Raw genomic sequence first — 57,671 nt, 5'->3', positions numbered from 1 at the left:
TCAGGGGAAATGAGCTCCAATGCCTTCTTAAGTTTGTCCGCTTTCATTTCATATAGACTCTCATCGGGCACTTCTTCGGTAAGCTTGTATTCGGAATTCTCAACCTGTACGGACTTATCACGTATCTTGAGTTGTTTGTTCCGGTTTACATAGTTCACGCAAAAATTATAGGTAAAAGAGTACAGCCAGGTAGAAAACTTCGATTTTCCCTTGAAAGTTCGAAGCTTGATAAATAGTTGGAGGAAGACATCCTGCGTTAAATCCTCCGCCTCGTCCTCGGATTTTGAAAATCCGTAGCATTTGTTGTACACCATTTTGGCATAGCGGTCGTACAACTTGCCAAAGAGCATAGGGTCGTTGTCCGCCACGATCTGTTTCACTAATTCCTCATCAGAAAGATGTACGTATAAGTCTTCCTTTTCCAAAAACGCTTTGTCGGGGTTACTTACAAGTATTAGAAACAGGTTTTTTAAAAAAGTCACTCCGGAAACAGATTTATTTGGTCAGGCTTTTTAAAATGGGGCGCAAAATAAGAGATTTTCCTAGTATATTTGATTAAAAACCAGACATGAAGACCAATTACCTCGTTACACTGCTCACTCTTATATTTTTTGTTGCCTGTAAAACGGAACCAAAAAAATCGGAAGAAACGGCCGCAGCTCCTGAAACTGAAAAATCCGTGCCTGAACTTATCGCGGATGCACATGGGTTTGATAATTGGAAAAATGTTGAAGAAATCACCTTTACCTTTAATGTGGACCGGGATTCCATGCATTTTGAACGTAGCTGGAACTGGGAACCCAAAAGCAATACGGTTACCGCAATTTCAGGACCCGACACCCTTACCTATAACCGGAACTCCATGGACAGCATTGCCTTAAAGACCAACAGTGGGTTCATCAATGATCGATACTGGCTGATGGCTCCGTTTAATTTAATGTGGGACTCCAACAACTATACTTACGAACATACGGAGGAGAGCACAGCTCCCATTAGTGGGGAGACCATGCAAAAACTCACCATTGTTTATGCCAACGAAGGTGGTTACACCCCCGGTGATGCTTACGACTTCTATTTTAAGGAAGATTACATTATTCGGGAATGGGCCTATCGCAAATCCAATCAAGAAGAGCCCAATTTGGTCTCCACTTGGGAAGATTATGTTGAAATGGAAGGGCTGCAACTAGCCCAACAGCATAACCGCCCTGAAGGAGGAACCAACCTTTATTTTACAGGACTTTCGGTAAGCAAGAAAGAATAGCATTGTGAATAAATAAAGCTGACAAAAGAAGTTTCACTCAGATTTCATTTGAGTGATAAAAATTCCGTTTCCAGTTTTAAATCATTTTTGACTTTCCTTTTCCTTTACGATTTTCTCCTGAATGTTTCCTGGAACGGGCTCAAATGCCGCAAAACTAGCGTGATAAGTTCCTTTACCCTGGGTAAGTGACCTTAGTTCGGTAGAATATCCGTAAAGCTCAGCTTCAGGGACAGAACACCGTAGAATCTGATACTTATCGGCACTTTCAATTCCCAAAATAACAGCTCGGCGCGATTGCAGGTCGGTCATGACCTGCCCAACAGTCTCTTCCGGAACTTTTACGTTAAGGTTTCGAATGGGTTCCAAAAGTTTGGGCCTGGCATTCAAAAATGCGGCCTTGAAAGCGTGCGCTCCCGCAATTTTAAAGGCAATATCATTGGAATCCACCGGGTGCATCTTACCATCATGGACCATGACTCGAACATCACGGATATAGGATTCGGTCAAAGGACCAGATTCCATAACTTCCAAAATCCCCTTTTTTATCGAAGGCAAAAACCGCAGATCGATAACACCGCCAACGATACAGTTATAAAAGACCAATTTACCGCCCCAGGGAAGTTCAACCTCCTCTTTGCCCCTTATGTTAAAGCCTTCGGGCTCGGCCATATCCTGGTACCAAGGCTCAATCTTCAAATGTACCTGCGCAAACTGACCGGCTCCTCCCGATTGTTTCTTATGGCGATAGCTGGCCGTTGCAGGTCGGGTTATGGTTTCGCGATACGCGATACGGGGCCGCGAAAAATCGGCCTTGACGCCATACCCGTTTTCCAAGGACCATTTGATAACCGATAGTTGCAACTCGCCTTGACAGGACAAAATCTGTTGCTTTAATTCATTGGAATAGGAAACCACCACCGTGGGATCTTCAAGGTGTATTTTTTTAAGGGCCTCCATCAATTTTTCCTCATCATGCTTATCAACAGCGGCCACTGCCTTTCGAGTACGGGCCTCAGGATATTGAATGGGCTTGATGGTAACCGGATGCCCTTCGACATGCAGCGTATCGTTGGTTTGGGTATGTTTTAGTTTGAGCGAGGCGCCAATATCACCTGTATTCAATTTTGAAACTGGCCTTCGTTCCTTGCCATCCATGATAAACAATTGGTTCAATGTCTCCGTTTCGCCGTTCCGGGCATTAATCAGCTTGTCGTTTGCCTTGAGTTCCCCGGATTTTACTTTAAAAAACGTGATCTGGCCCACATTTGGCAAAAATTCCGTCTTAAACACAAAAAGTACTGTAGGTTCTGAAGGCAGTGGCTTTACGGTTTTACCCTCCACGCTCTGCTCTGGTTTCAGGTCGGCTGCGGCCGGGGCCACATTATCGATAAAGCCCATAAGTCGGCCACTTCCCATATCCTGAAGGGCCGAAACACAGAAAACGGGAAAAAGTTCATGATTGAGCATCCCTTGTTTTATGCCTTGTCGCATTTCTTCTTCGCTCAAGGTTCCCTTCTCCACAAATAGCTCCAATAGGTCCATATCGTTTTCGGCGGCCTTTTCGACCAATTCGTTGTGCAATTGGTTCGCCAGTTCCTTTTGATTATCGGGGATGGGCAATTTTTCAGGTTTTCCGCCATCGGGACCAAATTTGTACAACTTCATCTTGAGCACATCCACGATGCACTGTGCCCCATCGATGACCAGGGGATATTGAATTTTCACGGCATTGGATCCCACAAGGGAACGGATTCCTTTAAAACTATCGTCGAAATTGGCATTGGGATGATCGATTTGATTGATGACAAAGACGGTGGGTTTGTTGTAACGGTCAATATAGTTCCAAATAATCTCTGTACCTATCTCCACACCATAACGGGCATTGATGACCGTCACGATGGAATCGGCCACACGAATGGAAGAAAGTATCTCTCCGATAAAATCGTCAAGTCCGGGGGTGTCGATAATATTGATCTTATAGTTGCGCCATTCGGTATGCACTGGAGTTGCAAAAATGGATGTCCCACGTTCGTGTTCTATATCATGGTGATCTGATACGGTATTTTTGTTCTCAACCGTTCCTCGACGATTGATCAGGCCCGCCTCGAACAACATTGTTTCGGCCAAAGTGGTTTTACCGCTTCCATGGGCACCTACAAATACTACATTCTTGATATGTTTGTCATCGTAAACTTTCATGATCGTTATTTGTTTTTTCAGTTCGCATCGTTAAAAGTAAAGCTGCGGACGAACAAAAAACATGACATTTATCCACGTTCATCAATAAACAAACAATAGTCCTAAACTTTGATCGGAACCTAAAAGCGCTATTGTATCAAAAGATAGTCAACGGAAAGAGAAATATGGGATAGAGCAACTTTGATTTATTTATTGTCCTTGAAAAGTTCAAGAAAACAACGACACCTTATTTCCCCTTCCTACGCAAGAAAAAGGTAATCCCAAACACCATTAAGGCAAGGCATAGCAGCAGGATAAAACTATAGTTCAATGAAGCGCTTTCTGCAATAAAACCAAGAATCACGGGTCCTAACAAAAAACCCATATACCCTGCTCCGGCGATAAAAGCAACTCCTTGGGAAGAATCCACCCCTTTAACGTTTCCACCAATGCGGAACAGCTCGGGAACGATTACCGAAAACCCAAGACCGTTGAATGCAAAGCCAATGATGGACCATAAGGTATTTTGTGTTAAGACCAATACAAAACCAAAAGCAGCAATAAGTGCTCCCAACCCTACTATTCTAATGGGCCCTATTTTGGCACTGATCCCATCGCCAAGGAATCTACCCAGGGTCATGGTAGTTGAAAATGCCAAAAATCCAGCTCCGATCAACATCTCTGGGGCCATGGTCATTTCCTTTAGGTATAGCGAACTCCAATCTATAATGGCACCTTCTCCCCCAAAGGATACAAAACCAATGATTCCCAACAACAACAAGGGTTTAAAAAGTTTGAAGCTAAAGGGTTCCTTTTCCACCGGGGCCGCCACAACGTGGATATAATGCTTCTTCAGAAAAAAATTGATGATAAAAACCAAAACCACGGTAATGCCCATGTGCAAAACAGGGTTTCCAATCACTGGAATCAGGAAACTGCCCAGTCCCACTAAAATACCGCCCAAGCTAAAAAAACCGTGGGCTGCGGACATAAAGTTCTGCTTGTCCTCCTTTTCAATCTCCGTGACCAAAGTATTTATGGAAATATCGATAAACCCATTGCTTGCCCCAAAAAGATAAAGTGCGGCCATGAGCATATAATAATTGGGTGCCATTAGCGGCAACATCGCGGTTATAGAGACAAACACCACCCCAAACCACGAAGCCTTTCCAACTCCAAGTTTATTAATGATTTTAGAGGCTACCGGAAAAACGGTAAAAACGCCGAGTGACAGGCAAAAAAGCGCTATTCCCAGATCGGCCTTGTCAATTCCCAATTTATCCTTAACGGAGGGGATATAAATCGCCCAAGTTCCAAACCATATATTGATACTGGTGAACACCCATGCCGCTCCAAAATATCTGGGATTGGACAGAATTAGCCAGAGGGATTTCATTTACACTTGGATTGGTTGGTTGACAGGTTCAATATAAGGAATAAGGTTTACTTCTTTTGGATTCCCTCTTTTAGAATTTGTCCAAAATTGAACATGTCCTGGAACGAACAATATAGGGGCGCCGGGGCCAGTCGAATCACATTGGGCTCCCTCCAATCGGTGATCACCCCGTTTTTCATCAAATAGTCGAAAATGGCCTTGCCCTCACCATGCAGGAAAACGGAAAGCTGACAGCCCCTGGCTTCAGGAGTGATGATCTCGAAGGTGCTGTCCACTTCCTTATCAATTTCTTGAAGTACAAACTCCAAATAGGCCACTATGAGCTTTTGCTTTTCGATAATCGCATCCATACCCACCTCATCAAATATATCCAACGATGCCAAATAAGGGGCAATGGACAATATGGGAGGATTGCTCAACTGCCAAGCATCGGCACTTTCAATGGCATCGAACTCGGGTTTCATTAAAAATCTGGTCTCTTTTTTGGTACCCCACCAGCCTTCAAAACGCGGGATATCCTCTTTTCCCAGATGCCTCTCGTGCACAAAGATTCCCGATGCATTTCCAGGGCCACTGTTCATGTATTTGTAACTGCACCATGCTGCAAAATCCGCGTTCCAGTCGTGCAGATCAAGTTTGATGTTTCCTGCGCCATGGGCCAGATCCCAACCCACAAATGCTCCGACATCTTTTCCGGCCTTTGTTATGGCCTCCATGTCCAGGACCTGTCCGTTGTAATAGTTGACACCACCCATTAACACAAGAGCCAGCTCATCGCCCACTTCGTTAATTGTTTGGATGATATCCTCCGTGCGCCAGGCATGCTCCCCTTCCCGCTTTTTTACTTCAACAATCGCATCATTTGGGTCCAAACCATGAAAACGGACTTGACTTTGCAACATATATTGATCGGAAGGAAATGCCTTCTCTTCACAAATGATCTTGAACCTTTTTTCGGTAGGTCGGTAAAAGGATACCATCAACAAATGAAGGTTCACCGTAAGGGTGTTCATCACTGAAATTTCCTTGGGCCGGGCCCCGACCACTTTGCTCAATCCCTTGGCAAGCCTTTCATGATAGTCCCACCATGGTTTATCCGCATAGAAATGACCTTCAACAGCCAGTTCCCGCCAATCCTTCATCACTTCGTCCACAAATTGTTGGGTCCTTTTGGGCTGTAGTCCCAATGAATTCCCCGTAAAATAGATTACATCCTTTCCATTTACCTGAGGATAATGGAATTCATTTCTATATGGAGATAGTTTATCGGAAGCATCGAGCTGTTTGGCAAATTCTAGGGTATTCTGGAACGTCATTCTCTTTTAGTTTGCATCAAAAATACGATTTGTGAAGGTAATGCGAGGAAAAGAAAATCACTCCAAACGCATTTCAATGATGTGCTTTTTAAAGCCCACTTTTTCATACGCCCTTATAGCTGGTAGGTTTTCGTTGTAAACGGTCAGTCTAATTTCTTTGTACCCTTGTTGTTGAGACCACTGCTTCAATTCTTCAATGATCTTGGCATTGATTCCCTCGCCCCGATAATCCCCGTCCGTATACATAAAACCCAGATAGGCATAAAACTCATGATCTAAATAATGTCTGGCCCTTTTGGGGATGGCATAGCCCGAAGCCACTATTCTTTCACCTACCTCGGCCACCACTACATGGGCCTTAGGGTCGTCGATCATTTCAGCAATATCATAATAACTTACCGGTCCTTGCTTTATGGTAACATCAAAAGGACGTTCCGCATTTATGATCTCCTGTTCAAATTTTAAAAGGACATCCATATCCTTTTGCGTTGCCGGTCTAATGTTCACCTTTGGTAGTGCCATGGTACGGTTTTGGTTTATCCTGTATTCCAATGTAGTTCTTTTCTATATTTTTGCGAAAAATTAATCATGCATTTCCTATCGCCCATATTGGAGAGTTATATCGCCAACAGTTCGGAGGACGAGCCCGAATTGTTGCAACAGCTTACACGAGAGACCCATTTAAAAGTGATCCAGCCCCGAATGATCACAGGGCATTTTCAAGGTCGGGTGCTCAGCATGTTGTCCAAGATCATCAACCCCAAATACATATTGGAGATAGGCACCTACACAGGCTATTCCGCCCTTTGCTTGGCAGAAGGACTTCAAAAAGAAGGACAATTGCATACCATTGAGGTGAACGAAGAACTACATGAAATGCAGCGCAAATATTTTGACAAAAGCGGATATGGTCCTCAAATGGTTCAGCATGTTGGGGACGCATTGGAAATTGTTCCCTGCTTGAACCATACCTTTGACCTTGTTTTTATCGATGCCCAAAAGGTAAATTACGATGCCTATTTTGAGGCCGTGATCCAGAAAACGGTACCGGGCAGCGTAATTTTATCGGACAATGTACTCTGGTCAGGAAAAGTCGTAGAACCTCTACAACCTTCGGATAAGGCCACGGCCTCATTGTTGGAGTACAATCAAAAGCTGAAGAACGATCCTCGAGTGGAAACCGTATTGTTGCCCATCAGGGACGGGCTAACGCTGAGCAGGGTGCTATAAATCGCTTATAGAGGGCATAAAAAAGCCATCCCGATAACAAACCCACTACCATCCCCACCAAAATATCTATCGGAAAATGTACACCCACATAAATTCGGCTCATGGCAAAAAGCACAGGCCAGATAAAGAAGAGTACGGCCCAGTTCACCTTGCGCCTAAGAAACAAGAACACCAGCATGGTAATGGAAAATGAACTGGAGGCATGCCCTGAGAAAAAACTGTAGTCGGTCGGGGTTTTGAGTATTCGAATAAGTGTGTTGATCTCCTCGGTATTGTTGGGACGGAGCCTTGCCACTGAAATCTTGGTAATATGGGTGATCAGTGTAATGAAAAGGACCAAGGCCAACACGGTCAAAAATTTATACAGGGCCTCCTTTTTGGAAAACTTCAGGTAAAAAAGGACAAGAAAAACTATAAACAGTGGAATCCAGGTGGTGATATTGGTAACTATGGACCAAAAGGTATCATATTTTTCTATGCCAAGCCCATTGAGATAAACAAAAGTGTCCCTATCCCATTTGAGCAGTTTTTCCAGCATTGGAAGAAATTATTTATTGAGGTCTCGTTTGATGGAACCGGAAACTTCCTCTACGTTCTTCTTGACGTCATCGATTTCCTTACGGATATTCTTGGTAAAATCGGTATCCACATCCGCGCTTTTTTGGATCTCGCGTTTGATATCGTCCGTGGCGTCCTTGAGTTGGCGCATTCCCTTGCCCAACCCTCTGGCTATTCCGGGAATCTTATCCGCACCGAAAACCATCACCACTATAAATAGGATGAAAAATATCTCGGCTCCGCTAATGAATAAAAATTGCATGGCACAAATATAATCAGAACTTGGTTCCAAAATAAAAAAAGCCCCGTGAAATCACGAGGCTCTTAACATAGTTTTTACTACTATTCGTCTCCTTTGATGTTCTCCTTGAACTTATCAAAGTCAGACTTCTCTTCTTTCTTGGGCCAAGAGTTGTTGGTAGTATCGATATCTGCGGTCTCCAATTTTGGATCTACCACGATACCGACCAATTCTTTCTCGGTGGCCATTACTCTTTTTACCTCTGCATCGTTCTTTCTCCAAATCTCTGGAGGATAGGTAACACTTTCCGTGGTCCCGTCTGCATAGGTATACTCAACGATCAACGGCATTGGGATACCTCCTGGCTTGTCAAAAGTGATTTCATAGAAGTACTTTGGCTCTTTGACCTGTGATCTTTCGGCCTCGGTCATATTGTCCATCATAAACTCCTTAAGGTTTTGTGATGTCTCAGTCGGGGATTTTCCTTTTAGTTCAGGAGAAAAATCCTCGCTGTCCTCTTCAGCCAAGTAAACCAATGGCGGAAGATCGGCCTCTGTCAAGTTCCTATCGGCCATATACTTTTCCATTTCCTTGGTAGGCTTGTTGGACACATAGTATTTTTTTACACCTTTTACACCTATATCAACATAATCTGTAGTGTAGAACCATCCTCTCCAGTACCAATCCAAGTCAACTGCGGATGCATCTTCCATGGTACGGAAGAAATCCTCTGGGGTCGGGTGCTTGAACATCCAACGCTGTGCATAGGTCTTGAAGGCATGATCGAAAAGCTCCTCTCCCATTACGGTCTCCCTTAGGATGTTCAACGCGGTAGCAGGTTTTCCATATGCGTTTGGTCCTAGCTGATATACATTTTCAGGGTTGGACATGATCGGTGAGATAAAGCTTTGATCACCCGACATGTAAGGAACAATTTTAGCTGGATCTCCCCTTCTTGATGGGTATTTTTCGTTCGGGGCGATCACTCCAGGGTAATTTTTACCGAATTCTTGCTCTGCCAAATACTGCATAAAGGTATCCAAACCTTCATCCATCCATCCCCACTGACGCTCATCGGAATTTACGATCATTGGGAAGAAGTTATGGCCCACTTCGTGGATGATCACACTGATCATACCATACTTTACTCTATCGGAGTACGTACCATCCTCGTTGGGACGTCCGTAGTTCCAGCAGATCATTGGGTATTCCATACCTTGGTTCTTCGCGTGAACGGAGATGGCCTTGTGGTAAGGATAATCAAAAGTGTGCTTTGAGTAGGTTTCCAAGGTCTGCGCAACAGCTTTGGTCGACATTTCTTCCCAAAGTGGGTTTCCTTCTTTTGGATAAAGCGATACCGCCATTACATCTTTGCTTCCGATCTTAACGGCCTGCATGTCCCAGATAAACTTTCTGGATGATGCAAAAGCGTAATCCCTCACATTGGTCGCTTTGAACTTCCATGTTTTGGTATCGGTGGAGAAACCTTTTTCTGCGGCTTCCGCCTCTTCTTGTGTTACAATGATCACAGGCTTGTCGTAAGACTTTTTGGCCTGCTTGTAACGCTTCATCATTTCTTTTGAGAATACATCATCACGGTTCTGAAGCTCTCCCGTTGCATCCAACACGTGGTCGGCAGGAACTGTAATGCTCACATCGTAGTTACCAAATGGCAATGCGAACTCCCCACTTCCCCAGAACTGATGGTTTTGCCATCCTTCCACATCACTGTAAACGGCCATTCTTGGAAAGAACTGTGCGATTACATAGGCACGGTTACCATCTTCCGGAAAATATTCGTATCCGGAACGGGCCCTGTTCACCGTGTGATCTGGAACGTTGTACCACCATTTGATGGAGAAAGAAATCTTCTCGCCACTTTTAAGTGGTTGTGGGATATTCACACGCATCATGGTCTGGTTGATGGTGTAGGACAACGGTTTTCCACTATCATCCTTAACGGCTTCGATGTTGAAACCTCCATCGAAAGGCTCGCTGATGTATGTTTCGGCAAAGTTGCCAGCTGTATAGGCGATATTTACACCGTTTCCATTACGCAAAGGGGATTTGGAATCCTTCGCACGTACGTTTTGGTCCAATTGCACCCATAGGAACTCTAGATCGTCCGGTGAATTGTTATGGTATGTAATGGTCTCCTCTCCATTGATCTTGGCGTTCTTGTCATCCAAATAGATGTCCATTACATAATCTGCCTGTTGCTGATAATAGTCCGGACCGGGGGCACCGGAAGCGGACCGATATGTGTTCGGAGTGGAAAACTCCTCGTACAATTGTTTGAATTTACTTTGGTTGTAGTGTCCGGGCTCCCGTTCTGGTTTAACGTCCCCCTCTTCTTGTGCCATGACCACGGCTCCAAAAAGGAACAACACGGAAGCTACGCAATACTTGAATCTGTTCATTTTCTATCTGATTTTAAAACGGTGAAAAATAACATATTTTAACCAATTGTTAAGAATAGGTCATAAGTTTAACATTCCTTTATTGTTCTCTCTGATCAACACAAAACTTTTTTTGTTGTTTTTCCATTTAACATGGACCACATTCTGTTGCTCGTCGAAAAGGTCCGTGAGCACTTCGTTTTGAACCGACATCGATTTGATCTCCGATAATTTTACATTGGGTATTTCCAGATAACATATTACTACGTCGTTATCATAGCGTTTCCCAAGAAAATTATAGGGAACCACTTTTCCATCGAACTGGACCACGAATTTGGACCTGAAATATTTTTCAATGTATTCATCTGCAATCTTGGATTCCTTGGGAGTGGCCAATTTGGCTTCGACCCCGTAACGTTCCAAGAGAAGTTTGTCGAGATCATCTATAAAAATTCGACTGGTAATCTGAAAAGCGCTATCATCTTCGGAGTAGACGATATTGGTAACGCTTACATAGAATTTGTGTGCGGATGAGAAAGACAGAAATAAGAGCATTGCCAAGGGCAATAGCATTATTCGTGCTTTTTTAAATGTCATCATGTACTATAAGACTTTATTGATGGAACAATGTTACAGTTTTATCGATCTATCTGCAATTTACCTGCCAAACTATTTTTTGGACATCAGACTCCTAACTCCTAAAAAACTCAATCCAAATTATTGTTTTCGCGATAGGCCCTACTTTTTTGGACCATTACATCCCATATTCTCAGTTTATCGTCGGAAGCAACAGCGGCCTGAAAGTTCTCATCCACCTCACAGAAATACATAAAATCATCGATTCTCTCCATGGGGATCTTCAGTGTGGTCAAAAAGAGGGAATCAGAATAAAAACCCTGTACTTCTTGTGTTTGAGCATAGTTTTTTTCCAACTTGACCCTGTTTTTGAGCATTTTGGTTCTTCCTGTGATGGCATTGATAATGGGATTAAGGCTGAGTGCCCCTCCGGCACCGCCTATACCTCCTCCCCCCATTACACTCATGCTCGATGCTTCCTGCAGCCTCCGTTCGCTTTGGGTAGGTATACGTTGGTGGGCATTGGGCAATCCCAAAGCTTCCGCACTAACATCCTTTTCCAAGATTACCCTGTCGATATCCCTGCTCAAATCCCCGGTAAGGTCGTATGGGCTTACCACTACTTCCTTTAATTGGTTCACAAATTCCTGCATGGGCACCTCTACGAAATTGGATTTGTACAAGGACTCGTTGACCGGTACTATCTTCTTTAAATAATGAACTGCTGAAAAGGCCAGGGTATCGTTGACATGGACCATAATGGAAAAATTTCCCTCAAAATCGGTAATTACCGCATCCCTAGTGGAAATATTTTGAACGACCACGCCCACAACATCCTTATCGGAACTGGTCACCCTTCCTTGCAAAATTTTACCGTCTCCCTCTTGACCAAAGGCCCATTGGGCGGTACAGATAGTTAAAGCAAGAAAGAAATTTTTCATTACTCATCCAAAGTTGCCAAATATTCCTTGCTTTGGGTCACAAGAAAATCGATCAACTGAAATTCGTTTTCTTTTCTAAGTAATGTCTGAGAAGGCACTTTGTCGTCACAGTACAAAAGAAATGCGTCTATTTTATCTTGAGGCAACCTAAGGTCCACTACAAAAAACTCGTCATCGTAGACATGTCGTAGCACCTCGCTAACCTTTAACGGTTGTCGCTGTTGCCCATTCACTTCCTGCGATTTGAACAGTGCTTTGAAGATATTCACAAAATTGAGGCCATCCTTCATTCCACGTGTGACCCTGGAATTGGCAATGTTTTCGACCTCTGTGCCCCTATCTATCTCGTAATCGAATTGTTTAAAATCCTCGTTTTTCACCTGCAGGAACCTTTCTTGGTTCTCTGGGGTCACAACCACCTCGTCCAGCTCTTGTACTTTTTCGTCCACCTCTACCACCAAACGGTTGTTCGCCAAAATTTCCGGTGTAACCGTAATGACCTCCAACTGGTAATTGACTGCTGTAAAGACCAATTGGTCCCCAGCCATTACAGGAATTACAAATTCCCCGTTATCATCGGTAATAGTAGCATTTCCACTTGTGGAATTGATAACGTTCTCATTGGGCACGTTGGAGTTTCTGTACAACACCTTTCCCCTTAAGATTTGGCGTGTATCCTGTGCCATGGACCAAGCGGACATTAGCAAAGAGAACAATATCAAAAAAGTATTTTTCATCGGAATGTATTTAGTACAAGTTAAAGAAAACCCTTGCCGGGCATAAAAAAAATTAAGCCGTTCTAAACTTTTGTTAATTCTGCATCGTACAAATATACCAAAGGGATTTCCATTCACCCCTGAATTTCGTGTTTTGACGGTATTTATTAAAAATATTAAAACATAAGTTTAGTTTTGCTTATTACGTTTGGAAATCCTCAAATAACAAACACTGTGAAAACTTCAATTGTCTACTTGATCATTGGCCTACTTATGATCAACACACTGAGCGGACAGGTTAAGATCGGGAACAACCCACAAAACCTGGACCCAGCCTCCGTACTCGAACTAGAAAGCACAACCCGTGTATTGGTAATCACCAGGGTAACAGATGCCCAAATGAGCGTGATCAACCCATTACCAGGGGCATTGGTGTACAATATCGATCAAGAATGTCTCCATTATTACAATGGCTCATCTTGGATCAACATATGTGAGGAACTGGACAACTCTTTTACAACAAGCACTAGAGCGGATTATTTGAGCCAACTCAATCCACAAGCCAGAGATAGCACAGTAGTGATCACTCCCACCACTAACCCAGATGGAAGTATCAATTACAATTTTGAGGTAGGACAAATCACTGGGGCCAATATTGTTACCCAGTCCATAAACGGGGATTCCAAAATACAGCCCACATCGATTACTACGGGATTATTGGCACCCAAATCCGTGACCATTGGCAAGTTTGCCGATGCCACTGGAGGCCAGCCCGGGGATATTTTTCAATGGAACGGAAGCCAATGGACTTTGGTAAACGAATCCATTTTGGGCATTACAGAAAAAGACAGTATTGTAGGAAACGAAGTAGTAGGACCTTATGACACCACTTTACAACTTGAAGGGGCAGGTTCTGAAGGAGACCCGTTCACACTGGATGTTTCCGAAGGAGGAATTACAGCTTTTGAAATTGCTACCGGTGCCGTAACCACAGAAGAAATCTTAGATGGCACGCTATTGACGGAAGATATTGCCAACGATGCGATCACTACCGATAAAATTGCGACAGGGGCAGTAACAACTGATGAATTGTTAAACGAGACCATACTTGAAGAAGATATAGCCGATGATGCGGTAACTACAGGTAAAATTGGAACAGCGGGAGCAGCAGATGCCAACCGAATCTTGGGCACCGACATCGGTGGAAATCCTCAATGGCAAGATGCAGCCACCCTTGCTACAAGTCTTGGGGAAGATGTATCTTCAACAAATGGTTCTATTTTAGGAGTGCAGGCCAATGCTGCTCTTGTACCAATGGACCTTGAGGTAAATGTCGACAACGCTACGTTGGAGGTCGACCCCACAAACGGACTACAGATTGCTGATGGAGGAGTAACCACCAATCAGATATTAAATGGGAGTGTAACTAACGACAAACTGGATAAGCTCAATATTCCTTTGAGTGGATTCGGGGCCGCGGGCTCACCCATAGATTTAGGCAACCAAAATATAATTAACCTGGCAGACCCTACGAATCCATTGGATGCTGTCAACTTACAGTCCCTAACTGCCGCGATAACAGCATCGGATGCAGCAGACAACGACACCGACGATACAAACGAATACAATACCGGAAGCGGGATTGCGGCAGGGACACTTTCAATCACCGATGGTGGGGGGACCGAAAGCATCGACCTGATCAGTACTCAAGCCAACAATGATATCATCGCAGGTGCGGATGGGGCTCTTTTCCTTGATGAAACCGATGACCAGACCGCTGCCGAAGTATCCTACGACGGAACGACGTCGGGACTTTCCGCCACAGATGCACAGGCTGCAATCGATGAACTCGCAGCAAGCAACGCCGCAGACGGGGACACCGACGATACAAACGAATACAATACCGGAAGCGGGATTGCGGCAGGGACACTTTCAATCACCGATGGTGGGGGGACCGAAAGCATCGACCTGATCAGTACTCAAGCCAACAATGATATCATCGCAGGTGCGGATGGGGCTCTTTTCCTTGATGAAACCGATGACCAGACCGCTGCCGAAGTATCCTACGATGGAACGACATCGGGACTTTCTGCCACAGATGCACAGGCTGCAATCGATGAACTCGCAGCAAGCAACGCTTTAAATTCTACTAACATAGCAACAAACTCTACAGCAATTTCAAACATTCTTTCTCCTTCCGTTGCAGGAAAAATTGATGCTACTGGAACAACCCCTTTAAGTAATTTCAATATTACTTCAGTTGACCGTTCCATTGGAACTGGTATTTACATAATTAATTTCACGGATTTAGGAACCACAAATTATGTAATAAACACAAGTGTTGAAAGTGATGGAACCAATGATGTAATTATAAATGTTACTAATGTTGCTAGTGATAGTTTTACCGTTGAAATAAAAGAATTGACTACTTCAGATACACCTATTACCGTAACAGGTGGAGGCGGTGGAACTGTTACAGTTCCTGTACAAAACATAATACTGATTGACAAGACTTGGTCTTTCACAATTTACAATCCATAATCTTGAAAACCCTCCTCCACATAGCATTTTTGTTTTCGGTCAGTATTGCCATGGGCCAAACCGGGCTATTTAATAATGGGAACCTGCAAGTGCACAACAATGCCAATTTGGGTCTGCACACCAACTTTATCAATAACGCAAGTTTTGAACAGACCACAGGTTTGGTCGGTTTTTATGGCAACAATGCCATACAGGTCTCCGGTAGTTTTTCCCCAACCTTATGGGATACCGAGATCATGTCCTTGAGCAATGTGTTTTTACAAAATCCAGTTTTGGTACAGAACAACGTCAATTTTATCGATGGCAATTTCTTGACACCGGTGAACAATCAGGCGGTGTACCTCAACTTTATGGAAAGTGGCTTTTTCTCTGGTGAGAGCAATGCTTCCAAAATAACAGGCTTTGCAGCGGTGAACGATCGCGATGTATTTTCGTTCCCTGTTGGGGACCAACAACAACTTCGTCCACTCACCTTGAATTCCCAAAGCACTACCCCACTGGCCATTTGCGCCTACTTTTTCGAAAACCCGTCCAATCCTTCTTCCATTTTGGAGAATTTTGATACGGAGGAAAAAGTGAATACTATCGGAACGGTCTCCGACCGTGAGTTTTGGATCATCCAAAGTGATGTGCCTGCACAGGTGACCATTTCTTGGAATCCCCGAAGTGCGCTGGGAACCATTCCCAATGCCACAGTGGAATCCATTATTATTGTAGGATGGCTTAAATCAGCAAACGAATGGACAATCATCGGAAATTCCGCTTTTAGTGGAGATATTACCCAAGGCTTTATTACATCCGAAACCTTCGTGCCAAGCGATTATGCAGCCATCACCTTTGGTACCATACCCCTTCCAAGGGATACTTTTGCAGTGAACAATCCCACATTGGGCAATTATTTTTTAAGTCCCAACGGGGACGGTATCAACGATTTTTGGATTATTGATGGCTTGGAAGAATCTCCGAACAATAGTGTACGCATTTTTAACCGTTACGGCCAAAAAGTATTCGAGCAACTCAACTACACCAACGAATTCAGGGGAATTGCCAATACAGGCACCATGATTCCCAACCAAAGCGCTGGTTTGCCAGAGGGTGTTTACTTTTATTTGGTGACATTGGACGACCTTGAACTGGAATATTCGGGCTTCCTGTTTTTGGACAATTAGTGTATTGCTGACCCTCACCCAAAAAATTCAAAACCACGAATTGAAAATACTTCTTAACTTGGGGCAAAATTTGTTTCATGAAAAGAAGGACTTTTATCAAAACCACTTCAGCAACCGGGTTGGCCTGTACCATACCTCCGATTTTTCCCAATATTTTTGATGCCAAATACTCCACAGAGGAACTCATGGGCAAGGAAAAAATTGAACTGTTCGGAGAGGGCATCAACCTTAGGAGAGAAGCATACGAGTCCTTTTTGGCCATGAAAAAAGCCGCCTATTCCGATGGTTTCGATATAAAGATAGTCTCCAGTTATCGCGATTTTTATCACCAAGAAAGAATATGGGAACGCAAGTACCAGCAGTATACCGTGGAGGAAGGCATGGCTCCTCTTGATGCCATTGACAAAATTATCGAGTACTCCACAATTCCCGGTACGAGCAGACATCATTGGGGTACGGACATTGACATTATCGACGGTTTCCCAGAAGCCTCCGGAGATGTTTTGCTTACCGAAAAGTTTGAAGTTGGCGGGCCATATGAAGGACTGAAGCTTTGGTTGGACAAGAACTCGGCCAAATACGGCTTTTACCTCGTGTACACCAATAATCCCAGAAGAAGAGGGTTCGAGTACGAACCATGGCACTACAGCTATGCCTCAATTTCAATCCCTATGTTGACCGCCTACAGAAGGCTCAATATTCTAAAGCTTTTGCAACAGGAGAATTTCATGGGCATTGAACACTTTACCAACGGTTTTGTAAAAACCTATCTACAGGACCACATTTTGGATATCAACCCCGTACTGCTATAGCCTTTTTTTGTATCTTCAACATACAACAACACTAACCCATGAGAAGAGGAAGTTGGAGGGTACGAATCCTTATCGGTTTGGCCATTGTGGCCTTCGCTTTTATCCGCAGGTGTAGCAACCAGGAAGAAAATCCGTATACCGGAAGAACGCAGAACATTAACATGACGACCGAGCAGGAAATTGCCATTGGACTGCAAAGCGCCCCTGAAATGGCCCAGCAGCACGGCGGGCTCTATCCGGATGAACGCATGCAGGCCTTAGTGGACGCCGTGGGCAAAAAATTGGTTCGCAGCAGTGTGGCAAGGGAAACCCCGTACCAATACGATTTCCATTTATTGGCAGACGACCGCACCATTAATGCCTTTGCCCTGCCTGGCGGACAGATCTTCATAACTTACGCCTTATTTTCACAACTCAACGAACCACAATTAGCTGGAGTACTAGGCCACGAGATCGGCCATGTAATCGGACGGCATTCCGCGGAACGGATCGCTGAGAGCAACTTTTGGCAAACCCTGGCAACAGGTGCATCCGTTGGTGGCGATATGGGACAACTTGTGGCAGGTATAGGTCAAAACACCTTATTGACCAATGGCCGGGACGACGAATTGGAAAGCGATGAACTCGGCGTGCTGTTTATGATACAATCAGGGTACGACCCGAACGAAATGATCGAGGTCATGGAAATACTGAAAGCGGCGGCAGGTCCCAACAGGGTTCCAGAGTTTCAGAGCACCCACCCGGACCCGGAGAACAGAATAGAAAAAATCAAGGAAGCCATACAAAAATATTCAGGTCGATAGAATCGGCTGTTTATCGATAAAAAAAGGGGATTGGCATAATTTCTGTACCTTTGAGTCAACCCCAAATCCTACATACGTTCTCTTGACCTATGATGCTGTAAAAAGAGAGAACACATGGGAACACTAGAACACTTTAAAGATCTCTATTTAGAGGCATTTGACGATTGCAAACCAAGCTTTGTAGTATTCTTTTTAAAAGCATACTCCATTTTTTGTGCGGTCCTGCTGTTTATGGCCGTATACGCATTTTTATACAGAGCTTTCACCGGCTTCGAATTCTAAGCCGCAGAACACACTCTTTTGCAAGGACACTAAATATGTAAAATGAGCAAAGGGCCCATCCGATCGGATGGGCCCTTTTCGTAAGACGAATAAACTCCTTTCTATTTTTTCATAGCAGCTTCCAACACAGCTTGCGCTTCGGTCGCATTGGATAATTTTGCATATTTGATGGCGGTCATACCACCATCGCATTTCTTTTTGAGGTCGGCACCATTTTCGATCAGCACTTTCAACACCTCTGCCTTATTGTATCGGGCAGCATAGTGGATCGGGGCCTTGCCCAGCGATTTCTGGTTGACATCCTCTCCAAGCTCGATAAATTTTTTGACGGTTTCCACATCTCCTTGCATAACTGCCTTGCAGAATGCGCTAAGATCTTCTGGATTTTCAACTTCGATGGTCGGTCTGGAATCGATTGTTTTAAGTTCGTTGGCAGAAACGCCGCTTAGGGCCAATAGACATACCGTGGCCATTGAAAAGATTGTTTTTTTCATGATGATTGTTTTTGATTAATGAATTTACTTGTTATAAAAATAGACTGCTCAAAACCTTTTGCGTTACAGGATTAACAGTTATATAACTAAAGTTTAACAATCTTTCAATTTTAACATAAAATAATTAACAACTTGATAATTAGAAAACTGCGAAAAAACTAGCGCATCCAAGGAGATCATTTTATTTTTGCATTACAATTCTATACTATGGAAAAAAAGGTAATTCTTATGATATTGGACGGGTGGGGAAAGTCCCCCGACCCAAATGTTTCTGCAATCGAAAAGGCTAATACGCCCTTTATCGATTCTTTGTACAAAACTTATCCCGATGCCGATCTTCATACCGATGGAATGAACGTTGGACTTCCCGAAGGGCAAATGGGCAACAGCGAAGTGGGCCATATGAATTTGGGAGCTGGAAGGATCGTTTACCAAGACTTGGCCAAGATCAACAAAGCAGTAAAAGAAGATACCTTAAAGAACGAAAAAGTACTAAAGGATGCGTTTGAGTACGCCAAAGCCAACAATAAACCTGTCCATTTCCTTGGATTGGTAAGCGATGGTGGCGTACATAGCCATATTGACCATCTTAAGGCCTTGATCAAAGCGGCCGACGAAAGTGGAGTAGAAAAGTCATATGTACACGCCTTTACCGATGGTCGTGATGTGGACCCGAAAAGCGGAAAAGGCTTTTTGGTGGACCTTGACAACTATTGTGTGAACAAAAAAACACAGTTGGCCACGGTTATCGGAAGATATTACGCCATGGACCGTGACAAACGTTGGGAGCGGGTGAAATTGGCCTACGATGTATTGGTAAACTCAGAGGGTGAAAAAACTCAACATATCGGGGAGGCAATGCAAAAAAGCTACGATGAGGGCGTAACGGACGAATTCATAAAACCTTTGGTCATGACCGATGCCGACGACCAAGTAATAGCGAACATAAAAGATGGGGATGTGATCATATTCTTCAATTTCAGGACCGACCGTGGCCGGGAATTGACACAAGCTTTGAACCAACAGGATTTCCACGAGCAGAACATGCACAAGTTGGACCTGTACTACGTGACCATGACCAACTACGATGAATCCTTCAAGGACATCAAAATCATATTCAACAAGGAGAATATCAAGGACACCCTTGGAGAAACACTTGCCAAAAATGGCAAAAAGCAGATTCGTATCGCCGAGACGGAGAAATACCCACACGTTACCTTTTTCTTTAACGGAGGACGAGAGGAACCTTTTGAAGGGGAACAGCGCATCCTATGCCCATCCCCAAAAGTGGCCACCTATGACCTTCAACCGGAAATGAGTGCCTACGACATTCGTGACGCCATTGTACCGGAACTACAAAAAGGGGAGGCGGATTTTGTTTGTCTCAATTTCGCCAACCCGGATATGGTAGGACATACCGGCGTAATGCAAGCTGCCATAAAGGCCTGCGAAACAGTGGATGAATGTGCCAAGGATGTAATTACCGCAGGTCTGGCCAACGGATACTCGACCATTGTCATTGCGGACCACGGAAACTGCGACACCATGATCAACCCGGACGGAAGCCCTAATACGGCGCACACCACAAATCCGGTCCCATTGATTTTGGTGGATAAGGATATCAAAGAAGTAAAAAGCGGGGTCCTGGGCGACATTGCCCCCACTATCCTTAAATTATTGGGTGTCCCCCAACCTGAATTGATGACCCAAAAGCCATTGGTTTGATCCCAATGCCCTTAAATCCATAGATTCAAATTATCTTTGCAGCTATGATTCAAGTAAAGACAGCAGAGGAAATTGAGTTGATGCGCGAGAGCGCATTGGTAGTATCCAAAACTTTGGGCATGTTGGCCAAGGAAATCAAACCTGGGGCCAACCCTTTAAAGTTGGATAAAATGGCCGAGGAATTTATACGGGAGCAGGGTGCTGTACCCGGCTTTTTAGGGATGTACGATTTTCCGAACACCCTGAACTGGAGCCCCAACGCTCAAGTGGTCCATGGCATACCTGGCAATGAGCCTTTAAAGGACGGAGATATTATCTCGGTAGATTGTGGGGCGGTCAAAAACGGATTCCATGGAGATCACGCCTATACCTTTGAGGTTGGAGAAGTAGCGGAGGAAACCAAAAAACTGCTGAAGGTGACCAAGGAATCGCTCTATATCGGAATCAGGGAATTTAAATTGGGCAATCGCGTGGGCGATGTTGGTTATGCCATTCAAAAATACACCGAAGACCATGGATATGGCGTGGTTCGAGAACTTGTTGGACATGGCCTGGGAAGAGAATTGCACGAAGACCCTCAAATGCCCAATTATGGCAAAAGGGGCAGGGGCAAAAAATTCGTAGATGGAATGGTGGTTGCCATAGAGCCCATGATCAATATGGGCACCAAGCGCATTAAACAACTTAGGGACGGCTGGACCATTTTGACCGCGGATGGAAAGCCCAGCGCCCACTTTGAGCACGATGTAGCCCTTATCGACGGTAAACCTGAACTCCTCTCCACTTTTCAATATATTTATGAGGCCCTAGGAATTACCAGTGATGAGGAAGATGAATTTCGCAGCAAGAAATTGGTGCTTTGACAATTCCGAAAAGCTGTTCAAAGCAGCTAATAAATGAAACGACTCTTTAAGTTCTTTCTTAATCTTATTCCAAGACCCTTGCTCATTAAAATGAGTTATTGGGTGAGGCCCATGATTGCCTTTTTTTTAAAGGGGAAAAGATTTATGGACCCCATTGATGGAAAAAGTTTCAAAAGCTTTTTGCCCTACGGGTACGAAAACCCTAGGGAAAACGTCCTGTCCCCTTCCACCTTGTCACTGGAAAGGCATCGATTGTTATGGCTATATCTAAAAGATAGGACCAGCTTCTTTACCAAGCCCATAAAATTGTTGCACTTTGCCCCGGAGCAAGCCTTTTACAAGCGTTTTAAAAAATTGGATACCCTTGACTATACCACAACGGACCTTAATTCTCCCTTAGCGGACGTAAAGGCAGATATCTGCAACCTACCCTTTCCCGATGATTCGTTCGACGTGATTCTGTGCAACCATGTATTGGAACACATTCCAGATGACACCAAGGCCATGAAAGAGCTTTTCCGGGTAATGAAACCTGGAGGTTGGGGCATCTTTCAAATACCACAGGATTTAAATAGGGACATAACATTTGAGGATAATACTATTACCGATAAAAAGGAAAGGGCGCGTATTTTTGGCCAGTACGATCATGTTAGGATCTATGGGAGGGATTATTTCGACAAGCTTAGAAAAGTAGGCTTTAAGGTGGAAGAAGTGGATTATACCAATACCCTTCCAAAGGAAGATGTTGAGAAGTATCGCTTGGCACAAGGAGAAATCATTCCTTTGGTCCGAAAAAGCATCAATTCTTGATCAATGCCTCAAAACCAGGGGTGAAAAATTCCTGGGTCACACCGTCTTTGTCCAAATAAATAATGTAGGCCTCCAATTCTTCATGATCCTGTAGTACTTTTTTGGACGCTTCGAGATCCATCGCCATGAAAGTTGTGGCATATGCGTCTGCCACCGCACAAGTCTTTGCCACCACACTTGTTGCCAAAACATTAGAATTTTTGGTGTATCCCGTTTTTGGGTCAATGGTGTGCACGTACTTCTCACCGGTCTGGGGATCCACACGGAACTTCCTATAATTGCCCGACGAGGCCATGGCCACATCTTTCAACGAAACGATTTGTTTGAGCTGCCTTCCGGTTTCTACTTGGGGGTCGTCGATACCGACCGTCCATTTTTTTCCAGAAACCAGATTGGTTCCCTTTGCCAATACTTCTCCCCCGACTTCTACCAGATAATTTTTGATGCCTTTCTGGTCCAGCATAACTCCCAATCGATCTATGGCGTATCCTTTGGCCACGGCATTGAAATCAAAACGTATCGACGGATGTGCCTTGGTGATGGTATTGTCCCTGTTCAATTGCACTTTATCCCAGCCCACATAGCCCAATAAGCTATCTACACGGAGGCTATCGAGCTGTATTCGTTCTCCCGGACCAAATCCCCAAGCATTGGCCAAAACACCGATAGTAGGGTCAAAATAGCCATCGGAGGCCTCGTGCACCCTTGAGGATACATCAAACACTTCTTCGAACATATCATCGACCACGATGGTCGAATCCCCCTGGTTGATCCTGGAAATGTCCGAAGAAGGAATATAGGTGGACATGGACTTGTTCAATACTTGGAATACGGAGTCAATTTCCTTCTGAAAATCCAATTGCTGATCGGAAATATAGATAATCGAATATGTGGTGCCCAGGGCATTGCCCCAGCTCTGGTTCTTGATCACCTCTTTGGGTGTACAGCCGACAAACCATACGGCCCCTAACAATACTAATACTTTTAGTTTCATTTATATTTCGATTAAGCCTTGATAATCCACTACATATTCTTCGTTCAGGTACAAAGGTTCCGTCCTATCAGCTGCATTGGAGAGTCCAACGCCGGCATAATAGGTCCTGGCCTCAAACTTTTCAGCATGCTCTTTGACCTTATCCATCAGTTCCCTGTCATAATCCTTTGGGTCGATTGGAAATTCCACGTTGCGCACCACGATAAAATGAAGCTTTTTTTCCTTTAAGCAAACGTATTGAGGGTTCTTCTTCAGCTTGCTGTTGATTGCCATAAACTCAAAACCATTGGCCTCCAGTTCATGACCTACAATGTTCATGGCCAAGTTGTGCAATTCCTGATCTGTCAATTCTCTTCCCATAACTAACAAAAAAACCGATGCCAGAGCATCGGTTCGGTTTTATTTGTACCTCTCGACAATGCTCGAGGTGATTCACTTCTTCGGATTTATCCTCCAAAGTCATCAAACCTGATATTCTCATCTGGAATACCAAAATCCTGACCCATTTTCTCCACTGCTTTGTTCATCAATGGTGGACCACAGAAATATAGTTCAATATCTTCTGGAGCATCGTGATGGTTCAAGTAGTTATCGATTACACAGTTGTGAATAAACCCAACGAAGCCGTCACCTTCCTCGTCGTTGATGTCCTTTTTTACTTTCCAATTGTCCTCTTCCAATGGTTCAGAGAGGGCCATGTAAAACTTGAAGTTGGGGAATTCCCTTTCCAATTCCTTGAAGTGTTCGATGTAGAACAACTCCCTTTTGGAACGACCACCATACCAGTAGGATACTTTTCTATTGGTCTTCAAAGTTTTGAACAGATGATACAAATGGGAACGCATCGGTGCCATACCTGCTCCACCTCCAACGTATAGCATCTCTGCATCGGACTCATTGATGAAGAACTCTCCAAACGGACCGGATATGGTCACAGGATCACCTTCTTTTAAACTAAATATATACGATGATGCGATACCGGGATTGACATCCATCCATCCGTTCTTGTTACGGTCCCATGGCGGGGTAGCGATACGCACGTTCAACATAATTTCCCTTCCCTCTGCAGGGTAAGAGGCCATGGAATAGGCTCTTTCCTCTGTCTCAGGGTTCTTCATGACCAATGGCCACAAATTAAATTTATCCCATTCGGCTTGGAACTTGTCCGGAGTCTCGTGCTCTTCAGGGTGGGCTGTAATGTCGATATCCGAATACTTCACTTCACATGGAGGAATCTCAATTTGAATATACCCACCTGCTTTGTAATCCATATCCTCGGGAATTTCAACAACAAACTCCTTGATAAAGGATGCCACGTTGTAGTTACGAACAACTTTAGCCTCCCATTTTTTGATACCGAATACTTCTTCAGGAATAGTGATTTCCATATCCTGCTTCACCTTGACCTGGCAGGCCAAACGTGCACCTTCGCTCAACTCTCTCTTTGAAAAGTGAGGAGTTTCAGTAGGCAGGGCCTCACCTCCACCAGAAAGTACATGGCACTCACATTGGATACAGGTTCCACCTCCACCACATGCTGACGGTAGGAATATTTTTTTGTTACCCAAAGTGGACAACAACGTTCCCCCAGAACCTACTTCCAATTTCTTTTCCCCATTAATGGTAATGGTCACTGGACCTGATGGGGAAAGTTTTTCCTTAGTGAACAGCAATAGCGCCACTAACAGTAACAACAAAACTAGAAACGCTACTACGGTAATTAGAATAGTACCTCCGGTACTTGCGGCTAATATCATCTTCTATTTGTTTACGGCTTCGTTATAAGAGACTGCCTTTTCGGTATCGTCAATCTCCTTTTTGATTTCTTTATCTTCTTTGGTCTCCACTGTGGTGTTCTGAGTCTCTTCTGGTGGTTCGTTGTCACCTGTCAACATACCTCCAAAACTTTGGAAACCGATTCCCATCAATCCTGTGATGATAAAGGTGATTCCCAACCCTCTCAAAGGAGCTGGCACATTGGAATATCTGATTTTCTCACGGATTGCGGCAATGGCCAAAATTGCCAAGAACCAACCAATCCCTGAACTCACCCCGTAATTCAAGGCCAAGCCAATATTTGGAATCTCTCTTGTCTGCATAAATAGGGAACCTCCCAGGATTGCACAGTTTACTGCAATCAATGGCAAGAATATACCCAAGGAGTTGTATAGTGAAGGAGAAAACTTCTCCACAACGATCTCCACCAACTGTACCATTGTGGCAATAGTCGCAATGAACAGAATGAATGAGAGGAAGCTTAGGTCGTAGTCAGCATATTCAGGACCCAACCAAACCAAGGCACCATCCTGTAACAGATACTTATCCAACAACCAGTTCAAAGGAACGGTAACCCCCAAAACGAAGATTACAGCTGCTCCCAAACCTACAGCCGTAGACACTTTTTTGGATACGGCCAAGTAGGAACACATTCCCAAAAAGACCGCAAACACCATATTGTCCACGAAGATTGATCTAAAAAATAGTTCTAAATGCTCTAACATGCTTCCTTAGTTTATGCTTCTTCAATTAATTCTCTATTTCTAGAGCGTTGTACCCAGATAATGATACCTACCACGATCAATGCCGCGGGTGGAATGATCATAAATCCATTGTTCTCATATCCGATGGAGTAAAGTCCTGTTTTTGTAACGGGATCTCCCAAAACCTTCATTCCAAATAGTGTTCCAGAGCCCAAAAGCTCCCTGAAGAAACCAACTATTACAAGGATTACACCGTACCCCAATGCGTTACCGATACCATCCAAGAAGGATTTCCAAGGTCCGTTACCCAAAGCAAATGCTTCAAAACGTCCCATGATGATACAGTTGGTAATGATAAGTCCAACGAATACCGATAGCGTTTTACTCAATTCATATGCAAAGGCCTTTAACACTTGGTCCACAATAATTACCAATGAGGCAACCACGACCAACTGAACGATGATCCTAATTTTGGCCGGAATAATATTACGGATCAGTGAAATGACCACGTTACCTACTCCCAGCACGAACAATACCGAAACCGCCATTACCACGGAAGCTTTAAGCTCGGCAGTAATCGCCAGGGCAGAGCAGATACCCAATACCTGAATGGTAATAGGGTTGTTGTCCGCCAACGGGTCCTTTATAAGATTTGCATCTTTTTTAGATAGTAGCGCCATATTAATTGGATCTTATGGTTTGTAAATAAGGTTTGTAGAGCTTAAGGCTCTCTTTGATCATTGCTGTAACTCCATTACCTGTAATGGTCGCTCCGGCCAAAGCATCTACTTGATTATCTTCTTTATCGTTGTTGAGAGGGTCGTTGTTTCCTTTGGCAACCTCAACACCTTCATAGGTATCACCATCCATAATGGATTCGCCCTTGAAGTCGTCCATAAAGAAACGTTGTTTGATGTTCGCCCCTAGACCGGGGGTCTCACCACGGTGATCAAAATAAACACCTTTGATCTCCATGTTCTCGCCAACGGAAATGTATCCCCAAATGGCATCCCAGAGTCCTTTACCGAACATAGGGATGATATAAAATTTTTCTCCGTCCTTTTCGCCGATCAACAAAGGAAGTTCGGCTTCCCCTCCACTCTTGGCACTCGCCAATGCTTTCTCCACATTGATCAAATAAGCGTTGTCCCTTTCCTCTGCCTGGGAACCATTGATCACCAACTGTTGTGTGATATATTTTGAGAATTCATCCTCTACCTCAGTAGTGGGCACAAAGGCTACATCACCATCTCCCTCATTTTCGTTCACACCCATGGCATAAAGGATGTTCTGTTGCTTTTCGAAGCGCTCGTTCTCATCGATCATTGGTTTAAGACCTGAGGCAACGAAAGCCAACAGCGACCCTACAACAATAACCATCAAGACTGCGAAAATTACAGTATAGCTATTTTTCTCTGTATCAATTGCCATAATTAAGCTGTTTCAGTTTTTAGTGAGTCAACCTCATCCGAAGATTTAGGATAAATGGTTGCTGTCTTAAATCGTTTTAATCTCTTTTTGATGTTGCCCCTAACCACATAGTGATCAATAGTTGGTGCAAATACGTTCATCAACAAAATGGCCAAGAACACCCCTTCTGGATAACCTGGGTTGAACACCCTGATCATCACGGATAGGAAACCAATAAAGAAACCATAATACCATTTTCCTTTGTTGGTCTGTGAACCTGTAACCGGGTCGGTAGCCATAAATACGATACCGAAAGCCAATCCTCCGACCAGCAAATGCTGCCAGTAAGGGAAACTCATCAATGTATAGAACTTGCTGTATTCTGGCAACCAACCGGCATCCACAATACCATTGAATATCAATCCCATGGCCAAGGCACCTACCACGGCACTGACCATAATTCTCCAGGAAGCTATTTTTGAGAAGATCAAGAACAGACCCCCCAATAAGATAAGCAATGTCGATGTTTCACCAACAGAACCTGGGATAAAACCATAGAACATATCGGCCAGCGAATAGCTATAATCCGAACCTGCGGCCAATGAACCCAATACGGTTTCACCAGAAATGGCATCTGCTGTTCCAGCTCTTTCCACAGCTTCATGAACCCATACTTTATCCCCGCTCATCCATGTAGGATAAGCAAAGAACAAAAACGCACGAATGGTCAAGGCCGGGTTCAAGATGTTCATTCCCGTACCACCGAACACTTCTTTACCGATTACAACTCCGAAAGCAACGGCAATGGCCAACATCCAAAGTGGTGTATCCACTGGAACGATCAATGGCACCAACATACCTGTCACCAAATAACCTTCTTCAACCTCATGGCCTTTGATCACAGCAAACAAGAATTCGATTCCCAACCCAATTCCGTAGGAAACAACCACCAAGGGTAGCACCGTAGTGACACCGACCCAAAAGTTGTCCCATGTTAAAAAATGATCGAAAAGGGAAAAGCTTTCTGGAAAACCATTGATAGCCGAATAGTGTTGATACCCTGCATTGAACATACCGAACAACAAACATGGCACCAAAGCCAAAATAACGGTGTTCATGGTACGTTTCAAGTCATCCGCTCCCCTAATGTGACCTCCTGAATGTGTGGTCTCGTTCGGAGTATAAAGAAAAGTATGCAGTGCGTTAAAGGCAGGGGCCATTTTTTTGCCCTGATACTTAAGTTTTATCTGATGTAATTTTTCTTTCATGCCCATATTATCCAAGTTCTTTTTGCAACAAATCCAATCCTTCCCTGATTATTTGTTGGTGTGGTTGTTTTGATATGCATATGAATTCTGTCAAGGAGAAATCCTCTGGAGCCACTTCGTAAAGACCCAATTGCTCCATCTCGTCCAAATCCTTTACCATACAGGCCTTCAACAATTGAAGCGGGTAAATATCCATTGGAAAAACTTCTTCGTACTGACCTGTCACCACAAAAGCCCTGTGCTCACCATTGGTATTGGTGTCCAAGTCGTATTTCTTTTTGGGCTGCAACCAAGAAAATGTCAACGCCCTAGTGGTTGAAATCTTATTGAAAACAGGCTTGTTCCATCCGAAGAATTCGTAATCGTCCCCTTCCGGAATAGCGGTCACGGTATTGTTATAGAAACCCAGATAACCTTCGGTGGTTGTCTTTGCTCCTGTCAACACATCACCATTGATCAGTCTGAACCTGTCCTCTTTTACGCCACTCGCGTATAAGAAAGTTGATATTTCAGCACCAATTTTGGTCTTATAGTATTTTGGTTCTTTTACAACGGAACCTGCAAGCGCAACGATTCTCTCTGCGTTGAACTTTCCGGTCAAAAGAAGTTCGCCCAACATCACAAGGTCCTGTGGGGACAATGTCCAGACCACTTCACCTTTGTTCACCGGGTCTATTTTATTGATCTGTGTTCCCACTAGACCCGCTGGGTGCGGTCCGGAAATCTTGTGAAGCTCGATACCTTTAATATCCTTAAAGGGAGAACTACTTGATTTTCCTATGGTTACATGTATTTTCCCGGGAGTCATTTTACTCAGCGCCATGATCGCAGCCTGAACCTCTTGCTCTTTTTCCTGAAGGATAAAGTCTGGGTTGGCCGCCAAAGGAGCTGTAGCATATCCCGAAACAAAGATTGCTTTGGGAGTTGCAGCGGGATCGGCGATCACATCATAAGGTCTTTGCTTGATGAAAGGCCATCCCCCACATTGCAGTAGGTAAGATTTTATGGCATCACCATCGGCCGTATCCAAATCCGGCACCTTGTTTATTACATAATCTTGTTCTTTGTCGGCAAGAATCTTTAAAGTTAAGATTTTCCTCCTTGCTCCCCTAACGATTTCCACTAACTCACCACTCACTGGGGAAACAAAATGCATTGCTTCGTTGTTCTTGTTATAAAAGAGGGGCTCGCCCGCTTTTATCTCTTCACCCTGTTTTATCAACATTTTTGGAGTGATTCCATGGAAATCTTCTAGGTTCAGGGCATAAACGTTACTTGTAACGGCTTTGGAGATAGTCTGCTCAGCTGCCCCGACGAGGTTGATGTTCAACCCCTTTCTAATCCGGATGTCTTTAGACATATTGTTGTAGACCTTTTGTTATCAAAATCGGACGCAAAAATAGCACTAAAAGGATTGTTTTCATAATTATTAACCATAAAATTGGGATTATGACGAGCTTAATTCCCTAGGCACACTTTTTGTTTACCTTTACCCAAAAATGTTGCCCTTGACACGTTTTAGAAACTTACTGCTCCTTTTCGCCGCCATATCCAACTTTACTTTTGGCCAGGTACAGCAAGAGGTAAATCCTCCCGAAAACATAAAAACCATAGTTTTCAAAGGCCCCACCGAGGACCAGTTCCCTGTTATACAACTCGGGGAATCAATGACTTTGGAATTTGACGACATCCTGGCCAATGAACAGGATTATTATTATAAAATTACACATTACGACTACGATTGGACACCATCACAGTTGCTAAAATCGCAATACCTTTCTGGTGCGGACAACCAAAGAATCATCGATTACGAAAATAGCTACACAACGCTACAGCCCTATTCCAACTACAGACTAACAATTCCGAACGAAAATGTTAAATTAAAGGTTACCGGCAACTATGTGCTCGAAATCCACAATAGTTATGGAGACCTACAATTTTCAAGAAGGTTTGTGGTCTACAGAAATGCCGTGAACGTTGGTGGAACGGTCAAAAGGTCTCGGGATTTCGAATACATCAACACAAAACAAGTCGTGCAGTTCAACATCAATACTGCAGGGTACAATGTGGTGAACCCAAAAAGAGAAGTGAAAATCGCCATTTTACAAAACCATCATTGGCCCACGGCGCTGTTCAATATCAAACCCCAGTTTACGATCGGCTCGGAACTGGTGTATAAATACAATGAGGAAACCAGTTTCTACGGTGGTAACGAGTACCTGAATTTTGACACCAAAGACCTGCGCTCACCTACTTTTGCCATATCGAACATTGAAATGCGGGAAGTGTACCACCACCATTTGTTCACGAATGAATATAGGTATGACAGGGAATACACCTATTTCCCGGACATCAATGGGGATTTTGTAATACGGACCCTCCAAGGCGAGGATGTATCGCGAGAAGCTGAATATTCGAAAGTGCATTTTAGCCTACCCTATTCCAATATGATCGGACTGGACAATGTGTACGTGATCGGCAAATTCAATAACTACGCATTGCAGGAAGAAAACAAAATGACCTTTAACCAGGAAAATGGAAAGTTTGAGACCACCTTGCTGATGAAACAGGGCTTTTACAACTATAAATATGTGGTGCAAAAAGAAGATGGCACCATTTTGCCCAATCTGGTGAGCGGTAATTTTCATTTCACGGAGAACAACTACCTTATATTGGTATATTATCGCGATTTTGGGGACATGTACGACAGTATTATAGGTATAGGGTCCGTAAACTCAAGAAATATCAGTAATTAATTATCTTTAGCATCGAATCCTGAAAACAGTAGTATGGGGAAAAAGGATGGCTTAATCACCAAAGGTCGCTACGAATTGAAGTTCAGGGGCGTTGAATGTCTTAACTGCGGACATCCATTGGACATTAGTGACAAGTACTGCCCCAATTGTTCACAGGCCAATAGCACCAAGAAACTTACCCTAAAGGATTTTTTTGATGAATTTTTCTCCGGGCTGATCAATTATGATTCCAAGCTTTTAAAAACGCTATATGCACTGCTTTTACGCCCCGGTAGAATAACCAAGGACTATGTCAACGGCAAAAGGGTCACCTACACCAACCCGTTTAGGTTTTTATTGAGCTTGGCTTTCTTTTATTTCTTAATGTTTACCTACAACAGTAGGTTTGATGATTGGGACCAAGCCGCCAAGAATTTTGATGGCACCATTTACAATGGCTCCCCATTCAAGTTCAATACGGACTCCGGTGCCATAGAGTTGGATAGTCTTGAATTGGAGAAACAAACCGAGGTCACACAGAAAACCATCGATTCCTTAAAGAAGGTCAATCCAGGGATCATGATCGGGTTCAACAAGCTCGACTCCCTTGAAAATGACGACCAAAAACTCACATCAAAACTTAAGAATCTTGATTCCCTGGGCGTTTTTATGAAGGACCTACAAGATAAAGAGCGAAAAAAAGACTCTTTGATGAACGCCGACCCAAAAGCCTATTTTAAAACCTTGGAGAACAAATCGGGTATGGATGCATTCTCAAAAAAGGCAGAGTTTTTTGGATTGTATATCAAAAAAGACACGCTTTTCAATTTTGAACAGGCCATGGCCAAGTACGATATTGAAGAGACCACGACCAATAAAATGGCCTTCAACTTTTCCAACAGCATATGGAAGGTTGTAAGCGAACCGGGCAGCTGGGTGAACGAGACCATATCCAAACTCCCATTTGTGATATTTTTCTTTATGCCGGTCTTTACCCTGTTCATTTCGTTGGTATACATCAGAAATAAATATACCTACACCGATCATCTTATTTTTAGCTTTCACAATCAGTCTCTCTTATTTATATTGCTCATCCTTAGCCTGACTTTGGATACCGTATTCAATATTGACAGCGCAGGGATATTCCTATTGATCTTCGCATTTTACCTTTATAAGGCAATGCGGAAATTTTATGGACAAGGACGATTTAAAACTATTGTGAAATACATTTTTCTGAACACTGTTTTTATGATCTTGGCATTTTTCACGATCCTATTAACGTTCACGGGAAGTGTCTTTACCTATAATTGATATGTTTACACAGGTTACCAAAGGAATCAAAGTATCGGTGAGCACCACATTTGAAGGCACTTTCTTCAAAAATTACAAAGTCCACTATGCATTCGGTTACACCATAACCATTGAAAATCAGAGCAAGGATACGGTCCAACTCACTGCAAGGCATTGGGACGTATTCGATGCCCTTAAGGAAATGGAAACGATAGACGGCGAGGGTGTAATCGGGAGAAAACCGGTGATCAAACCAGGGAAATCGCACACATATAGCTCCGGATGTCTTTTGGCAGCACCTGTTGGAGCTATGCGAGGTCATTACGACATGGTCAATTTTACCGATACCGAAGAGTTCCAGGTAGAGATTCCCACCTTTAAGTTTGCTGCGCCCTTTGCAATAAACTAATCCACATCATTTTATATTCCATATAGGTTTCATTACCTTTGATAGAATTGTACAATCTTAAAAAACATTTCTATGGCAAAAGGATTTTTTCAAGTTCCGACAGCTTACAACGAACCTGTATTGAGCTATGCTCCAGGTTCTCCCGAACGAGAAGAAGTACTAAAACAATACAAGGCTTTTTATAATAGCAAAGTGGATGTTCCACTATATATAGGAAGCGAAGAGATAAAAACCGGCAATACCAGACCAATGTCGCCCCCACATGACCACAAGCACATTGTGGGCCAATATCATTTGGCGGAACAGGAACATGTGGAAAAAGCCATATCCAATTGTTTGGAGGCTAGGGATGCTTGGGCAAATTTGACCTGGGAACAACGGGCCGCAATTTTCCTGAAGGCCGCTGAGCTCATAGCCGGACCATATAGAGCGAAAATGAATGCGGCAACCATGATCGCACAGTCCAAGAACATCTATCAGGCCGAAATTGATTCCGCCTGTGAAATAGTAGATTTCTTGAGGTTCAATGTGGAATACATGTCTCAGATCTACAGCGAACAACCAGAATCGTCAGAAGGGGTTTGGAACCGTGTGGAATACCGCCCATTGGAAGGGTTCGTTTATGCGATTACACCATTCAACTTTACCGCCATAGCAGGAAACCTGCCCGCAAGTGCAGCCATGATGGGAAATGTCGTTGTTTGGAAGCCAAGTGACAGTCAAGTATATTCAGCCAAGGTGATTGTTGACGTATTCAAGGAAGCTGGTCTTCCTGATGGAGTGATCAATGTAGTTTACGGAGACCCCGTAATGATTTCGGACACCGTATTGTCTAGCCCAGATTTCTCGGGCATCCATTTTACAGGGTCCACCAATGTGTTCAAATCACTTTGGAAACAGATCGGAAACAATATCCATAAATACAAAACCTACCCGCGAATTGTAGGAGAAACAGGAGGCAAGGATTTTATCATTGCCCATCCAACGGCAAAACCCCAACAGGTGGCCACGGCCATTACAAGGGGCGCCTTTGAGTTCCAAGGACAAAAATGTAGCGCGGCATCAAGGGTCTATTTACCAAAATCCACTGCGGACGAAATTCTGGAATTGGTCAAAAAGGACATTGCATCGTTCAATAAGCCAGGATCCCCAGAGGATATGAGCAATTTTATCACAGCCGTCATTCATGAGGGTGCGTTTGATAAATTGGCAAAATACATAGATCAAGCAAAAGCAGATGCAGATGCAGAGATCATTGCCGGTGGTAATTATGATAAGTCCGTAGGTTATTTTATCGAACCAACCGTGATCTTGACCACCAATCCAAAATACGAAACCATGTATACCGAACTGTTCGGTCCTGTGGTAACCATTTATGTGTACGAAGACAAAGATTGGAGCGACACCTTGAAGTTGGTGGACGGGACATCCGAATACGGTTTGACCGGTGCTGTACTTTCTGCAGACCGATACGCTATTGATGAGGCCACAAAGGCATTACAGAACTGCGCGGGCAACTTCTATATCAACGACAAGCCCACAGGGGCCGTTGTGGGACAACAACCTTTTGGAGGAGCCAGAGCATCAGGAACCAATGACAAAGCTGGTTCCATGCAAAACCTATTGCGTTGGGTATCACCCAGGTTGATCAAGGAGACATTTGTTACTCCAGAGGATTATAGGTATCCATTTTTGGGATAACCAAAAATCAATTAATTTAAGGGCTGCCTATTGTAATGGCAGCCTTTTTTTTGAACTAATCCCACAGAATTATGCCCAGACCCTATGTATTGTCCGAAACCAACTGGAAACATTTAAAAGACGAATCCTTTGAACTGGCCATTTTACCCTGGGGCGCCACTGAGGCACACAACTACCACCTCCCCTACGCGACCGACAATATAGAGGGCACTGCAATTGCAGAGGAATCGGCTCGTATAGCATGGGAACAGGGCCATAAGATTATTGTTCTCCCTACCATACCATTTGGAGTGAACACGGGGCAGTCCGACATTTACTTGGACATGAACCTAAACCCCAGCACCCAATTTGCAATATTAAAGGACATTCTTACGGTACTTGACCGCCAGGGCGTCAAAAAGTTCATGATTTTGAACAGCCACGGAGGCAATAACTGGAAAGCCATTATTAGGGAATTGGGACTTCTTTTCCCGGAAATGTTCCTTTGTGTGACCAATTGGTTCAAACTGGGAAGCGGCTCAGGGGTATTCGATATTCCTGGAGACCATGCCGATGAAATGGAAACCAGCTTATTATTGCATTTAAAATCTGAACTGGTATTGCCCAAAGAAGAATGGGGAAAGGGAATCGAGTTCAAAAACCAGATAAAGGCCTTTTCAGAAGGTTGGGCCTGGACCGAACGCCCATGGTCAAAAATAAGCGAGGACACAGGGGTCGGCAACCCTAAAGAAGCGACCAAGGAAAAGGGTGAAGTGTTCTTTAACATGGTTTGCACCAAAATGGCGCAACTTTTTGCCGATATCGCTCAATCTGACATCAAAAATATTTACAAGTAACTGAATATCTTTTGTTTATAAAATAAAAGACAATGGAAATTCAGACCCAAACACAATTTATATGTAAATTTAACGTTAACTAATTGTAAACTAAACGTAATATGTTTAACTTTGTTGAACTAAATCAATTGGTTATGAGAGTTAGAAAACATGCTAGATGGGAACAAATAAGGAATAAATACAGGCAACTTTGGCAATTTGCCAAGGACTATGCCCGCAAATGCCGATTGGTATATAAAAGAATGTACAGTATTTAAATCAACCCTTGTACTTCTGGGGCAGGTACACCACTTTTTTGGTGTCAAAAAATTCTTCTTCAAAATATTCGCTCAAATCAAAGACCTGAACCGTTTCATAACCTTGCAGTTCCTCAGTGAGGTCTCCGCCTTTTAGATAGAGAATTCCATTTTTACGCTGATGGGCCGAGTCTTTTTTAATTTTCCCCTTGGTCCAATGAACAAAGGTAGGCATGGCGGCCACGGCCCTGCTCACGATAAAATCAAATTGTCCCGGGATATCTTCCACACGTGAATGGAGCGCTTGAACATTATCCAGGCCCAGACCTTCGATTACCTCATTCACCACTTTTATTTTCTTTCCTATGGCATCCACCAAGGTAAAATTCACGTTTGGAAACAATATTGCCAAGGGTATGCCGGGAAATCCTCCCCCTGTTCCCACATCCAATATCTCGGAACCCTCATTAAAGGCCTGAATTTTTGCAATACCCATGGAATGAAGCACATGGCGAAGATAAAGCTCATCGATATCCTTTCTGGAAACCACATTGATCTTTTGGTTCCAGTCTTGGTACAACGCCTCTAGTTGAATAAACCTTTCCTTTTGTTCCTCGTTGAGCGTCGTAAAATATTTAAAGATGAGTTCCGCTTTCATGTTCCAAACGTTATTTTTGACAAAGCTAATACTTTTGTCAACCTTAACACCGTTCTAACAGAACCTTGTTAACTCTATAGAAGCATTTTAGTTACATTTGTAAAAACATTTTTTTATGGATAAGAATACCATCCGGTTTTCAAGAAGGGATTCCGCACAATTTTTCAGAACGCTGAACAAAAGAGTCAATGAATACTTCAAAGAAAATGATCTAAAGAAAACTGGGAACTGGAAACTTCACTTTAAGACTATTGTGATGTTCGCCATCTTTTTGACCCCCTATTTTTTAATGTTGACCCTGGACCTTCCCTTTTGGGGATATTTGCTATTGTCCATAACCATGGGCGTAGGTATGGCAGGTGTTGGGATGAACGTAATGCACGATGGAAACCATGGTGCATACTCCAACAAGAAGTGGGTGAACAAACTTATGGGCAGCAGTATATATATTTTGGCCGGAAACGTCTACAACTGGCAAGTACAACACAATGTGTTGCACCACACGTATACGAACATACACGAACATGATGAGGATATGGAGGCAGGAAGGATACTTCGATTCTCCAAACATGCCGAATGGAGGAAGCACCATAAGTTCCAACACTACTATTCCATTTTCCTTTACGGACTTTTGACATTCAATTGGGCCATTACCACGGATTTCCAGCAAATGTACCGTTACATGAAAAGGAAATTGAGCTACGGAAAACTTCCAAACCCCGTAATCAATTGGAGTACCTTGGTCATCACAAAAGTCATTTACTTGACCATCTGGATCGTACTTCCATTGATCTTTGTTGACATTGCATGGTGGCAGGTATTGCTAGGTTTCTTTATTATGCACTACGTTGCCGGGGTAATATTGAGTGTTGTGTTCCAATTGGCGCATATCGTGGACCATGCAGACACCCCTCTCCCAGACGAAGATGGAAATATGAAGAATACATGGGCCATACACCAGTTGTTCACAACGGTGAACTTTGGCACCAAGAATAAAATCGTTAACTGGTTTACCGGTGGATTGAACCACCAAGTGGAACACCATATATTCCCGAACATCAGCCACATTCATTACACAAATATTTCCAAAATTGTGAAACAGACGGCCAAGGAGTTCAATTTACCGTACCACGAATATAAAACTACCAGAAAAGCTATAATTTCGCACTTCAAACACTTAAAAGAGCTAGGTAAAAACCCAGCACTTCAGTATCAGTAAAAACGAAGTACCAATGAGCAACCATCTATCTGACAGGATTAGGAACATGTCCACGTCAGCGACCTTGGCCATGGCGGCCAAAGCACGTGAATTACGCAACGAAGGAAAGGATATCATCGGTTTGAGCTTGGGGGAACCCGACTTCAACATCCCTGACTTTATTAAAGATGCCGCCAAACAGGCCATCGACGAGAATTATAGCAGCTATACACCGGTTGATGGGTATGCGGAGCTAAAAACGGCCATTGCCAACAAATTCAAAAGAGATAATGGCCTAGATTACGGAGCCGGCCAGATAGTGGTTTCCACAGGAGCCAAACAATCGCTCTTCAATGTTGCCATGGTGGTCCTTAATCCAGGAGACGAGGTAATTCTACCGGCACCGTATTGGGTAAGCTATAGCGACATCGTGAAATTAGCTGAAGGAGTTCCGGTGGAAGTCCCTACACAGATAGATACAGACTTTAAAATGACACCCGAGCAATTGGAAGGGGCCATCACCCCAAAAACCAAAATGCTCTGGTTCAGCTCCCCCTGTAACCCAAGTGGATCGGTTTATAGTGTAGAAGAATTGGAAGCATTGGCAGAAGTGCTCAAAAAACATCCGGACATCTATATTGTATCCGATGAAATATATGAGCATATCAATTTTGCGGGAGGCCATGTCAGTATCGCCGGTATTGATGGAATGTACGACAGGACCGTTACCGTAAATGGAGTATCCAAAGCATTTGCCATGACGGGGTGGCGTATCGGTTACATCGGGGCTCCGGAATGGATTGCCAAGGGATGTACCAAGCTACAAGGTCAAGTAACCAGTGGTGCCAATGCCATTGCGCAACGCGCGGTGATCACAGCATTGGAAGCACCTGTGAGCAAGATCCAGTTTATGATCGATAAATTCCATGAAAGAAGAGATCTTGTCCTTGGCTTGTTGGGAGAAATTGAAGGTTTTAACCTCAACGTTCCCGAAGGAGCCTTTTATGTGTTCCCAGATATTTCGGCATTTTTTGGTAAAACCTTAAAAGGGGTAACCATCAATAACGCTTCGGATTTCTCATTATACCTATTGGAGCATGCGAACGTGGCCACAGTTACCGGTGAGGCGTTTGGAAATCCGAATTGCATCCGTATCTCCTATGCTGCATCGGAAGCGGAACTCAAAGAAGCTATCGCCAGGATCAAGGCAGTTCTTTGATAACAAAAAACATAAGTTAGGCTGAGCCTGTTTCAGCATCTAATGATAAGATACAAAACCTCTTGGAGTTTACTTCGGGAGGTTTTTTTAATTAGGTTTTTTTCCAGAAGTAAGGTGTAAGTACTATAAGTACCGTGAACAGTTCCAATCTACCCAACAACATCAAGAAACCGCACCACCACTTTCCGGCGGCAGGCAAACTATTGTAGTTGCTTACCGGGTTCAAGCTACCCAAGGCAGGCCCAACATTGCCCAAGGAAGAGGCCGACCCCCCCACAGCGGAAACAAAATCAAGTCCCAGGAAGCCCAATACCAAGGAGCCTATAATAAAAAGGAGCATATAGAGCACAAAAAATGCAACTACATTGTATACAATATGCTCGGTAACCGTTTTTTGATTGTACCGCACAGGAATGACCGCATTGGGGTGCAATGTTCTTTTAAATTCCAAAATACCGTTCTTAATGATGAGCAAGTGACGCATTACCTTGATCCCACCTGCAGTGGAACCTGCCGACCCTCCAAGGAACATCAAACCAAAAAAGAAAACGGTCAAAAATGGTGTCCATGAGGTGAAATCGGCCGAAACAAAACCAGTGGTCGTAATCACGGCAATAACCTGGAACAAAGTGTGCCTAAAGGCACTTTCCGCTTTTCCCAATACCATAGGGTGAAAATCCGAGACCGGGACATCAGCTTTAAAATATACGCCAAGTGCAGCGATTATGGTAAAAACAACGATAAACCCAAAATAATATTTGAACTCTTCATCCTTCAGGATACGCTGTCCACGACCGGTAAGGGCAAAGTAACTGAGTACAAAGTTACTTCCCGCCAAGAACATAAACACAATGATGATGTACTGTATCAAAGGCTGATCGTTCCAAAAGGCCAGACTCGCATTTTTAGTGGAGAACCCCCCTGTTGACATGGTGGCCAATGCATGGTTGATGGCATCGAAAAACGACATGCCCGCAAACTTCAACAACAAAGTCTCGAGGACCGTGTATCCAAAATAGATCAACCAGAGCCTTTTGGCCGTATCCGTAATCCTTGGATGAAGCTTATCACCACCGGGACCAGGTGCTTCCGCCGCAAATAGCTGCATACCCCCAATACCCAAAAGCGGCAAAATGGCAATGGCCAATACAATGATCCCCATCCCACCGATCCAATGGGTCAAACTTCTCCAGAGCAGCACACCTTCCGGTAGCGCTTCTATATCATCCAAAATGGAAGCTCCTGTGGTTGTGTAACCGGACATGGTCTCGAAAAAAGCATCCGTAATCGAAGGAATTGAACCCGAGAACAAATAGGGCAGCATTCCTGAAATGGACATGACGATCCAGCCAAAGGTCACCACAATATAGCCTTCCTTCCTTTTAACTTCTTTTTTATGCCCCCTTGTGTAGAACATGGCCATAATACCAAAAAGCATGGTGACAATGGCGGCCAACATAATATCCATGGTCGCGCCATCTTTGTAAATACCACTGGCTAGGGCGGCCAAAAGCATAAAGGACCCATTGCACAGCAGCAATAGCCCCATAATATGGATAATGATTCGTGTATTGAGCTTCATTACAGGAACAACTTTTCTATCCTCGGAATGGCCTTGGGCAAGCAGCAGACCACCACCTTATCCCCTTCAGCGATCCTAAAATCACCTAGGGCGATCACTCCTTCACCATTTCGTATTACCCCACCGATACTTGCTTCACGGGGGAAGTTCAGTTCTCTGATTATTTCTCCGTTGACCAATGAGGAAGCCTTCACTTCAAATTCCAGAATTTCAGCGTTCAAGTTGTTCAATCGGGTCAGCGCCAACACCTCACCTTTTCGGATATATCTAAAAATACTGTTGGCCGCAAGTAGTTTTTTATTGATCAATGTATCCACCCCTATGGAATGGGACAATTGAAAGTAATCCATGTTCTCGACCAGTGCAATGGTCTTTTTGATCTTTTTGTTCTTGGCCACCAAACAGGACATGATGTTGGTCTCGGAATTCCCTGTTACCGCTATGAAGGCATCCATGGACTCCAAGTTCTCTTCATCCAACAGTTCCACATTTCTTCCATCCCCATTGATTACCAGGGCATGTGGCAGTTCATCGGCTATATCAAAGGCCTTTTCCTTGTTTTTCTCAATGAGCTTTACATTGAATTTCTTGTTACAGAGGTCTCTGGCGGTCTTAAATCCGACCTTACTGCCACCCAGGATCATTACGTTCTTGATGTCCTGCTTTTGCATTCCGGAAAGTTTGTAAAGTTCCTCGACACCTTTATCAGATGTAATGAAGTAAACTTGATCTCCTTCCTTAAATATAGTGTCTCCCCTTGGGATAAGGGTAAATTGTGTCCCGGTTCGTTGCAGTGCGATGGGCATAAAATTAAGCTCCGGAAAAATTCTGGCTGCTTCCTTGACCATCTTTCCGACAAAAGGAGCGGTCTTGGGCAATATTACACCGAACATCGTCAACAAACCCCCTTCAAACTGGTAGGTATCGTTGAATGCGGATTGATTGAGCATCAACTGGATTTCCATAGCCGCCAAACGCTCAGGGGAAATAAGTTCATCAATGCCCAACTGCTCGAATTTGATCAACTCCCTGTTGTCCATGAACTCCGTATTGGAAATCCTGGCCATGGTCCTTTTGCAGCCCAATTGTTTCGCCAGAACACAAAGGGTCAGGTTGGTCGTTTCCGAAGCGGTGACCCCTATCACGAGGTCTGAACCATCCACTTGTGCATCTTGCAGCACTTGTATGGAAGTGGCATCACCTTTGAGCACCCGAATATCCAAGTGGTTGTCCGCGTAGGATAGCCTTTCTTTGTCCGTATCGATCAAAGTGATATCCTGTGCTTCATAGGATAGTAATTTTGCCAAATGAAATCCAACTTCACCAGCACCTGCAATAATGATTCTCATTGATTAGAATAGGATGTGTTCTTAAAATTATTCAATTTGCACGTTACAAATGACACTAAAGATGATATGTGGCTCTTAAACCACATACTTTTAACCAAATACGGAAAATAAATCCTCTTGGAGGGCAAAATTACATAAATATTTTTGTCCGCATCCCCTTAGCTAAGTTGTATATTTGCCAGCAAATAAAAGCGATGTCGAAAAAGGTAACGCCCTACAAAGAATCTGAGCTCGGCAAAAAGGAGCAAGTAAGACAAATGTTCGATAACATATCCGGAAGTTATGATGGTCTCAACCGGGTCATTTCTTTTGGAACGGATGTAAAATGGCGCAAACGCATCGTGTCCTTTCTAAAGGACAAATCCCCGGAATCCATACTCGATATTGCCACGGGAACGGGGGACCTGGCCATTGCCATGGCAAAAACGGGAGCTAAAAAAATAGTCGGTCTGGACCTTTCACCGGGAATGTTGGAAGTTGGAAAAAATAAGGTGGCCAACAAAAAATTGGACAACACCATTGAAATGGTAGTGGGAGACAGTGAAAACCTGCCCTTCGAAGACAACTCTTTCGATGCCGTTACGGTAGCTTTTGGAGTACGGAATTTTGAAAATCTGGAGAAGGGCCTCGAAGAGATCCACCGTGTACTAAAACCAAAGGGACACTTTTTGGTCCTGGAGACCTCGGTTCCCACCAAAACACCATTTAAACAAGGGTACAAAGTCTACACCAAACACATTATGCCAACAATTGGAAAACTATTCTCCAAGGACAAATCGGCCTATACCTACCTTAGTGAATCCGCATCTGTTTTTCCACATGGCGAGGCTTTCAACAATATTTTGAAGAAAATCGGGTTTATAGGAGTAGAGAACAAACCACAGACAATGGGTGTAGCATCCATTTATGTTGCTTCAAAATAGATTGATGAAAAATCTCCTTATTCTTTTGGGACTGATCGTATTGTCGAACAATATGGCCTTTGCACAATTTGGCGGTGAGCCTATCTTGAACCTTCAAAACGAGGACAAGAAGTTTTTGAACTGGGGATATTATCTGGGCTTTAATCAATATGACTTTCAATTTGAATATGAGGAGGATATTGGCAGGGACATTTTGGTAGATAAAAGCTTTGGTTTCAATGTTGGGCTTATCGGGGAACTTCGGATAAACGAATTTCTCGATGCGCGTTTCGAACCTGGACTTCTATATACCTCAAGGACTCTCGGTTTTCCAGGGTTCACAACCGAAGCCGAAGCCATTCGAGAGGTACGCTCAACCTACATCCGGTTCCCCCTATTGATAAAAGCCAGTACGCGCAGGATCGGTAACTGGAAACCATTTGTGATCGGGGGCGTTTATACCTCGATAAATTTGGGCAGTCAAGAAGATAGTCTGGATGACAACAGCAGTGGCCAGTTTCGAATGAAACAAAATGTCTATGGTTACGAATTGGGCTTTGGAATTGATTTTTACACGGAATATTTCAAGTTTACCCCATCGATAAGGGGCGTGTTTGCACTAACGGATGAATTGGTTCCCGATGTAGACCCCAACAGTCCTTGGACCGGAAACATTAATGCCATGCGAACCCGTGGCATCTTTATCAACTTTACTTTTGAATAAATTGCTTTCTGCAGATCTCGTTCAGTAGAATCGCAGTGGCAGTCGCCACATTAAGGCTCTCAGTAGTAGCTTCGCCAAATTGTGGTATGGCAATCCTGTCGGTAATATATCGGCCTACATGATCGGAAATCCCGTTACCCTCGTTGCCCATCACTAATATCCCGGCTTCGGGCAGTTTGGCCCCGTATACTGGCTCACCATCCATATATGCCCCATAAACGGGAAGGTCGGTAGCTCCTAAAAAATCCTTTAAATCAAGATATGATATGTTCACCCGTGAAATGGACCCCATCGTTGCCTGAAGCACCTTTGGGTTATAACAATCTACGGTATCCTGTGAACACACCAATTCCTTGATACCGAACCAATCGCAAAGCCTGACAATGGTCCCCAAGTTCCCTGGATCTCTCACGGCATCCAAAACCACGGTCCAGCCTATGTATCGGGAACCTTCGGTTTCCTTCATGTGAAAAACAGCTAATACCCCATTAGGATGGGTCAGACTGCTCATTTGCTTCAACTCCTTTTTCGACACTAGTTCCGAACCTTTAAATTTATCGATAAGTTCAGGTGCATCCACAAAAACTCCAAAAGGCGCATATCCTGCATCCAGCAGCTCGTTCACCACTTTCTCACCCTCCACCACGAATAGTCCATGTTGAGATCGGTACTTTTTTTGCTTTAGGCTAACAACTAGTTTAATTTGGTTTTTTGTAACCATCTAAATCGTGTATTTTTGGCTTCTATGAAGGTTTTTTTAGGTCTAACGCGCAACTGGGCAAAAATAGGATTATTGTTGCTTTTGCTATGCATTTCGGGTTGTAATACCCTAAAAAAGGTTGGCGAGGATGAATTATTGCTCACTAAAAATTCCATTATTGTAGATAACGAAAAGATCAATTCCAGCGAAATTAAAGGTTTGATCACCCAAAAACCCAATAGCAGTGTGTTGGGATACCCCTTAAAATTGAACCTTTACAACCTGGCCAAGGAAAATCCTGATTCCTCCTTTCAGGATTGGTTGCAAAGAAAAGAAAAAAGGGAAAAACGCCTGAACAACCTCCTCTCCGAAAAACAAGTGAACCGCTTACGTGAATCCTTCATGGTCAAAGGGGCAAGTGAATTTTTAAAACGAATCGGGGAACCACCGGTAACCATAGACACATCGGAGACCAACAAATCCATCAACAAATTAAAAGCCTATTATAACAGTAAAGGGTACTTCAACAATGTGGGTACTTATGAGATCTTGGATGGCGAAAGAAAGAAAAGGGCCAAAATCGAATACCAAATAACACTCAACAAACCCTACGTTATCGACACCATACAAAAAAACATTAGCTCTCCCGAGTTGGATTCCATCTATAAGAGTTCATCCGTAAAAAGCTATGTAAAGCAAGGGGAACAGTTCGACCTGGATAAATTTACCATGGAAAGGGAACGACTGACCACTTTGTTCAGAAACTCCGGGGTCTACAATTTTCAGGAAAGTTCCATAAACTACGACATTCTAAGGGACACGACAATTGCTGCGGACGACCAGCTCATGGACGTTCAACTAAACATCAAAAAATTTAGGAGCACCAGCGACAGCACGGACACCAACACTCCGTACAAGGTGGCCCGTCACAAAAAAATAAACATATACGCTGATTACGACATTAGTGGTGGAACGGACACACTGAACAGCATATCATATGAGAATTACAACATATATTACCGGAATAAGTTAAGGTACCGCCCCAAAGCGCTAACAGACGCCATTTTCTTTGAAAAGGACAGTATTTATAGGGATTTGGATCGTATTCGTACCTACCGGCAAATCACGAACTTGAATACCTTTAAATACCCGAACGTTGAGTTTATACCAGATGCTACCCAAACCGAACTGGAAACAAATATCTATTTGGCGGCCAAACCAAAATACTCGCTCAACCTCAATTTTGATGTCACCCATTCCAACATCCAACAAGTCGGAACTGCATTCAGTGCCACGGTGATCACCCGTAATGTATTTGGGGGAGCGGAGACCTTGAATGTATCCGCAAGGGGCTCTATAGGGTTGCTCAACGACTCTGGACCAACCGATGCCACGTTCACCTCTGAACTCGGGGGAGACGTCAACATTACGTTTCCAAGAATATGGCTCCCTTTTAATACGGAGCAAATCATCCCTTACTATATGTTGCCACAGAGCAGGTTATCGGCAGGTACCAATTTTCAGCGAAACATTGGATTGGACAAGCAATCCTTAAACTCCATTCTATCCTATAACTGGTCACCAACAGACCGTATCAAAAACAACATAGAGCTATTGAATGTCGAGTTTGTTCGTAATGTAAACACGGACAATTTTTACAACGTTTACCGTAACACATTTTCAAACTTGGATGAAATTGCGGACCAATTCCAGGACGATCCTCAATACGCCCCTTATTTTGAACCCATACAGGAAGAGGGGGAGGAGCCAAGGCTGAGCATTCCTGAAGGGGCCAATAATTTTGCCCGTTATGTTTTGAATGACTCCATTCCCGTTAGCCGAGAAGACAGGGATATAGTCAACAGCATTGAAGAGCGGCGCAGGAGATTGACCGAGAACAACCTTATATTTGCCACCAATTTCACACACACCAAAAACAGTAAGTCGGGAATTAACGACCTGGACTTTTATCAGTATCGTATTAAACTGGAAAGTGCCGGCGGCATGCTCTCAATGCTCACCAATGTAATTCCGTTCAACAAAAATCCAGAGGGACAAAACCTTGTTTTCGGTGTCCCGTTCTCCCAATATGTAAAAACGGAGTTCGACTATATCCGCCACTGGGAAATCGGCGGTGGGCAGGTAATCGCGTTCCGAAGTTTCTCCGGATTGGCCATTCCCTACGGAAATTCCGACAATGTCCCATTCGTTCGAAGTTATTTTGCAGGGGGGTCTAACGACAATAGGGCCTGGAACGCTTACGAACTTGGCCCGGGAAGCACGGACAACATCAACGATTTTAATGAGGCCAACCTAAAATTGGCGCTCAACTTGGAATATCGCTTCCCTATTGCCGGGGATGTAAAGGGAGCCCTCTTTGCAGATGCGGGGAACATTTGGAACGTGTTCGACAACGAAACCAATCCGGATGCGATTTTTAGCGGATTCTCCTCATTAGGGGATATTGCATTGGGAACCGGTCTTGGTCTAAGGTACGATTTCACCTATTTTGTATTCCGTCTCGATGTCGGGTTCAAGACCTACAATCCAGCCAAGATAGGGTCCGATCGCTGGTTCGATGGGTACAACCTGAAAAAGGCCGTCTTCAACATAGGGATCAATTATCCTTTCTAGAGCAAATAATTTATTACTTTTGTCTCCTATTTAACTCGAAACCAATATAACTATGTCCCACAATATAAAGCCCGGTGTTGCTACCGGTGATGAAGTACAAGCAATTTTCAACCATGCCAAGGAAAACGGATATGCGCTTCCTGCGGTAAATGTGATCGGATCGGACAGCATCAATGCCGTAATGGAAACAGCGGCCAATTTAAATTCCCCCGTAATCATCCAGTTCTCCAACGGAGGTGCACAGTTCAATGCAGGTAAAGGACTTTCTAACGACGGTCAAAAAGCAGCTATTCTAGGTGCTGTTGCAGGAGCAAAACATGTACACCAATTGGCAGAGGCCTATGGTGCCACGGTCATCCTTCACACAGACCACTGCGCCAAGAAATTATTGCCTTGGATCGATGGACTTTTGGATGCTAGCGAGGCACATTATAAAGAAACTGGCAAATCCTTGTTCAGTTCACACATGATCGATCTTTCTGAAGAACCGATCGAAGAAAACATTGAAATCTGTAAAGGTTACCTGGAGCGCATGAGCAAAATGGACATGACCTTGGAGATCGAATTGGGAATTACAGGAGGTGAAGAGGATGGTGTGGACAACTCTGACGTTGACGATTCCAAATTGTACACCCAGCCTGAAGAAGTGGCCTTTGCTTACGAAGAACTTTCCAAAGTTAGCCCTCGCTTCACAATCGCAGCGGCATTCGGTAACGTACACGGTGTATACAAGCCCGGAAACGTAAAATTGACTCCAAAGATCCTTAAGAACTCCCAAGAGTTTATTACAGAGAAATATGGCGTTGAGCACAATCATATCGATTTTGTGTTCCACGGTGGCTCCGGTTCTACATTGGAAGAGATCAGGGAAGCCATTGGCTATGGTGTTATCAAAATGAACATCGATACCGATCTACAATATGCATTTTTGGAAGGTGTCCGTGATTACATCCAAGGCAAGGCCGGATATCTGCAGGCACAAATAGGAAATCCAGATGGCGATGACCAGCCCAACAAAAAATACTACGATCCACGAGTTTGGCTCAGAGAAGGAGAAAAAACGTTTATCGCGCGTTTGAAGAAAGCCTTCGAAGACCTGAACAACGTAAACACCTTGTAAGCCTTAGTCTAACTAAATATTGATTGCATGTCGTCTTGGTTTAAAAGAAAGGAAAAAGGAATACAGACAGCTACCGAGGAGAAGAAAGACACCCCCAAGGGGCTGTGGTACAAATCCCCTACCGGTAAAATTGTCGAGGCTGAAGATCTGGCCAAAAATTATTACGTAAGTCCAGAAGATGATTATCACGTTCGTATAGGAAGCAAAGAGTACTTTGAAATCCTTTTCGATGATAACAAGTTTCGTGAGCTTGACACAAAAATGACTTCTAAGGACCCCTTGAAATTCGAGGATACCAAAAAATATTCCGATCGCTTAAAGGCCGCCCAGAACAAAACGGGATTAAAGGATGCCGTGCGAACAGCGGTTGGCAAATCGCAGGGCAAGGACATTGTTGTTGCCTGTATGGATTTTGGTTTTATCGGAGGCTCCATGGGAAGTGTGGTAGGTGAAAAAATATCACGTGCCATCGATGTGGCCAAAAGGAAAAAAATTCCTTTTATAATGATTTCCAAATCTGGTGGAGCACGTATGATGGAAGCTGCATTATCACTGATGCAGTTGGCAAAAACATCAGCTAAATTGGCACAATTGGCCGATGCGAAAATACCGTACATCTCGCTTTGTACAGACCCTACAACAGGAGGAACAACTGCTTCCTATGCCATGTTGGGCGACATCAACATTGCCGAACCGGGAGCACTGATCGGCTTTGCCGGCCCACGAGTAGTAAAGGATACTACCGGAAAAGACCTTCCGGATGGTTTCCAGACTGCTGAATTCTTGAAGGAGCACGGATTTTTGGACTTCATCACCCATCGCAGGGACTTGAAGAAAAAAATCAATCTTTATATTGATTTGATTACCAATCAACCGGTAAGAGATTAAAAAAAGCCCCCGGATTCGGGGCTTTTTTTATTTGTACTATAGAATATAAGCCAAATCCCTATATGTAAAGTTTATATTCAATAAGTCTTTTGGTTTCAAATAAAAGCATATCTTTGCACGCTGATTGAAGGTCAATCAATACATAAAAATCATTTAAATAATATTGGAATGTATCTAACGAAAGAAGTAAAAGCCGATATTTTCAAGAAATACGGCGGCTCTGAGAGCAACACCGGTTCTACGGAAGGACAAATTGCATTGTTCACGCACCGTATCAACCACCTGACAGGACACCTTAAAAAGAACCACAAAGATTATAACACTGAGCGTTCTTTGGTGGCATTGGTAGGTAAAAGACGTAGTCTTTTGGATTACCTAAAGAAAAAAGATATTGCAAAATACCGTACCTTAATTAAGGAACTAGGTATCAGAAAATAAAAACAAAAGGGGAGGCATAGGCTTCCCCTTTGTTTTAGTTGAACGTGTTTCAACAAAAAGTCCCAGTATAAAGTGGGCAAACACAAAAAGCTACAAATAGTTTTTCATTGGTCAAGTGCCCAAGGCACACACAACAACAACACAACCCGACCGCCCGGATGGCGGTAGACCAAATGTTTAACGACCTGACCTTGTTGGTTAGGTAAGATTAATTTTATGATTCCAAAGACATTCAAAGAGGTCATAGACCTTGGTGACGGTAGAGAGATTTCTATCGAAACCGGAAAACTGGCAAAACAGGCACATGGCTCTGTTGTTGTCCAATCTGGCAAGTGTATGCTATTGTGTACAGTTGTCTCAAATTACAAAGCTGCGGATGTGGACTTTTTACCACTTACCGTGGATTATCGTGAAAAATTTGCCGCTGCAGGACGTTACCCTGGTGGTTTCTTTAAAAGAGAAGCAAGACCAAGTGATGGCGAAGTATTGACCATGCGTTTGGTGGACAGGGTTTTGAGACCATTGTTCCCAAAAGATTATCATTCTGAAACTCAAGTAATGATCCAGTTGATGTCCCATGACGAAGACGTTATGCCAGATGCCATGGCTGGATTGGCCGCTTCTGCTGCCATTCAACTTTCGGATTTCCCATTCGAATGTGCCATTTCAGAAGTTCGCGTAGGTAGGGTTAATGGTGAATTCATCATCAATCCAACCAGAGAACAATTGAAAGAATCCGACATCGACATGATGATCGGTGCCTCTGCAGATTCTGTTATGATGGTTGAAGGTGAGATGGACGAGATTTCCGAAGAGGAAATGGTAGAAGCCATCAAATTTGCCCATGAAGCCATTAAAGTACAATGTGCTGCACAGGAAAAATTGGCCGAAGCCTTCGGTAAAAAAGAAGTTCGTGAGTACGAGCCTGAAGCTGAGGACGAAGATCTTCAGAAAAAAATCCACGACATGGCCTATGACAAGGTATATGAAGTGGCCAAGGCAGGTTCTTCCAAAAAAGAACGCAGTGAGGCATTTGCCGCTATAAAAGAAGAAATCAAAGAATCTTTCTCCGAAGAGGAATTGGAAAAATTCGGTGATTTGGTTTCCAAATACTACCACAAAGCCGAAAAAGAAGCTGTTAGAAACCTCACTTTGGAAGAAGGTCTTCGTTTAGATGGTCGTAAGACTACAGATGTCAGACCTATCTGGTGCGAAACGGATTATTTACCATCCGTACACGGTTCCGCCATCTTTACCAGAGGTGAAACACAAGCTTTGGCAACCGTTACTTTGGGTACATCCAGAGAGGCCAACCAAATAGATATGCCATCTTACGAAGGTGAGGAAACATTCTATTTGCACTACAACTTCCCTCCTTTCTCAACAGGTGAAGCACGACCAATCCGTGGTACTTCCCGTAGAGAGGTAGGACACGGTAACTTGGCACAACGTGCCCTTAAAGGGATGATTCCAGAGGATTGTCCTTACACCGTACGTGTAGTTTCCGAAGTATTGGAATCCAATGGTTCCTCTTCCATGGCTACTGTGTGTTCAGGTACAATGGCCTTAATGGACGCAGGTGTTCAATTGAAAAAGCCTGTTTCCGGTATTGCAATGGGATTGATTACCGACACCGAAACTGGAAAATACGCTGTTCTTTCCGATATCTTGGGAGATGAAGATCACTTAGGTGATATGGACTTTAAGGTAACTGGTACCGAAGATGGTATTACAGCATGTCAAATGGACATTAAAGTAAAAGGACTTTCTTATGAAATCTTGGTAAAAGCATTGATGCAGGCAAGGGACGGAAGAATGCACATTTTGGGCAAACTTACAGAGACAATTGCAGAACCAAGACCAGAGGTTAAATCCTATGCACCTAAGATCGTTACCAGAATCATTCCAGGCGAGTACATTGGAGCACTTATTGGTAAAGGTGGTGAAGTAATCCAAGAGCTTCAGAAAACAACGAACACTACCATCGTAATCAATGAGGACCCGGACACCGAAGAAGGTATCGTGGAAATCTTGGGTACAGATCAAAATGGTATCGATGCCGTATTGGCAAAAATCGATGCCCTGATGTTCAAGCCGGAAGTTGGAAGTGTTTACGAAGTGAAAGTAATCAAGATGTTGGATTTCGGAGCTGTGGTAGAATATACTGAGGCACCGGGCAATGAAGTCTTGCTTCACGTATCCGAGTTGGCTTGGGAACGCACAGAAAATGTATCCGATGTCGTGAACATGGGAGATGTATTCGATGTAAAATACTTCGGAATCGACCCAAGAACCAAAAAGGAAAAGGTATCAAGAAAAGCCTTGTTGCCAAAACCTGAAGGATACAAGGAACGTCCACCTAGAAATGATAGAGGTGGAGACCGTGGTGATCGCAGAGGTGGTGGCGACCGTAGAGGTGGCGACCGAAGAGGCGGTGACCGTGACAGAAAACCAAGAAGGGATTAGTTTTTAACGTAATCCTATTTTATAAAACAACCCCGAGGTGCTTCCTCGGGGTTTCTTTTTTGTAAAATTCATAGCCAAAATAATAAGCTGTCACTTCGAGCGCAGTCGAGAAGTAATTGCCCTCAAAGTCAAAAAGCAAGGTCTAAACTACGCTCGACTTGACAACTTTATATGGCTTAACAAATCAGACTTTTTAAAAAAAATACAAGCTAAATGTAACTTTTTACTTTTTTGAACGTATAACCTAATGAGCTCCGGCTCACAAATTAAATTTGAAGGGATTTATTAGATGAGACAGTTAAAGATTACAAAACAGGTTACCAATAGGGAAACCGCGTCGTTGGACAAGTATTTGCAGGAAATCGGTAAGGTGGATTTGATTACCGCCGATGAGGAAGTGGAGTTGGCACAGCGAATAAAAGCGGGAGACCAAGTAGCCTTGGAAAAATTAACTAAAGCCAACCTTAGGTTCGTGGTTTCTGTGGCAAAACAGTACCAAAACCAAGGGTTGACACTTCCTGATTTGATCAATGAAGGAAACCTGGGACTCATTAAAGCCGCTCAGCGTTTTGATGAAACCCGTGGATTTAAATTTATTTCATATGCCGTTTGGTGGATTCGTCAGTCCATTCTACAAGCATTGGCAGAACAATCCCGTATTGTACGTTTGCCATTGAACAAGATCGGATCCATAAACAAGATCAACAAGACATTTGCTTTCTTGGAGCAGGCACACGAACGTCCACCATCCGCTGAGGAAATTGCCAAAGAATTGGACATGACAGTGGAAGACGTAAAGCAATCCTTGAAAAACTCGGGTCGCCACGTATCCATGGACGCTCCTTTGATCGATGGTGAAGATTCGAACCTTTACGATGTATTGCGTAGTGGCGAGTCTCCAAACCCGGACAAGGAACTCTTGCATGACTCACTTCGTACGGAAATTGAGCGTGCATTGGAGACCTTGACCCCTCGTGAAGCCGATGTTATCCGTCTTTATTTTGGATTGGCAGGTCAACATTCCATGACCTTGGAAGAAATCGGTGAAACTTTTGACTTGACCAGGGAAAGGGTTCGCCAGATCAAGGAAAAGGCCATTAGAAGGTTGAAGCACACCTCCAGAAGTAAGATTTTAAAGACATATTTGGGATAAAGTGTGAAATTTACCCTATTAATTACAGTTAAACTATCCTTAAATTTGATTTTTGGCAGGAAAGTTGTAATTTAGTAAGATATAACAGTTTATCATGACTGTTCGTTTTTTGATTGATGAATAAACTCCGGCTGATTACCGGAGTTTTTTTCGTTTATGGATGTCCGTAATTGGCTAACTTTGTAACATGAACAAATCAATGATCGCCCCTTCGCTCTTGGCTTCCGACTTTGCCAATCTTCAACAAGAAATAGAAATGGTGAACCATAGTGATGCCGACTGGTTCCATTTGGATGTCATGGACGGTGTCTTTGTACCCAACATCTCCTTTGGAATGCCAGTGATACAAGCCATTGCCAAACATGCCAAAAAACCGTTGGACACCCACCTAATGATTGTTGATCCTGATAGGTACATTAAAACATTTGCAGATTTGGGCGTACATAATCTTTCCGTCCATTATGAGGCATGTCCACATTTGCACAGAACCTTACAGGCCATCAAGGCAGAAGGTATGAAGGCGGGAGTAGCCATTAACCCCCATACTTCGGTGAAATTGCTGGAAGACACCATTCAAGACATTGATATTGTCATTATAATGAGCGTTAACCCGGGCTTTGGAGGGCAATCCTTTATCGAGAACACCTACCAAAAAGTATCGGACCTCAAGGAACTCATCAATCGTAAAAATGCCAACACCCTGATTGAAATAGATGGAGGGGTTAATGCCGGCAATGCGAAAAAATTGATCGATCATGGAGCTGACGTTCTGGTCGCCGGAAGTTTCGTCTTCAAGAGCGATAACCCAACAGAAACGATTAAAAAATTAAAAGAAGAAATAGCGTAATGCAACAATTTGATGTAGTTATCATTGGGGGCGGCCCCATTGGTATAGCCTGTGGACTTGAAGCAAAAAAACAAGGCCTATCCTATATCATTATAGAAAAGGGACCTATCGTAAATTCGCTTTTCAACTACCCTGTGAACATGCAGTTCTTCTCATCTTCCGAAAAATTGGAGATAGACGAGATACCCTTCATTAGTAAAGAGGCCAAGCCAAAACGAAACGAGGCACTGGAATATTACCGAAGAATCGTGACCTCCAACCAGCTGAATATCCACCTTTTTGAAAAAGTCATAGATACCAAAAAAGATGGTGATATTTTTAAGGTATTGACCGATAAAGATGAGTACACGGCAAAAAATGTTGTTGTTGCCACAGGGTTTTATGACCTACCAAACCGCATAAACGTTCCCGGAGAAGACCTTCCCAAAGTATCCCATTACTATAACGATCCGCATTTTTATGCCAGCCAAAAATTGGTTGTTGTCGGCGCTAGCAATTCCGCTATAGACGCCGCATTGGAATGTTGGCGAAAAGGGGCCGAGGTCACGTTGGTAATCCGTGGCCCAGAGGTTGGCCCACGCGTAAAATATTGGGTACGCCCAGATATTATCAACAGGATAGAAGAAGGCAGCATCAAAGCATATTACAACTCCACGGTAAAGGAAATAAGACCGCATGAAATCGTATTGGACACCCCTGAAGGAGAAATCACCATGGCCAACGATTTTGTATTGGCATTGACAGGTTATATGCCGAATTTCAGCTTTTTGGAAAAATTGGGCATAGCGTTATCGAAAGACCCGAAAAGACTTCCGAATTATGACCCTGAGACCATGGAAACCAATATTAAAGGACTATTTCTGGCAGGAGTTATCTGTGGTGGAATGGAAACACATAAATGGTTTATAGAAAACTCGCGGATCCATGCACCTATTATTATGAATACCCTGAAGCAGAGACTCGGTTTGAAGGAATAGACTCATGATATGGGTTAACATTTGATGCTTTTCAGTAAGGGCTTCCTTTGGGATATAATTATCTTTAAACGAACCTGAAATATTTTCAAATGAACGCTACAACAAGTACTGTACAAAACGTTTTTAGAATTATACTGGGTCTATTGATGATGATGGCCGGTTTTGGTCACCTCACCTTTCAACGCGAAGAATTCCAGGCCCAAGTACCAAGATGGTTGCCCACAAGCGAAGCTTTTATGGATTTTGTTGTGGTTGCCTCGGGCCTTGTTGAGATACTTTTGGGACTTGCCATGGTGTTTTTGGTTAAATACAAGGTAAAAACTGGAATAGTTTTGGCCATTTTCTATATCTTGATATTCCCAGGAAACATTTCACAATACACGAACGGAATCGATGCATTTGGATTGGACACTGACCTCAAAAGGTTTGTTCGTTTGTTTTTTCAGCCCGTTCTGATACTTTGGGCCCTTTGGTCAACTGGAGCCCTCAAGTATCTTGTGAACAAAAACAAATAACACTATGGAATTCTACAAGTTTGAAGCAGAGCGATTAGATGGGACCACGGAGTCCATGGAAAAATACAAGGACAAAACTATTGTAGTGGTGAATACCGCCAGTAAATGTGGCCTTACCCCTCAGTACGAAGGCCTGGAAACACTTTATAAAACATATAAAGATCAAGGATTGGTGATTTTGGGCTTTCCTTGCAATCAATTTGGAAACCAGGAGCCGGGCAGTGCCGATAACATCCAAGAATTTTGCCAAGTGAACTATGGGGTTTCCTTTCCTATGTTTGCCAAAATCGATGTCAATGGTAGTGGTGCCCATCCCATTTTTAAATATCTAAAATCCGAATTGAGTGGCCTGTTGGGAGGAAAAATCAAATGGAACTTCACCAAATTTGTAATCGATAAAACAGGTAGGCCCGTAAAGCGCTTTGCCCCAACAACGGAGCCTAGTGCCATGGAAAATTACATACAGGGAATTCTTTAATTTCCCTAAAACTTTAATTGCGCCTGCAAAGCACCTGTTTGTTTCAACATAGCCCTTCCGTCCTTAAAACTAAGATAGGTATGGCCAGCTTTTTTGTTGGCTATACTGATCTCGCACAACATGGCCCAATGGCGGGCAACTTCCCGCCATGCCCAAAACAAGGAATGCTGGGGGTCGTAAATATGGGTGGCCTCTCCCCCTGCACCATTCACTTCAATAACACTAAAGTTCTTTCCTTGGCAGAGTTCCTCAAATGTATTGTAGAGCACATCCAATCGTCCGTAATGGAAACCGTTCATTTGGGAACATATATCATCTATGGTATTTACCAATGCTTCATTGATTTTATGACTGATATCGACGAACTTGGCCCCTCGCGTATGGCTACCGTAGGGCACCAAGATAAATTCCTCCCCTTCGATTAAAACCTCCTGAAGTTGTGCACCGAACTTTTTTTTCAACACTGCTAATTGTAAGTGACTTCGAGGATTCCTTTTGATGAGCTCGAGCATGGTGCTCTGTCCATCACCAGTGACAGATAGAAATTCCTTGGACACAATCCCGGTAATCTTACCATGAACTTCATCGGGTTTGCGTACATAAAATATCCCCACTTCCTTTTGGTAAGGTATAAGTTCTTGTACCAAAAAATGGGAAGGCGTCCAATTCAGATAATTTCTAAACTCATCCTTGTTATGGATTTTCTCCACGCCAAAAGCTTTCATCCCGATATCCGGCTTAGCAATGAATGGAAAACCGATATCATTTTCCAAAACTCGCTCCAATGCCAATTCAGGAGTATCATTCTTTTCAATAAAAACGGTTTTGGGAATAAATCGTTCGGGAATCATAGTGTAGATTTCCATCTTGGATATCATGGCCATGCCCCCATTTTTCATACCTGGATTGGCCGCATTAAAAAAGAAAAAAGACCTTGCCTTCAAAGAATAAAACAACCAAACTGGAAACATGGGGTAATAGATCAACCAAAACGGCCAATACTCCCAATTGGTTATTCGATGCCATATCAATTTAAGGGAATCCATTGCTCTTACATGGTGAGTTGCGAGGGTGAAAAGGGAATTTCGAAAAATTTATCGTTCAATAGGTCCAAGTGACGCATCATAATGTCCCCTTGATCAAGCACTGCTTGGGTCACACTGAAAGTTTTAAGACCAGAATCGCGATCGATTATAAATCCATTCTCATAATCATTGTGATTATTGGAATGAAAATCGACTACCTTGCTAGCGGTGGCCCTGGGATTTGATTCCACAAACTTTCGAAACAATCTTCTCCGGTGCTCAATTACTTCATCGGTATAGAGGGTTGCCGAAGACCAAATATAATTCTTGTTCTTATCCAATGGCCTAAAATATTTTTGATTTCCATCCCATCTAAACTCCAATAGCTCACCATTGAACAAGACCAAGGTAAAGGGCTCGATATCGATCAGCGGTATTTCCTCCAAAAGCACATATGGCCGTTCCGATGCGATAATGTCCAAAAGTACCAATCCCCTACTTCGGGCATAGGTCCCATTTGGGGCATGATTTACAAAACCACCATTGAGCAGTACGGCAACCGAACCATTTTCATTAAGGGCAAACCAGGTACCCCCCGCTTTAGGGTCCTTTGGAAAAAGTACTTTTACAGATCCCAAGGTTTCTTCTTGCGGCCTTAAGGCCAAAGGTCTTGAAATATGTTCATCACGGTTAGAGGTAATCAACCGGGTCCCTCCGGAGGATATAAAACTTACTGTGCACATACCTTTCGATATTGAAGGGTAGATGGAGCCACTCCAAAAGACTCTGGAATTTCTTGAGAAGAAAGATGTTTGATGCCCACTTTGATCAATGCTTGGTGATGTATGGTATGCTCTAAATTATACATGACCTCCCTAAAGTAATTAGAGTCCAAGCTATTTTCACCTCCACTCAATTCATAATTTATCTTGATGCTCTTGTTCTGCTTTTCAAGGTGCTCCTGAATATAGGTCAACCTATCTAGGGCATAATCCAAATCCTCTTCGATTCTGAGATTGCGCTCACGACGATCATAAGAGACATCGGAAAACTCATACCCATTGATCAAGCAAAGGTAGAGTTCGATGATGTGCCGCGTATGCTGACCAATGGTAGCATTGGACAAAA

The 57,671-nt window shown here is 43.5% G+C and carries 56 protein-coding genes (2 of these 56 running past the window's edge); 29 read left to right on the top strand and 27 right to left on the bottom strand.

The window, feature by feature from the left end; translation table 11 throughout:
* Window positions 1–425 carry the 5' portion of an RNA polymerase sigma factor gene (locus PY091_RS13085; protein WP_275650110.1) on the bottom strand. It extends 148 nt beyond the left edge of the window, so 425 of the gene's 573 nt are visible here — the first part of the coding sequence; it begins with the start codon at window positions 423–425; its stop codon lies beyond the left edge, outside the window.
* Window positions 426–568: 143 nt separating this feature from the next.
* Between PY091_RS13085 and PY091_RS13080 the strand changes: the two genes are divergently transcribed.
* Complete coding sequence (locus PY091_RS13080; protein ID WP_275650109.1) at window positions 569–1,261, top strand: hypothetical protein; 693 nt, start codon at window positions 569–571, stop codon at window positions 1,259–1,261.
* Between the two features lie 81 nt (window positions 1,262–1,342).
* Here the strand turns inward: PY091_RS13080 and PY091_RS13075 are convergent, their stop codons facing one another.
* From PY091_RS13075 to PY091_RS13060, 4 genes are all read right to left on the bottom strand, one after another.
* Window positions 1,343–3,460, bottom strand: coding sequence for an elongation factor G (locus tag PY091_RS13075; protein ID WP_275650108.1), 2,118 nt, complete (start codon window positions 3,458–3,460; stop codon window positions 1,343–1,345).
* A gap of 226 nt (window positions 3,461–3,686) precedes the next feature.
* Window positions 3,687–4,835, bottom strand: a complete 1,149-nt coding sequence (locus tag PY091_RS13070; protein ID WP_275650107.1) for an MFS transporter — start codon at window positions 4,833–4,835, stop codon at window positions 3,687–3,689.
* A gap of 47 nt (window positions 4,836–4,882) precedes the next feature.
* Window positions 4,883–6,151 (bottom strand): kynureninase, encoded by a 1,269-nt coding sequence (gene kynU, locus PY091_RS13065; RefSeq protein ID WP_275650106.1) that lies wholly within the window; start codon window positions 6,149–6,151, stop codon window positions 4,883–4,885.
* 57 nt (window positions 6,152–6,208) lie between these two features.
* A complete protein-coding gene (locus PY091_RS13060) occupies window positions 6,209–6,673 on the bottom strand; it encodes a GNAT family N-acetyltransferase (RefSeq protein ID WP_275650105.1) in 465 nt (154 codons plus the stop codon).
* Between the two features lie 66 nt (window positions 6,674–6,739).
* On the opposite strand from PY091_RS13060, the gene PY091_RS13055 reads away from it, so the two are divergent.
* Entirely contained in the window at window positions 6,740–7,381 is a 642-nt protein-coding gene (locus PY091_RS13055; RefSeq protein WP_275650104.1) for an O-methyltransferase, read from the top strand.
* Here PY091_RS13055 and PY091_RS13050 read toward each other — a convergent pair.
* From PY091_RS13050 to PY091_RS13025, 6 genes are all read right to left on the bottom strand, one after another.
* Entirely contained in the window at window positions 7,347–7,919 is a 573-nt protein-coding gene (locus PY091_RS13050; RefSeq protein ID WP_275650103.1) for a phosphatase PAP2 family protein, read from the bottom strand. The genes PY091_RS13055 and PY091_RS13050 overlap by 35 nt on opposite strands.
* Window positions 7,920–7,928: 9 nt before the next feature.
* Window positions 7,929–8,201: a Sec-independent protein translocase subunit TatA/TatB gene (locus PY091_RS13045; protein ID WP_275650102.1), complete on the bottom strand. Its 273-nt coding sequence runs from the start codon at window positions 8,199–8,201 to the stop codon at window positions 7,929–7,931.
* Window positions 8,202–8,281: 80 nt separating this feature from the next.
* Complete coding sequence (locus PY091_RS13040) at window positions 8,282–10,600, bottom strand: M1 family metallopeptidase (protein WP_275650101.1); 2,319 nt, start codon at window positions 10,598–10,600, stop codon at window positions 8,282–8,284.
* A 60-nt stretch (window positions 10,601–10,660) separates the two neighbouring features.
* On the bottom strand, window positions 10,661–11,179 hold the full coding sequence (locus tag PY091_RS13035) for a DUF6702 family protein (RefSeq protein WP_275650100.1): 519 nt from the start codon (window positions 11,177–11,179) through the stop codon (window positions 10,661–10,663).
* A 107-nt stretch (window positions 11,180–11,286) separates the two neighbouring features.
* A complete protein-coding gene (locus PY091_RS13030; protein WP_275650099.1) occupies window positions 11,287–12,096 on the bottom strand; it encodes a hypothetical protein in 810 nt (269 codons plus the stop codon).
* The gene (locus PY091_RS13025) at window positions 12,096–12,833 is read right to left on the bottom strand and encodes a carboxypeptidase-like regulatory domain-containing protein (RefSeq protein ID WP_275650098.1); all 738 of its coding nucleotides are present in this window, start codon (window positions 12,831–12,833) and stop codon (window positions 12,096–12,098) included. The genes PY091_RS13030 and PY091_RS13025 overlap by 1 nt, the downstream gene beginning before the upstream one ends.
* Window positions 12,834–13,046: 213 nt before the next feature.
* On the opposite strand from PY091_RS13025, the gene PY091_RS13020 reads away from it, so the two are divergent.
* The 5 genes from PY091_RS13020 to PY091_RS13000 all read left to right on the top strand — a co-directional run bounded on the left by PY091_RS13020 (window position 13,047) and on the right by PY091_RS13000 (window position 18,419).
* A complete protein-coding gene (locus PY091_RS13020; protein ID WP_275650097.1) occupies window positions 13,047–15,353 on the top strand; it encodes a beta strand repeat-containing protein in 2,307 nt (768 codons plus the stop codon).
* 2 nt (window positions 15,354–15,355) lie between these two features.
* Window positions 15,356–16,522, top strand: coding sequence for a gliding motility-associated C-terminal domain-containing protein (locus PY091_RS13015; protein WP_275650096.1), 1,167 nt, complete (start codon window positions 15,356–15,358; stop codon window positions 16,520–16,522).
* A 77-nt stretch (window positions 16,523–16,599) separates the two neighbouring features.
* Window positions 16,600–17,334: a M15 family metallopeptidase gene (locus PY091_RS13010; RefSeq protein ID WP_275650095.1), complete on the top strand. Its 735-nt coding sequence runs from the start codon at window positions 16,600–16,602 to the stop codon at window positions 17,332–17,334.
* A gap of 38 nt (window positions 17,335–17,372) precedes the next feature.
* Window positions 17,373–18,137 (top strand): M48 family metalloprotease, encoded by a 765-nt coding sequence (locus PY091_RS13005; RefSeq protein ID WP_275650094.1) that lies wholly within the window; start codon window positions 17,373–17,375, stop codon window positions 18,135–18,137.
* A gap of 114 nt (window positions 18,138–18,251) precedes the next feature.
* The gene (locus PY091_RS13000; RefSeq protein WP_275650093.1) at window positions 18,252–18,419 is read left to right on the top strand and encodes a DUF6747 family protein; all 168 of its coding nucleotides are present in this window, start codon (window positions 18,252–18,254) and stop codon (window positions 18,417–18,419) included.
* 101 nt (window positions 18,420–18,520) lie between these two features.
* On the opposite strand, the gene PY091_RS12995 is transcribed toward PY091_RS13000, so the two are convergent.
* Complete coding sequence (locus tag PY091_RS12995) at window positions 18,521–18,913, bottom strand: ankyrin repeat domain-containing protein (RefSeq protein ID WP_275650092.1); 393 nt, start codon at window positions 18,911–18,913, stop codon at window positions 18,521–18,523.
* Between the two features lie 207 nt (window positions 18,914–19,120).
* Between PY091_RS12995 and gpmI the strand changes: the two genes are divergently transcribed.
* Genes gpmI through PY091_RS12980 form a run of 3 tightly spaced genes read left to right on the top strand, consistent with a single transcriptional unit; the run spans window position 19,121 to window position 22,311 of the window.
* Window positions 19,121–20,638 (top strand): 2,3-bisphosphoglycerate-independent phosphoglycerate mutase, encoded by a 1,518-nt coding sequence (gpmI, locus tag PY091_RS12990; RefSeq protein ID WP_275650091.1) that lies wholly within the window; start codon window positions 19,121–19,123, stop codon window positions 20,636–20,638.
* 44 nt (window positions 20,639–20,682) lie between these two features.
* Window positions 20,683–21,501 carry a type I methionyl aminopeptidase gene (gene map / locus PY091_RS12985; RefSeq protein ID WP_275650090.1) on the top strand — a complete coding sequence of 273 codons (819 nt, stop codon included), beginning with the start codon at window positions 20,683–20,685 and terminating at the stop codon, window positions 21,499–21,501.
* Between the two features lie 33 nt (window positions 21,502–21,534).
* Window positions 21,535–22,311: a class I SAM-dependent methyltransferase gene (locus PY091_RS12980; RefSeq protein ID WP_275650089.1), complete on the top strand. Its 777-nt coding sequence runs from the start codon at window positions 21,535–21,537 to the stop codon at window positions 22,309–22,311.
* Here the strand turns inward: PY091_RS12980 and PY091_RS12975 are convergent.
* The 8 genes from PY091_RS12975 to PY091_RS12940 all read right to left on the bottom strand — a co-directional run bounded on the left by PY091_RS12975 (window position 22,301) and on the right by PY091_RS12940 (window position 29,823).
* On the bottom strand, window positions 22,301–23,305 hold the full coding sequence (locus PY091_RS12975) for an FAD:protein FMN transferase (RefSeq protein WP_275650088.1): 1,005 nt from the start codon (window positions 23,303–23,305) through the stop codon (window positions 22,301–22,303). The genes PY091_RS12980 and PY091_RS12975 overlap by 11 nt on opposite strands.
* A complete protein-coding gene (locus tag PY091_RS12970) occupies window positions 23,306–23,665 on the bottom strand; it encodes a Na(+)-translocating NADH-quinone reductase subunit F (RefSeq protein WP_275650087.1) in 360 nt (119 codons plus the stop codon).
* Window positions 23,666–23,751: 86 nt separating this feature from the next.
* The gene (nqrF, locus tag PY091_RS12965) at window positions 23,752–25,062 is read right to left on the bottom strand and encodes an NADH:ubiquinone reductase (Na(+)-transporting) subunit F (RefSeq protein WP_275650086.1); all 1,311 of its coding nucleotides are present in this window, start codon (window positions 25,060–25,062) and stop codon (window positions 23,752–23,754) included.
* A gap of 3 nt (window positions 25,063–25,065) precedes the next feature.
* Window positions 25,066–25,806, bottom strand: coding sequence for an NADH:ubiquinone reductase (Na(+)-transporting) subunit E (gene nqrE / locus PY091_RS12960; RefSeq protein WP_275650085.1), 741 nt, complete (start codon window positions 25,804–25,806; stop codon window positions 25,066–25,068).
* Window positions 25,807–25,817: 11 nt separating this feature from the next.
* Window positions 25,818–26,465, bottom strand: coding sequence for an NADH:ubiquinone reductase (Na(+)-transporting) subunit D (locus PY091_RS12955; RefSeq protein WP_275650084.1), 648 nt, complete (start codon window positions 26,463–26,465; stop codon window positions 25,818–25,820).
* A 1-nt stretch (window position 26,466) separates the two neighbouring features.
* Window positions 26,467–27,216 (bottom strand): Na(+)-translocating NADH-quinone reductase subunit C, encoded by a 750-nt coding sequence (locus PY091_RS12950; protein ID WP_275650083.1) that lies wholly within the window; start codon window positions 27,214–27,216, stop codon window positions 26,467–26,469.
* Window positions 27,217–27,218: 2 nt separating this feature from the next.
* The gene (locus PY091_RS12945) at window positions 27,219–28,469 is read right to left on the bottom strand and encodes an NADH:ubiquinone reductase (Na(+)-transporting) subunit B (RefSeq protein ID WP_275650082.1); all 1,251 of its coding nucleotides are present in this window, start codon (window positions 28,467–28,469) and stop codon (window positions 27,219–27,221) included.
* Between the two features lies 1 nt (window position 28,470).
* On the bottom strand, window positions 28,471–29,823 hold the full coding sequence (locus PY091_RS12940; protein ID WP_275650081.1) for a Na(+)-translocating NADH-quinone reductase subunit A: 1,353 nt from the start codon (window positions 29,821–29,823) through the stop codon (window positions 28,471–28,473).
* 139 nt (window positions 29,824–29,962) lie between these two features.
* On the opposite strand from PY091_RS12940, the gene PY091_RS12935 reads away from it, so the two are divergent.
* From PY091_RS12935 to PY091_RS12915, 5 genes are all read left to right on the top strand, one after another.
* Window positions 29,963–31,219 carry a type IX secretion system plug protein gene (locus PY091_RS12935; RefSeq protein WP_417957217.1) on the top strand — a complete coding sequence of 419 codons (1,257 nt, stop codon included), beginning with the start codon at window positions 29,963–29,965 and terminating at the stop codon, window positions 31,217–31,219.
* A 33-nt stretch (window positions 31,220–31,252) separates the two neighbouring features.
* Entirely contained in the window at window positions 31,253–32,509 is a 1,257-nt protein-coding gene (locus tag PY091_RS12930) for a DUF3667 domain-containing protein (RefSeq protein ID WP_275650079.1), read from the top strand.
* 1 nt (window position 32,510) lies between these two features.
* Entirely contained in the window at window positions 32,511–32,897 is a 387-nt protein-coding gene (gene apaG, locus PY091_RS12925) for a Co2+/Mg2+ efflux protein ApaG (protein WP_275650078.1), read from the top strand.
* A gap of 72 nt (window positions 32,898–32,969) precedes the next feature.
* The gene (gene pruA / locus PY091_RS12920) at window positions 32,970–34,598 is read left to right on the top strand and encodes an L-glutamate gamma-semialdehyde dehydrogenase (protein WP_275650077.1); all 1,629 of its coding nucleotides are present in this window, start codon (window positions 32,970–32,972) and stop codon (window positions 34,596–34,598) included.
* Between the two features lie 71 nt (window positions 34,599–34,669).
* Entirely contained in the window at window positions 34,670–35,434 is a 765-nt protein-coding gene (locus PY091_RS12915) for a creatininase family protein (RefSeq protein ID WP_275650076.1), read from the top strand.
* A gap of 258 nt (window positions 35,435–35,692) precedes the next feature.
* Here PY091_RS12915 and rsmG read toward each other — a convergent pair whose 3' ends face one another.
* Window positions 35,693–36,328 (bottom strand): 16S rRNA (guanine(527)-N(7))-methyltransferase RsmG, encoded by a 636-nt coding sequence (gene rsmG, locus PY091_RS12910; RefSeq protein WP_275650075.1) that lies wholly within the window; start codon window positions 36,326–36,328, stop codon window positions 35,693–35,695.
* Window positions 36,329–36,443: 115 nt separating this feature from the next.
* Here rsmG and PY091_RS12905 point away from each other — a divergent pair, with 115 nt between their 5' ends.
* Entirely contained in the window at window positions 36,444–37,547 is a 1,104-nt protein-coding gene (locus PY091_RS12905; protein WP_275650074.1) for a fatty acid desaturase family protein, read from the top strand.
* A 13-nt stretch (window positions 37,548–37,560) separates the two neighbouring features.
* Complete coding sequence (locus PY091_RS12900) at window positions 37,561–38,745, top strand: pyridoxal phosphate-dependent aminotransferase (protein WP_275650073.1); 1,185 nt, start codon at window positions 37,561–37,563, stop codon at window positions 38,743–38,745.
* Window positions 38,746–38,836: 91 nt separating this feature from the next.
* On the opposite strand, the gene PY091_RS12895 is transcribed toward PY091_RS12900, so the two are convergent.
* Both PY091_RS12895 and trkA read right to left on the bottom strand, forming a co-directional pair.
* The gene (locus tag PY091_RS12895) at window positions 38,837–40,327 is read right to left on the bottom strand and encodes a TrkH family potassium uptake protein (RefSeq protein WP_275650072.1); all 1,491 of its coding nucleotides are present in this window, start codon (window positions 40,325–40,327) and stop codon (window positions 38,837–38,839) included.
* Window positions 40,327–41,676: a Trk system potassium transporter TrkA gene (gene trkA / locus PY091_RS12890; protein WP_275650071.1), complete on the bottom strand. Its 1,350-nt coding sequence runs from the start codon at window positions 41,674–41,676 to the stop codon at window positions 40,327–40,329. The genes PY091_RS12895 and trkA overlap by 1 nt, the downstream gene beginning before the upstream one ends.
* Window positions 41,677–41,870: 194 nt before the next feature.
* Between trkA and ubiE the strand changes: the two genes are divergently transcribed.
* Both ubiE and porT read left to right on the top strand, forming a co-directional pair.
* Window positions 41,871–42,599 (top strand): bifunctional demethylmenaquinone methyltransferase/2-methoxy-6-polyprenyl-1,4-benzoquinol methylase UbiE, encoded by a 729-nt coding sequence (ubiE, locus tag PY091_RS12885; RefSeq protein ID WP_275650070.1) that lies wholly within the window; start codon window positions 41,871–41,873, stop codon window positions 42,597–42,599.
* 4 nt (window positions 42,600–42,603) lie between these two features.
* Window positions 42,604–43,302 (top strand): type IX secretion/gliding motility protein PorT/SprT, encoded by a 699-nt coding sequence (porT, locus tag PY091_RS12880; RefSeq protein WP_275650069.1) that lies wholly within the window; start codon window positions 42,604–42,606, stop codon window positions 43,300–43,302.
* On the opposite strand, the gene PY091_RS12875 is transcribed toward porT, so the two are convergent.
* Complete coding sequence (locus PY091_RS12875) at window positions 43,289–44,023, bottom strand: TrmH family RNA methyltransferase (protein ID WP_275650068.1); 735 nt, start codon at window positions 44,021–44,023, stop codon at window positions 43,289–43,291. The two genes, porT and PY091_RS12875, sit on opposite strands and share 14 nt — an antisense overlap.
* 24 nt (window positions 44,024–44,047) lie before the next feature.
* Between PY091_RS12875 and tamL the strand changes: the two genes are divergently transcribed.
* The 10 genes from tamL (at window position 44,048) to PY091_RS12825 (ending at window position 55,518) form a co-directional block, all read left to right on the top strand.
* On the top strand, window positions 44,048–46,636 hold the full coding sequence (tamL, locus tag PY091_RS12870; protein WP_275650067.1) for a translocation and assembly module lipoprotein TamL: 2,589 nt from the start codon (window positions 44,048–44,050) through the stop codon (window positions 46,634–46,636).
* A 52-nt stretch (window positions 46,637–46,688) separates the two neighbouring features.
* A complete protein-coding gene (gene fbaA / locus PY091_RS12865) occupies window positions 46,689–47,756 on the top strand; it encodes a class II fructose-bisphosphate aldolase (protein WP_275650066.1) in 1,068 nt (355 codons plus the stop codon).
* Window positions 47,757–47,783: 27 nt separating this feature from the next.
* The gene (gene accD, locus PY091_RS12860) at window positions 47,784–48,644 is read left to right on the top strand and encodes an acetyl-CoA carboxylase, carboxyltransferase subunit beta (protein WP_275650065.1); all 861 of its coding nucleotides are present in this window, start codon (window positions 47,784–47,786) and stop codon (window positions 48,642–48,644) included.
* 168 nt (window positions 48,645–48,812) lie between these two features.
* Complete coding sequence (rpsO, locus tag PY091_RS12855) at window positions 48,813–49,082, top strand: 30S ribosomal protein S15 (RefSeq protein WP_275650064.1); 270 nt, start codon at window positions 48,813–48,815, stop codon at window positions 49,080–49,082.
* 216 nt (window positions 49,083–49,298) lie between these two features.
* Window positions 49,299–51,548, top strand: coding sequence for a polyribonucleotide nucleotidyltransferase (locus tag PY091_RS12850; protein ID WP_275650063.1), 2,250 nt, complete (start codon window positions 49,299–49,301; stop codon window positions 51,546–51,548).
* 289 nt (window positions 51,549–51,837) lie between these two features.
* Window positions 51,838–52,701, top strand: a complete 864-nt coding sequence (locus PY091_RS12845) for a sigma-70 family RNA polymerase sigma factor (protein ID WP_100817395.1) — start codon at window positions 51,838–51,840, stop codon at window positions 52,699–52,701.
* 187 nt (window positions 52,702–52,888) lie between these two features.
* Window positions 52,889–53,548 (top strand): ribulose-phosphate 3-epimerase, encoded by a 660-nt coding sequence (gene rpe, locus PY091_RS12840; RefSeq protein WP_275650062.1) that lies wholly within the window; start codon window positions 52,889–52,891, stop codon window positions 53,546–53,548.
* Entirely contained in the window at window positions 53,548–54,525 is a 978-nt protein-coding gene (locus tag PY091_RS12835; protein ID WP_275650061.1) for a YpdA family putative bacillithiol disulfide reductase, read from the top strand. Before rpe ends, PY091_RS12835 begins: the two co-directional genes overlap by 1 nt.
* Window positions 54,526–54,614: 89 nt before the next feature.
* Window positions 54,615–55,040 carry a DoxX family protein gene (locus PY091_RS12830; RefSeq protein WP_275650060.1) on the top strand — a complete coding sequence of 142 codons (426 nt, stop codon included), beginning with the start codon at window positions 54,615–54,617 and terminating at the stop codon, window positions 55,038–55,040.
* A 4-nt stretch (window positions 55,041–55,044) separates the two neighbouring features.
* Window positions 55,045–55,518 (top strand): glutathione peroxidase, encoded by a 474-nt coding sequence (locus tag PY091_RS12825; protein ID WP_275650059.1) that lies wholly within the window; start codon window positions 55,045–55,047, stop codon window positions 55,516–55,518.
* Between the two features lie 5 nt (window positions 55,519–55,523).
* Here PY091_RS12825 and PY091_RS12820 read toward each other — a convergent pair whose 3' ends face one another.
* The 3 genes in view from PY091_RS12820 to PY091_RS12810 are tightly spaced (at most 5 nt apart) and all read right to left on the bottom strand, a layout consistent with a single transcriptional unit that may run on beyond the window.
* A complete protein-coding gene (locus PY091_RS12820; protein ID WP_275650058.1) occupies window positions 55,524–56,564 on the bottom strand; it encodes an ATP-grasp domain-containing protein in 1,041 nt (346 codons plus the stop codon).
* Window positions 56,565–56,569: 5 nt separating this feature from the next.
* Window positions 56,570–57,286, bottom strand: a complete 717-nt coding sequence (locus tag PY091_RS12815) for an NRDE family protein (RefSeq protein ID WP_275650057.1) — start codon at window positions 57,284–57,286, stop codon at window positions 56,570–56,572.
* On the bottom strand, window positions 57,274–57,671 hold the 3' portion of the coding sequence (locus PY091_RS12810) for a DinB family protein (RefSeq protein WP_275650056.1). 88 nt of this gene lie beyond the right edge of the window; 398 of the gene's 486 nt are visible here — the last part of the coding sequence; its start codon lies beyond the right edge, outside the window — the gene reads right to left on this strand; its stop codon occupies window positions 57,274–57,276. Before PY091_RS12810 ends, PY091_RS12815 begins: the two co-directional genes overlap by 13 nt.

Source organism: Flagellimonas okinawensis, assembly GCF_029194005.1.
In the GTDB taxonomy this organism is placed as follows: Bacteria; Bacteroidota; Bacteroidia; order Flavobacteriales; family Flavobacteriaceae; genus Flagellimonas; species Flagellimonas okinawensis.
This window is presented reverse-complemented; position numbering and strand designations above follow the sequence as displayed.

What these genes read in the sequence shown, in the direction of transcription:
- nqrE (WP_275650085.1), bottom strand. Translation starts at nt 25,806, where the DNA reads ATGTTAGAGCATTTAGAACTATTTTTTAGATCAATCTTCGTGGACAAT.
- PY091_RS13025 (WP_275650098.1), bottom strand. Translation starts at nt 12,833, where the DNA reads ATGAAAAATACTTTTTTGATATTGTTCTCTTTGCTAATGTCCGCTTGG.
- fbaA (WP_275650066.1), top strand. Translation starts at nt 46,689, where the DNA reads ATGTCCCACAATATAAAGCCCGGTGTTGCTACCGGTGATGAAGTACAA.
- PY091_RS12970 (WP_275650087.1), bottom strand. Translation starts at nt 23,665, where the DNA reads ATGGGAAGAGAATTGACAGATCAGGAATTGCACAACTTGGCCATGAAC.
- PY091_RS12955 (WP_275650084.1), bottom strand. Translation starts at nt 26,465, where the DNA reads ATGGCGCTACTATCTAAAAAAGATGCAAATCTTATAAAGGACCCGTTG.
- PY091_RS13050 (WP_275650103.1), bottom strand. Translation starts at nt 7,919, where the DNA reads ATGCTGGAAAAACTGCTCAAATGGGATAGGGACACTTTTGTTTATCTC.
- PY091_RS13060 (WP_275650105.1), bottom strand. Translation starts at nt 6,673, where the DNA reads ATGGCACTACCAAAGGTGAACATTAGACCGGCAACGCAAAAGGATATG.
- PY091_RS12950 (WP_275650083.1), bottom strand. Translation starts at nt 27,216, where the DNA reads ATGGCAATTGATACAGAGAAAAATAGCTATACTGTAATTTTCGCAGTC.
- PY091_RS12900 (WP_275650073.1), top strand. Translation starts at nt 37,561, where the DNA reads ATGAGCAACCATCTATCTGACAGGATTAGGAACATGTCCACGTCAGCG.
- PY091_RS12875 (WP_275650068.1), bottom strand. Translation starts at nt 44,023, where the DNA reads ATGGTTACAAAAAACCAAATTAAACTAGTTGTTAGCCTAAAGCAAAAA.
- PY091_RS12835 (WP_275650061.1), top strand. Translation starts at nt 53,548, where the DNA reads ATGCAACAATTTGATGTAGTTATCATTGGGGGCGGCCCCATTGGTATA.
- pruA (WP_275650077.1), top strand. Translation starts at nt 32,970, where the DNA reads ATGGCAAAAGGATTTTTTCAAGTTCCGACAGCTTACAACGAACCTGTA.
- PY091_RS13040 (WP_275650101.1), bottom strand. Translation starts at nt 10,600, where the DNA reads ATGAACAGATTCAAGTATTGCGTAGCTTCCGTGTTGTTCCTTTTTGGA.
- PY091_RS12830 (WP_275650060.1), top strand. Translation starts at nt 54,615, where the DNA reads ATGAACGCTACAACAAGTACTGTACAAAACGTTTTTAGAATTATACTG.
- PY091_RS13045 (WP_275650102.1), bottom strand. Translation starts at nt 8,201, where the DNA reads ATGCAATTTTTATTCATTAGCGGAGCCGAGATATTTTTCATCCTATTT.
- PY091_RS13070 (WP_275650107.1), bottom strand. Translation starts at nt 4,835, where the DNA reads ATGAAATCCCTCTGGCTAATTCTGTCCAATCCCAGATATTTTGGAGCG.
- PY091_RS13030 (WP_275650099.1), bottom strand. Translation starts at nt 12,096, where the DNA reads ATGAAAAATTTCTTTCTTGCTTTAACTATCTGTACCGCCCAATGGGCC.
- PY091_RS13035 (WP_275650100.1), bottom strand. Translation starts at nt 11,179, where the DNA reads ATGATGACATTTAAAAAAGCACGAATAATGCTATTGCCCTTGGCAATG.
- ubiE (WP_275650070.1), top strand. Translation starts at nt 41,871, where the DNA reads ATGTCGAAAAAGGTAACGCCCTACAAAGAATCTGAGCTCGGCAAAAAG.
- PY091_RS12945 (WP_275650082.1), bottom strand. Translation starts at nt 28,469, where the DNA reads ATGGGCATGAAAGAAAAATTACATCAGATAAAACTTAAGTATCAGGGC.
- rpsO (WP_275650064.1), top strand. Translation starts at nt 48,813, where the DNA reads ATGTATCTAACGAAAGAAGTAAAAGCCGATATTTTCAAGAAATACGGC.
- PY091_RS13005 (WP_275650094.1), top strand. Translation starts at nt 17,373, where the DNA reads ATGAGAAGAGGAAGTTGGAGGGTACGAATCCTTATCGGTTTGGCCATT.
- apaG (WP_275650078.1), top strand. Translation starts at nt 32,511, where the DNA reads ATGTTTACACAGGTTACCAAAGGAATCAAAGTATCGGTGAGCACCACA.
- PY091_RS12935 (WP_417957217.1), top strand. Translation starts at nt 29,963, where the DNA reads ATGTTGCCCTTGACACGTTTTAGAAACTTACTGCTCCTTTTCGCCGCC.
- PY091_RS12980 (WP_275650089.1), top strand. Translation starts at nt 21,535, where the DNA reads ATGAAACGACTCTTTAAGTTCTTTCTTAATCTTATTCCAAGACCCTTG.
- PY091_RS13055 (WP_275650104.1), top strand. Translation starts at nt 6,740, where the DNA reads ATGCATTTCCTATCGCCCATATTGGAGAGTTATATCGCCAACAGTTCG.
- PY091_RS13000 (WP_275650093.1), top strand. Translation starts at nt 18,252, where the DNA reads ATGGGAACACTAGAACACTTTAAAGATCTCTATTTAGAGGCATTTGAC.
- PY091_RS12845 (WP_100817395.1), top strand. Translation starts at nt 51,838, where the DNA reads ATGAGACAGTTAAAGATTACAAAACAGGTTACCAATAGGGAAACCGCG.
- PY091_RS13075 (WP_275650108.1), bottom strand. Translation starts at nt 3,460, where the DNA reads ATGAAAGTTTACGATGACAAACATATCAAGAATGTAGTATTTGTAGGT.
- PY091_RS12940 (WP_275650081.1), bottom strand. Translation starts at nt 29,823, where the DNA reads ATGTCTAAAGACATCCGGATTAGAAAGGGGTTGAACATCAACCTCGTC.
- PY091_RS12905 (WP_275650074.1), top strand. Translation starts at nt 36,444, where the DNA reads ATGGATAAGAATACCATCCGGTTTTCAAGAAGGGATTCCGCACAATTT.
- PY091_RS13080 (WP_275650109.1), top strand. Translation starts at nt 569, where the DNA reads ATGAAGACCAATTACCTCGTTACACTGCTCACTCTTATATTTTTTGTT.
- rsmG (WP_275650075.1), bottom strand. Translation starts at nt 36,328, where the DNA reads ATGAAAGCGGAACTCATCTTTAAATATTTTACGACGCTCAACGAGGAA.
- PY091_RS12815 (WP_275650057.1), bottom strand. Translation starts at nt 57,286, where the DNA reads ATGTGCACAGTAAGTTTTATATCCTCCGGAGGGACCCGGTTGATTACC.
- PY091_RS12825 (WP_275650059.1), top strand. Translation starts at nt 55,045, where the DNA reads ATGGAATTCTACAAGTTTGAAGCAGAGCGATTAGATGGGACCACGGAG.
- PY091_RS13010 (WP_275650095.1), top strand. Translation starts at nt 16,600, where the DNA reads ATGAAAAGAAGGACTTTTATCAAAACCACTTCAGCAACCGGGTTGGCC.
- PY091_RS12915 (WP_275650076.1), top strand. Translation starts at nt 34,670, where the DNA reads ATGCCCAGACCCTATGTATTGTCCGAAACCAACTGGAAACATTTAAAA.
- PY091_RS12850 (WP_275650063.1), top strand. Translation starts at nt 49,299, where the DNA reads ATGATTCCAAAGACATTCAAAGAGGTCATAGACCTTGGTGACGGTAGA.
- kynU (WP_275650106.1), bottom strand. Translation starts at nt 6,151, where the DNA reads ATGACGTTCCAGAATACCCTAGAATTTGCCAAACAGCTCGATGCTTCC.
- nqrF (WP_275650086.1), bottom strand. Translation starts at nt 25,062, where the DNA reads ATGATATTAGCCGCAAGTACCGGAGGTACTATTCTAATTACCGTAGTA.
- gpmI (WP_275650091.1), top strand. Translation starts at nt 19,121, where the DNA reads ATGGAAAAAAAGGTAATTCTTATGATATTGGACGGGTGGGGAAAGTCC.
- trkA (WP_275650071.1), bottom strand. Translation starts at nt 41,676, where the DNA reads ATGAGAATCATTATTGCAGGTGCTGGTGAAGTTGGATTTCATTTGGCA.
- PY091_RS12820 (WP_275650058.1), bottom strand. Translation starts at nt 56,564, where the DNA reads ATGGATTCCCTTAAATTGATATGGCATCGAATAACCAATTGGGAGTAT.
- PY091_RS12895 (WP_275650072.1), bottom strand. Translation starts at nt 40,327, where the DNA reads ATGAAGCTCAATACACGAATCATTATCCATATTATGGGGCTATTGCTG.
- tamL (WP_275650067.1), top strand. Translation starts at nt 44,048, where the DNA reads ATGAAGGTTTTTTTAGGTCTAACGCGCAACTGGGCAAAAATAGGATTA.
- PY091_RS12930 (WP_275650079.1), top strand. Translation starts at nt 31,253, where the DNA reads ATGGGGAAAAAGGATGGCTTAATCACCAAAGGTCGCTACGAATTGAAG.
- PY091_RS12995 (WP_275650092.1), bottom strand. Translation starts at nt 18,913, where the DNA reads ATGAAAAAAACAATCTTTTCAATGGCCACGGTATGTCTATTGGCCCTA.
- accD (WP_275650065.1), top strand. Translation starts at nt 47,784, where the DNA reads ATGTCGTCTTGGTTTAAAAGAAAGGAAAAAGGAATACAGACAGCTACC.
- porT (WP_275650069.1), top strand. Translation starts at nt 42,604, where the DNA reads ATGAAAAATCTCCTTATTCTTTTGGGACTGATCGTATTGTCGAACAAT.
- rpe (WP_275650062.1), top strand. Translation starts at nt 52,889, where the DNA reads ATGAACAAATCAATGATCGCCCCTTCGCTCTTGGCTTCCGACTTTGCC.
- map (WP_275650090.1), top strand. Translation starts at nt 20,683, where the DNA reads ATGATTCAAGTAAAGACAGCAGAGGAAATTGAGTTGATGCGCGAGAGC.
- PY091_RS12975 (WP_275650088.1), bottom strand. Translation starts at nt 23,305, where the DNA reads ATGAAACTAAAAGTATTAGTATTGTTAGGGGCCGTATGGTTTGTCGGC.